Source organism: Aquimarina sp. MMG015 (assembly GCF_018100855.1).
GTDB classification, from domain to species: domain Bacteria; phylum Bacteroidota; class Bacteroidia; order Flavobacteriales; family Flavobacteriaceae; genus Aquimarina; species Aquimarina latercula.
Genome location: NZ_JAGJEB010000014.1, coordinates 57,672 through 115,342 on the forward strand (window position 1 = coordinate 57,672; position 57,671 = coordinate 115,342).

At 32.4% G+C, this 57,671-nt stretch carries 47 protein-coding genes (2 of these 47 cut by a window edge); 19 read left to right on the plus strand and 28 right to left on the minus strand.

Annotated elements, in window-relative coordinates:
- The 17 genes in view from J8L88_RS20720 to J8L88_RS20800 are tightly spaced (at most 44 nt apart) and all read right to left on the minus strand, a layout consistent with a single transcriptional unit that may run on beyond the window.
- A protein-coding gene (locus tag J8L88_RS20720) for a DUF4157 domain-containing protein (protein WP_211061731.1) crosses the window boundary here: on the minus strand, positions 1-1,451 show its 5' portion. It extends 70 nt beyond the left edge of the window; only the first 1,451 of its 1,521 coding nucleotides appear in the window; the start codon lies at positions 1,449-1,451; its stop codon lies beyond the left edge, outside the window.
- A gap of 39 nt (positions 1,452-1,490) precedes the next feature.
- Positions 1,491-2,357 carry a DUF6734 family protein gene (locus J8L88_RS20725; RefSeq protein WP_118386668.1) on the minus strand — a complete coding sequence of 289 codons (867 nt, stop codon included), beginning with the start codon at positions 2,355-2,357 and terminating at the stop codon, positions 1,491-1,493.
- Between the two features lie 3 nt (positions 2,358-2,360).
- A complete protein-coding gene (locus tag J8L88_RS20730) occupies positions 2,361-2,939 on the minus strand; it encodes a hypothetical protein (protein WP_118389934.1) in 579 nt (192 codons plus the stop codon).
- Between the two features lie 10 nt (positions 2,940-2,949).
- Positions 2,950-4,557: a contractile injection system tape measure protein gene (locus tag J8L88_RS20735; protein WP_118386669.1), complete on the minus strand. Its 1,608-nt coding sequence runs from the start codon at positions 4,555-4,557 to the stop codon at positions 2,950-2,952.
- Entirely contained in the window at positions 4,544-8,011 is a 3,468-nt protein-coding gene (locus tag J8L88_RS20740) for a PKD domain-containing protein (RefSeq protein ID WP_211061732.1), read from the minus strand. The genes J8L88_RS20735 and J8L88_RS20740 overlap by 14 nt, the downstream gene beginning before the upstream one ends.
- Before the next feature lie 12 nt (positions 8,012-8,023).
- Positions 8,024-10,726 carry a hypothetical protein gene (locus tag J8L88_RS20745; RefSeq protein WP_211061733.1) on the minus strand — a complete coding sequence of 901 codons (2,703 nt, stop codon included), beginning with the start codon at positions 10,724-10,726 and terminating at the stop codon, positions 8,024-8,026.
- Entirely contained in the window at positions 10,714-14,064 is a 3,351-nt protein-coding gene (locus J8L88_RS20750; RefSeq protein ID WP_211061734.1) for a baseplate J/gp47 family protein, read from the minus strand. Before J8L88_RS20750 ends, J8L88_RS20745 begins: the two co-directional genes overlap by 13 nt.
- Positions 14,065-14,079: 15 nt before the next feature.
- Positions 14,080-14,490, minus strand: a complete 411-nt coding sequence (locus J8L88_RS20755) for a GPW/gp25 family protein (protein ID WP_211061735.1) — start codon at positions 14,488-14,490, stop codon at positions 14,080-14,082.
- Positions 14,491-14,492: 2 nt separating this feature from the next.
- Positions 14,493-14,783, minus strand: coding sequence for a PAAR domain-containing protein (locus J8L88_RS20760; protein WP_027393862.1), 291 nt, complete (start codon positions 14,781-14,783; stop codon positions 14,493-14,495).
- Between the two features lie 40 nt (positions 14,784-14,823).
- Positions 14,824-16,569 (minus strand): type VI secretion system tip protein VgrG, encoded by a 1,746-nt coding sequence (vgrG, locus tag J8L88_RS20765; protein WP_211061736.1) that lies wholly within the window; start codon positions 16,567-16,569, stop codon positions 14,824-14,826.
- 2 nt (positions 16,570-16,571) lie between these two features.
- Positions 16,572-17,297 (minus strand): hypothetical protein, encoded by a 726-nt coding sequence (locus tag J8L88_RS20770; RefSeq protein ID WP_027393864.1) that lies wholly within the window; start codon positions 17,295-17,297, stop codon positions 16,572-16,574.
- Between the two features lie 3 nt (positions 17,298-17,300).
- A complete protein-coding gene (locus J8L88_RS20775) occupies positions 17,301-17,468 on the minus strand; it encodes a DUF5908 family protein (protein WP_211061737.1) in 168 nt (55 codons plus the stop codon).
- A 5-nt stretch (positions 17,469-17,473) separates the two neighbouring features.
- Positions 17,474-17,914 carry a phage tail protein gene (locus J8L88_RS20780; protein ID WP_027393865.1) on the minus strand — a complete coding sequence of 147 codons (441 nt, stop codon included), beginning with the start codon at positions 17,912-17,914 and terminating at the stop codon, positions 17,474-17,476.
- Complete coding sequence (locus tag J8L88_RS20785; RefSeq protein ID WP_027393866.1) at positions 17,914-18,360, minus strand: phage tail protein; 447 nt, start codon at positions 18,358-18,360, stop codon at positions 17,914-17,916. The genes J8L88_RS20780 and J8L88_RS20785 overlap by 1 nt, the downstream gene beginning before the upstream one ends.
- A 44-nt stretch (positions 18,361-18,404) precedes the next feature.
- Complete coding sequence (locus J8L88_RS20790; RefSeq protein WP_211061738.1) at positions 18,405-20,345, minus strand: phage tail sheath C-terminal domain-containing protein; 1,941 nt, start codon at positions 20,343-20,345, stop codon at positions 18,405-18,407.
- A 14-nt stretch (positions 20,346-20,359) separates the two neighbouring features.
- The gene (locus J8L88_RS20795) at positions 20,360-21,370 is read right to left on the minus strand and encodes a hypothetical protein (protein ID WP_211061739.1); all 1,011 of its coding nucleotides are present in this window, start codon (positions 21,368-21,370) and stop codon (positions 20,360-20,362) included.
- Positions 21,371-21,958, minus strand: a complete 588-nt coding sequence (locus tag J8L88_RS20800; protein ID WP_118386678.1) for a DUF4255 domain-containing protein — start codon at positions 21,956-21,958, stop codon at positions 21,371-21,373. It lies immediately after the preceding gene.
- A 439-nt stretch (positions 21,959-22,397) separates the two neighbouring features.
- Here J8L88_RS20800 and J8L88_RS20805 point away from each other — a divergent pair, with 439 nt between their 5' ends.
- Both J8L88_RS20805 and J8L88_RS20810 read left to right on the plus strand, forming a co-directional pair.
- Positions 22,398-22,970, plus strand: coding sequence for a toxin-antitoxin system YwqK family antitoxin (locus J8L88_RS20805; protein WP_211061740.1), 573 nt, complete (start codon positions 22,398-22,400; stop codon positions 22,968-22,970).
- A gap of 25 nt (positions 22,971-22,995) precedes the next feature.
- Positions 22,996-23,346, plus strand: a complete 351-nt coding sequence (locus J8L88_RS20810) for a hypothetical protein (RefSeq protein ID WP_211061741.1) — start codon at positions 22,996-22,998, stop codon at positions 23,344-23,346.
- A gap of 57 nt (positions 23,347-23,403) precedes the next feature.
- On the opposite strand, the gene J8L88_RS20815 is transcribed toward J8L88_RS20810, so the two are convergent.
- The 3 genes from J8L88_RS20815 to J8L88_RS20825 all read right to left on the minus strand — a co-directional run bounded on the left by J8L88_RS20815 (position 23,404) and on the right by J8L88_RS20825 (position 30,080).
- Entirely contained in the window at positions 23,404-26,280 is a 2,877-nt protein-coding gene (locus tag J8L88_RS20815; protein ID WP_211061742.1) for a pitrilysin family protein, read from the minus strand.
- 294 nt (positions 26,281-26,574) lie between these two features.
- On the minus strand, positions 26,575-28,113 hold the full coding sequence (locus tag J8L88_RS20820; protein WP_211061743.1) for a YifB family Mg chelatase-like AAA ATPase: 1,539 nt from the start codon (positions 28,111-28,113) through the stop codon (positions 26,575-26,577).
- Positions 28,114-28,745: 632 nt separating this feature from the next.
- A complete protein-coding gene (locus J8L88_RS20825) occupies positions 28,746-30,080 on the minus strand; it encodes an aspartate kinase (RefSeq protein ID WP_027393874.1) in 1,335 nt (444 codons plus the stop codon).
- A gap of 106 nt (positions 30,081-30,186) precedes the next feature.
- On the opposite strand from J8L88_RS20825, the gene J8L88_RS20830 reads away from it, so the two are divergent.
- A complete protein-coding gene (locus J8L88_RS20830) occupies positions 30,187-30,831 on the plus strand; it encodes a hypothetical protein (protein ID WP_027393875.1) in 645 nt (214 codons plus the stop codon).
- Between the two features lie 58 nt (positions 30,832-30,889).
- On the opposite strand, the gene J8L88_RS20835 is transcribed toward J8L88_RS20830, so the two are convergent.
- The 4 genes from J8L88_RS20835 to J8L88_RS20850 all read right to left on the minus strand — a co-directional run bounded on the left by J8L88_RS20835 (position 30,890) and on the right by J8L88_RS20850 (position 36,556).
- Positions 30,890-32,962: a M13 family metallopeptidase gene (locus tag J8L88_RS20835; protein ID WP_211061744.1), complete on the minus strand. Its 2,073-nt coding sequence runs from the start codon at positions 32,960-32,962 to the stop codon at positions 30,890-30,892.
- Between the two features lie 304 nt (positions 32,963-33,266).
- A complete protein-coding gene (locus tag J8L88_RS20840) occupies positions 33,267-33,722 on the minus strand; it encodes an RES family NAD+ phosphorylase (protein WP_027393877.1) in 456 nt (151 codons plus the stop codon).
- Entirely contained in the window at positions 33,722-34,174 is a 453-nt protein-coding gene (locus J8L88_RS20845; RefSeq protein WP_027393878.1) for an antitoxin Xre/MbcA/ParS toxin-binding domain-containing protein, read from the minus strand. Before J8L88_RS20845 ends, J8L88_RS20840 begins: the two co-directional genes overlap by 1 nt.
- A gap of 57 nt (positions 34,175-34,231) precedes the next feature.
- Entirely contained in the window at positions 34,232-36,556 is a 2,325-nt protein-coding gene (locus J8L88_RS20850; protein ID WP_211061745.1) for a hypothetical protein, read from the minus strand.
- Between the two features lie 358 nt (positions 36,557-36,914).
- On the opposite strand from J8L88_RS20850, the gene J8L88_RS20855 reads away from it, so the two are divergent.
- The 11 genes from J8L88_RS20855 (at position 36,915) to J8L88_RS20905 (ending at position 47,107) form a co-directional block, all read left to right on the plus strand.
- The gene (locus tag J8L88_RS20855; protein ID WP_027393880.1) at positions 36,915-37,448 is read left to right on the plus strand and encodes a hypothetical protein; all 534 of its coding nucleotides are present in this window, start codon (positions 36,915-36,917) and stop codon (positions 37,446-37,448) included.
- 122 nt (positions 37,449-37,570) lie between these two features.
- On the plus strand, positions 37,571-38,749 hold the full coding sequence (gene glp, locus J8L88_RS20860; protein WP_118386684.1) for a gephyrin-like molybdotransferase Glp: 1,179 nt from the start codon (positions 37,571-37,573) through the stop codon (positions 38,747-38,749).
- A gap of 141 nt (positions 38,750-38,890) precedes the next feature.
- Positions 38,891-39,223 (plus strand): winged helix-turn-helix domain-containing protein, encoded by a 333-nt coding sequence (locus tag J8L88_RS20865; protein WP_027393882.1) that lies wholly within the window; start codon positions 38,891-38,893, stop codon positions 39,221-39,223.
- The gene (locus tag J8L88_RS20870) at positions 39,220-39,792 is read left to right on the plus strand and encodes a molybdenum cofactor guanylyltransferase (protein ID WP_118386685.1); all 573 of its coding nucleotides are present in this window, start codon (positions 39,220-39,222) and stop codon (positions 39,790-39,792) included. Before J8L88_RS20865 ends, J8L88_RS20870 begins: the two co-directional genes overlap by 4 nt.
- Positions 39,783-40,022, plus strand: a complete 240-nt coding sequence (locus tag J8L88_RS20875; protein ID WP_118386686.1) for a MoaD/ThiS family protein — start codon at positions 39,783-39,785, stop codon at positions 40,020-40,022. The genes J8L88_RS20870 and J8L88_RS20875 overlap by 10 nt, the downstream gene beginning before the upstream one ends.
- Positions 40,023-40,034: 12 nt before the next feature.
- Positions 40,035-40,472, plus strand: a complete 438-nt coding sequence (locus tag J8L88_RS20880) for a molybdenum cofactor biosynthesis protein MoaE (RefSeq protein WP_211061746.1) — start codon at positions 40,035-40,037, stop codon at positions 40,470-40,472.
- A gap of 2 nt (positions 40,473-40,474) precedes the next feature.
- On the plus strand, positions 40,475-41,383 hold the full coding sequence (moaCB, locus tag J8L88_RS20885; RefSeq protein WP_027393886.1) for a bifunctional molybdenum cofactor biosynthesis protein MoaC/MoaB: 909 nt from the start codon (positions 40,475-40,477) through the stop codon (positions 41,381-41,383).
- Positions 41,384-41,395: 12 nt separating this feature from the next.
- Entirely contained in the window at positions 41,396-42,403 is a 1,008-nt protein-coding gene (gene moaA, locus J8L88_RS20890) for a GTP 3',8-cyclase MoaA (RefSeq protein ID WP_211061747.1), read from the plus strand.
- Positions 42,404-42,530: 127 nt separating this feature from the next.
- Entirely contained in the window at positions 42,531-43,934 is a 1,404-nt protein-coding gene (locus J8L88_RS20895; protein ID WP_211061748.1) for an ATP-binding protein, read from the plus strand.
- A 236-nt stretch (positions 43,935-44,170) separates the two neighbouring features.
- Positions 44,171-45,478: a carboxypeptidase-like regulatory domain-containing protein gene (locus tag J8L88_RS20900; protein WP_211061749.1), complete on the plus strand. Its 1,308-nt coding sequence runs from the start codon at positions 44,171-44,173 to the stop codon at positions 45,476-45,478.
- Positions 45,479-45,655: 177 nt separating this feature from the next.
- The gene (locus J8L88_RS20905; protein WP_211061750.1) at positions 45,656-47,107 is read left to right on the plus strand and encodes a S41 family peptidase; all 1,452 of its coding nucleotides are present in this window, start codon (positions 45,656-45,658) and stop codon (positions 47,105-47,107) included.
- Between the two features lie 71 nt (positions 47,108-47,178).
- On the opposite strand, the gene J8L88_RS20910 is transcribed toward J8L88_RS20905, so the two are convergent.
- Positions 47,179-48,057 (minus strand): hypothetical protein, encoded by an 879-nt coding sequence (locus J8L88_RS20910; RefSeq protein ID WP_211061751.1) that lies wholly within the window; start codon positions 48,055-48,057, stop codon positions 47,179-47,181.
- 159 nt (positions 48,058-48,216) lie between these two features.
- Complete coding sequence (locus J8L88_RS20915; protein ID WP_211061762.1) at positions 48,217-48,690, minus strand: hypothetical protein; 474 nt, start codon at positions 48,688-48,690, stop codon at positions 48,217-48,219.
- Positions 48,691-48,854: 164 nt separating this feature from the next.
- Here J8L88_RS20915 and J8L88_RS20920 point away from each other — a divergent pair, with 164 nt between their 5' ends.
- Positions 48,855-49,373, plus strand: a complete 519-nt coding sequence (locus J8L88_RS20920) for a lipocalin family protein (protein WP_120650350.1) — start codon at positions 48,855-48,857, stop codon at positions 49,371-49,373.
- 16 nt (positions 49,374-49,389) lie between these two features.
- On the opposite strand, the gene J8L88_RS20925 is transcribed toward J8L88_RS20920, so the two are convergent.
- Complete coding sequence (locus J8L88_RS20925) at positions 49,390-50,826, minus strand: rubredoxin (RefSeq protein ID WP_211061752.1); 1,437 nt, start codon at positions 50,824-50,826, stop codon at positions 49,390-49,392.
- Positions 50,827-50,828: 2 nt separating this feature from the next.
- The gene (locus J8L88_RS20930; protein WP_211061753.1) at positions 50,829-54,347 is read right to left on the minus strand and encodes a nitrate reductase; all 3,519 of its coding nucleotides are present in this window, start codon (positions 54,345-54,347) and stop codon (positions 50,829-50,831) included.
- A 573-nt stretch (positions 54,348-54,920) separates the two neighbouring features.
- Between J8L88_RS20930 and J8L88_RS20935 the strand changes: the two genes are divergently transcribed.
- The 4 genes in view from J8L88_RS20935 to J8L88_RS20950 are tightly spaced (at most 35 nt apart) and all read left to right on the plus strand, a layout consistent with a single transcriptional unit that may run on beyond the window.
- Positions 54,921-55,349: a globin family protein gene (locus J8L88_RS20935; protein ID WP_108802479.1), complete on the plus strand. Its 429-nt coding sequence runs from the start codon at positions 54,921-54,923 to the stop codon at positions 55,347-55,349.
- Between the two features lie 35 nt (positions 55,350-55,384).
- Complete coding sequence (locus J8L88_RS20940) at positions 55,385-56,248, plus strand: DUF3365 domain-containing protein (protein ID WP_108802478.1); 864 nt, start codon at positions 55,385-55,387, stop codon at positions 56,246-56,248.
- Positions 56,249-56,259: 11 nt separating this feature from the next.
- Positions 56,260-56,748 carry a hypothetical protein gene (locus tag J8L88_RS20945; protein ID WP_211061754.1) on the plus strand — a complete coding sequence of 163 codons (489 nt, stop codon included), beginning with the start codon at positions 56,260-56,262 and terminating at the stop codon, positions 56,746-56,748.
- Positions 56,749-56,761: 13 nt separating this feature from the next.
- On the plus strand, positions 56,762-57,671 hold the 5' portion of the coding sequence (locus tag J8L88_RS20950; RefSeq protein ID WP_211061755.1) for a ferredoxin--NADP reductase. 131 nt of this gene lie beyond the right edge of the window; only the first 910 of its 1,041 coding nucleotides appear in the window; it begins with the start codon at positions 56,762-56,764; its stop codon lies beyond the right edge, outside the window.

Consider the following 57,671-nt stretch of genomic DNA (forward strand, 5'->3'; position numbering starts at 1 on the left):
AGCGTCGATAGCTGCTCCTCATTGGTTTTTACGAGGTTGCTATCTGATTGTGCGGCGTTATACGTAGGATGACCTCCTCCTCTCCACATCATATTATCATTATTCATATTATGATGTAGTTCTTTAATAATTTTTCCTACAAGATTTGATTCTTCTCCTTTTTCTATCAGGTGCTTAAGCCCAGAAGTATGACCTACTTCGTGCGGAATTGTATTCATATCAGCTCCGGATATCATTCCGGGAGTATGTTTTTCATTAAGATATACTAAAGTTCCATAAAAAGGCCCACTTCCATAAGTCCCATTGACCTTGGGATGAGAATCATCTAATACAACAAATAAATGTTCTTTTGTAAATTCAAGATCCATCAATTTATTAATTACCCTAACATTGGCAGTAGTTTTGATATCGTATTCAAATTCTAATCCGAACATGCTTTTGGTCATACTACCTTTAAAACTATTCTCTATCTGTGTTTTTGCCGCATTTGCTAATCCAGATGCATTTAATGTTGCATTGCTACTTTTATTAAGTACAGCTCCTTTAAAATCCAAATCGATATCCACCTTTACCTTTTTACTGCTTACTACATTATGTTTTTGAGATTTTTTCCAATGTTTTTGTACATTATTTTTTATTTTACCTTTTTGTTGAATGGTATGCGTAAGCTCATGAGCAAGTAGATGTTTCCCTCTTTTAGAATTTGGATTGAACTTACCATCATTAAAATAGATATCATTACCGTGTGTAAAAGCTTGTGCTCCCAGAGCTTCGCTCAATTTAACGGCCTCTGTATCTGTATGTATGTTTACAGCACTAAAATCAGCCCCAAAGCCTGACTCCATTTCTGTTTTCACAGCTCTTGAGAGCTTTACTCCTTTACCTTTTCTACTTTTTAATCTTGATTCTATATTGGTATTCCCATTTTGATTCGTTCCTTTTTTTTGCACTTTTTCTTCTTCCTTGGCTTGGACAGGTTCCTCTTCTTCCTGTTTCTGAACAGGTTCCTCTTCTTCCATCTTCTGTACTGCTTCCTCTTCTTCTTGTTTCTGAACGGGCTCTTCTTCCTCCATAGCTTGCACGGGTTCCTCTTCTTCTTGTTTCTGAACAGGTTCTTCTTCCTCCATAGCTTGCACGGGTTCCTCTTCTTCTTGTTTCTGAACAGGCTCTTCTTCTTCCATCTTCTGTACTGGTTCCTCTTCTTCTTTTCTTCTTACTTGTCCTTCTCCTCTATCTTTAAACATATTGGCTTGCACCTTATCTTCTTCCGTAGCCTCTTTTTTCTGGACAGCACTTCCTGCATCATTAGTTTTATTCACTACCTGATCGGCCATTTGATCTGCTTCTACCTCATGCTTATCGCCTGGTTTTCCAACTTTGAGTTTTGGTTGAATGAAAGGCTTTTCATGCTGCTGTTTGGGGCTCGATTTTCTTCTCTTTTGTAACCTCATAATACTGTTTTTTTAAGTTCAGATATTACCGAATAGTGTTTACGCCACCTTGCTATTGGAGTGCTTTTTTTGAATTACTTTTTGTTTTTCTAATGCTGTTTTCACCTGACTATACCAGTACGGAAAGATCTTAAACAACCTGTATTCTATCTCTTCTATAATATGTTTCTTATACTTGGTTACTCCAAAAAGGTGGCTATATCCGATCTTTTCAGCTTGTTTAGAATGTTCTGCAATACTTCTTCCGTTAAGCAGCAATGATGGTTTTGTGTTTTCATGATCCAATAAGCAAGCAAGCGTATATTGTTCTATTAAAATAACAGGTTCGTATCCTTTACGCTTTAAAGGTTTAAATTGCTCTCTAACATTCTTGTATACTTCTTCTATATCATAATATGCATGGACAAATTTGTTACACAATGAAAGGTCATTAAAACCTAGTACCCCGCAACTAAAAGAATATCCAAGGTCATTATTCCAAAATGGTTGATCCATAACGAATTGATTAAAAAATTCAACCTGCTTTTTATAATGTATGCCATATCCTCCTTCCTTTCTTTCTAATAATACTTTATCAAAGTTGAAGTCTATTTTACTTTTGATAAACACATCTGTATCTAGATGAACAAAGGGTTTATTCTGCAGTTGAATGGCTTTTATTTTTGATGCAGACCATAAATCTTTATCATGGAAAAAAGGGAGTTTTGTTACACGACATGGCAACATATATAAAAACCTATAAGCATTCTCATCTACATATAATTCTACATCTTTATACCATAAATGACAATATAATATACTCAGAGCAGTCATATAGATCGTTTCTTTAAACCTATTTCCCATGTTCCATCTATTCTGTACAATAGGAGCGGTGTTTAAACTGAATATTATCCGTGGTTCAATCATAAGTTACTTTGTTAACTGCTTTAGTAATCCTTTTTCTTTTAAGTAGCGAACATTATTATACAATGAGGCTTTTTTACTATGTTTATAAAGTCTTCTCCATTCGTAATTTGCCCCCATTGTATCCGAAGTTAGTAAAGGGATATGATCATTATGAAATTTCATCATTTCATCAAAAGAAGTATGAAGAACTTTGGTTCCAAGTAAGTAAGACTCCTGTAATCTCATCTTAGAAAAATTTCGTTTAAAAAAGTCAATATGAACTCTCTTTTTATTTATAAAAATTTCAGAAACCAGCACTTCTCTGGATTCATTTATATTATAAAAATTAATCCCATGTCGTCTTAGATTGTACTTCTCAATAACAGGTGTCAAATCCTTTTCATCTTGGTAAATTATGTCCAAATCGTGAACTGGCATTTCATAATAAGATCTTAGGTTTATATAATCCGCAACACCTCCTACAAAAGCAATCTTTGAACTATCTAATAATTGAAAAATTTTCTCAAATACAGCTTGTTGTTCTAAATAGATATTGGCTCTGTCTTCTTCTTCATATGATATGTTTTCTATCGCTAATTCCATAAATTTTATTTTACCAATCCACAAAAATGATTTTATTTTTCCAAGGCAGTTTTATCATTGATATATTCCACGGAATCTTATCTATGAGTATATCTTGAGTTTTTCTTTCTAAAATAATTCGGGGACGACTTTCTGTATGCATTAACTTTCCAGAACGTTGTAGAAATTCGTTTCTTAACAAGTCATTAGAAGAGTTTTTTATTACCTCCCAATGTCCTATCAGTGCCGTTAGCATTTGATCTGCATGATTTTTCACTTTAGGCTCAAGTGGTACAAAACGATTGATTGGATATTTTGAAGGAAGATTACATAGAAATTTTTCGAACACCATATTATTTTCAAGCTGTTGTTCCTTTCCTGTAGAAAGATAGTGCAGTATATGCACTGCTTTTTCTTTATCTAAAAATTCATTATGATCATTGATTACCTCACAACTCTTAAAAAGTTGACTCAAAAACGGATGCACAAGTACAAGACCGGCATGGTTTACATATACGTCTTCGAAATCTTCAGGAATTTCAAGACTGTCATCCATATTGTAATCTTTTTCTTCTGATTTTATAGGATTAAAATGAGTAGTATCTAGTTTGTCTTCATTTCCTTTTTGTATCTTTTTATAAGGTATTGATGTTATCTCATCTTTTTGGATGTTTTCCTCTATTGAACTTTCCCTATCCGTATGTTTATGTTTCTCACTAGATTGAGCTATATTGTCTTGATAAAAACCTAATACTTGGGATATTTTCTTAATTTCTTTTGGTAAATTCTGGATTATTGTTAGTGCTGGTGTTGTCGTAAGTAATTCAAGAAAATAGGTGCTTACATACCTTTTATTTTTACTTATTTCCCATTTTGTAATTTCTAACACTAATTGGGTGAACTTATTTGAAATTTTTAACGTATCAACATCTTCTATAAGTACATCGAATACAATATCCCAAATAAAAAACCTTTCTTTTAACGTAAACTTTTTGCCATCAATACTTCCTTTTAAAATTAGCTCTTTAACCATATCTGGCTTCTGTGATGCTTCTTTTTCGGATTGATTGTCTGTTATAAAATGATTAAAAATCTTTTGAATTTCATCATCCGTAAACTGTAAAATCAGCCTTTTTCGCGAAAGAGGATTTTGAATAACTGTTGACAGTTTTTTAAACCCACGTTCATCTTTAAATATGGATAAATTTTCACTGAAATTTAATAACTCATCAGATGTATTAAACCAGCTATGGGTACCATTTTCTAAAAAATGAAGGAATTTTTCGAATCTTCTTTCTTCTCTTTTTAATAATCTTAAAATATCCTTTTTATTAGCTTTAAACGGTTTTTCTCCTCTTAGTTTATATATTTTTTTTGTAATCTGATGAGCAATATCTTCTTCTAATCCTTTCAGGTTTTGACTAGGTTTTATCTCAAGTTCTACATCTAGTCGCTCTAGCTGTGTAAAATGGTCAGGATCTTTATTCCCTAAATCATCAAAGGAGATAAGTAGACGTGGTAGCACATAATCTTTAATAAATAGGTCAATATTATCCTTGAAGTAATATGCTCTTTTATTAGAACTAGTACTTACTTCAATAAAAACTTTATTAATAATATGTTTTTTAGCTACGTCCACGTCCTCCTAATGTTTCTAATTGCTGATCTATTTGACTAATTAAAAATGTTGACTCTATAAATGCTTCTTTTATACTTTCTAAAAACTCTTTAAGTGTACCATCTATATCTGGATTAAATTCTAAGTTTCTAAATTCTTCAAAAGTGGTGTTGATCAGATTAGCTATAGAAGAGATTTGTTCTATAGATTCTTGAAGAAGCGTTGGGCTTTGACATCTTAATATATTATAGAATAATTGCGTATACACCTCTATCAACACTCTTAACATACTTAATTCCTCTTCTGCTCTTGCTCCTCTAACTCCTTCTAATAAAGCCCTGTAAGTGTTTTCATCAAACATATCAAACAACAAATTGTTGTTATCACCTGATGTAAAAGATTCTACATCTTGGATCACAGCATTAAACCGTTCTTCTATGCTATCAAAAGCCAAAATAGTTTCTTCTCCAAATCCTTCTAGTGCTCCAGAATTTCGAATTGTCTCAAATTCCGTTATCATACCTCTAACAAAACCACTTACTATATCTACACAAGTGAATTCTCCTTCATCAGAACCTATACTAATAGATCTTGGACCATCTAATCGTTCTCCGCATAATTCGCTTATAGCACTTAGAGAAACCTCTATAGAAGATGCATCATATAGATCTAAAGATCTTCTTACTTGTGATCTATTGGTACGTTCAATTTCTTCTCCTGCAACATTCCATAGATATCGATCTGCTATATCAGAAGTATTATTTAATACCAAAGTATTTTCTTCAATCAAATGTGTAAACTGTGCTGATGGTTGTTCTTCTATTGTTATTACTATTCCTGAAACTTCTCCATTCATCAAGATTGGCACCGAACTTACAGAAGATGGTACATCTGTAGCTCTAAATACAAAACGACCATTTCTAAAAGAAACCCCATTGCCTGTAATTGTTACTTGTGCTCCATCTGGTTGTACCGTAAATGGATAGAATACATCATCTCCTCTACAAATAGTAGTGGGTTCAATTTCTACCACGATTTCTTCTACGATTTCAATAGCAACTTCTATTTCTTCTCGATTAGCACAATCATTTACTCCTCCTTGCGCTATAACTGTAAATGTGAATACTCCTGAAGTTTCAAATCTATAGGCGTGTTCTATGCTAGTTTCGGTTGATTCAACGCGATCCGATCCATCTCCAAAATCCCATGTGTACTCCAAATTCTCTTCAAGATTATCTCCCGTAATATTGAAGGTTACCGTTACCTGATTGTCTTCGGTTGTTTCCGAGATATTAGCAACTTCAATTCCAAATTCTGGTCTTCTGGTAATAACAATCTCACATTCTGTGGCAAAATTGTTTACAGTAAATGTGATTGTCTCTCCAATCAACTCATCACTAACTAAATTAGGGTCAAAAACAAACTCACCGAACTGATTTACAGTAACTCCTCCATGAAGTCCTATCGGAACTTGCGCTTCTACATATCCACCTGTTGGTGTTATATGAAACGGTAATGGCTCAGTAGTTTCATCAAAACAAAGCTCTCTAGTAGGTAAACTAAGTGTTATAAAGTTTTCATCACAACACATATATGGTAATGTAAAATCAGCAATTACGGGATTGAGAACCTCTCTTCCTTCTTCATCAACTTCGCCTTCGAAATCACCAGCTAATGACGGACCGGGATATGGATAGGGATACCCATATCCATAAGGATACGGATAAGATCTAAATTCGCCTTCTACATAAACCATAACAAATGTGCCGCCGGGAGCAACACCTCCTTTATGTTCGAATCCGTGATTCTTATTCAAATAAAATGTAGTATAATTTTCGACAAAATCTTGAGCATCAGACTCATTAATTTTTAATACTACGACATTGAAGCCTAAACCATGTTCTCTTCTGATATCCTGTATTCTCTCTAATGCATCTGTATAGTTTTGTCCCTGATGTCCTTCGATTCTATAAAAGTCATGATCCATACAGATTTCTAATGGGCGTTTTATATTTAATAAATCTCTGTGATAGCCTAAGTTATTTCTATGCTTACCTAACACTGTTTTATCATAATCCCATAATTGAATTAAATGATCGCCAACGTTGTTATAAAAAGGTATTGCTTTTTTACTTAGCTTACCAAGTTCAAAAGAAGGAGTAATCTTTATAAATGTATAATTGGCATTATAATTTGCTAATAACTGAACTGCCCTTTTTATGAGACTATGTAATCGTTGCTCATCTGAGTTTTCTCCATAACACATATCAATCTCATTACCTTCAAGATCGATAATAAACTCTTCTAATGTGTTATCATTTCCAGGTTGTGCTAATCCATCTGCTGTAAGACAATCTGAACAGGTGCTTACATTTTGATCTGTTAGCAGTGGTGATTTGTAAAAACTATGTCTATATTCATAACATGGTCCTGTTTTTTCAACCTCTCCAAGCATAAGATGTTTAGGAAACGACATAATATCAGGACAGCAAGAGGTAAAATCCATATTAAATAGAAGTTCCTTAATCTCATTGTAGGTGTCTATTACATCTTTAAGTAAATCATGTCTATATTGAAAATCAGGCGGAACATTGCTTCCTGTAAAAGAATATAGGGACTCAAGATTATTTTCTATAGCTCCTAATAATATTGGCATTTGCATTGCTGTTAATAAGATCTGAAAACCAAATCTAAGATCACCAACTACATTATTTTGATACAAGCTATTAGTAAAGCTTCTTTTAAGCTCTTGATAATGTATAAAATCCTCTGGTTGACATACTACCCGATTGGATCTTACATCGGGCAACTGATGAAACAAATTCGAGAAATTCGTTTTACTTATAATAGGGTCATTATCATTAATCTGTTCTGCAACAGTTTTGCTTACTAATAGCGCTTTATAGTTACCGATCATTTCTTGTCCTTGATTATCGCAGGACAGACTAACACATAGATCAAGTTCTTTTTCGTATTGTTCAAGATATAGTAATACCACTCCTTCTTTTACTGCCAAGCCAGTATTACCTTGAAGTGCGCTAAGTACAAAATGATCATCATTTTCTATCTCGGCTTGTTCTGCAGTAAGCAATTCAAAAATCTCTAGCTGCGTATCACCATCATAGAAAAAAGGTGTATAATTTGCCTTTTCATTATTGTAGACTTTATAATGAGTATATTCTTTAGCTTCTATGTCCATTATTTTTGTCCCTTCTACCTGATCAATTTGATACAGATGAAAAAGATCTCCATCAGTAGTAACTCCTGCTCCTTGCGAAATAGAAATTGTACTGTTTACATCATCGCACGATACCTTAAATCCACAGACAATTCCAACACCGCTCAGGCAAATTCTGCTCAAGCGATCTTGATCATCAAAAAAGTCTACGATCTCATTAAGGTGTCCTTCTGTAAGCACCTGATTTTTTGTAAATCTTCGGTACTGTGTTGTTATAGTTGAAAGCTTGGTTGACATTTTAATGATTTTTTATAATGATCCTAAATTCGTTTTTCCTAGAATTATTCTTCCGTATAATTCTTCATTCTCATTGTCGCAATCAAATAGTCTTCCTGTTGGATATACATTGTTAAGACCAGATAATGCTTCAATAAGTTCAATTAGTTCTGGTTCTGGCTGTTCTTGGTCAAGAGATGTATTTGCCAGAAGATATGCTTTGTATGCATTTTCAAACTGTAATAATTCGTTATCGTTGGGGTCTTCTATTTCATTTTCTCTATACCCAACCCAACATATTTTGGCTAGCACATGGGCAGGTAATTCTTCTTTGATAATTCGTTCCATGTAGTTTCTAAAATCTGTATTAGAAAACCTAAGTGTATATCCAGGTAATACAATACTAACACGATAAGAATAGGGATCTATCGGCTCACAATTGGTACACTCATCTGTACAAATTGGCATAAAAACACCCTCATTTACATCTGTTTGATTAATATCTGGACGAAGCATCATATGCTCTACAATAAATAATCCTTCTTCTGTAAAATCTTCCTTCATAAATTTTATAAGATCTAGAATGGATTGTTTTATTTCTCCTTTTGTTTGATAATAGGTAAATCGCTTTGCTATGATTCTATCGGGGTCATTTTCATTCTCTATGGCAGGATTAATAATGTCATAAGAATATTTACCCGAATCAGCTTGATGAATCTGTATATTATCAATCTCCGCATGATCAGAGAACCCTTCTTTAAAAACTTCTTCAACTTTAAATTCTCTAGTTTGAATAATTTGAAGAACAGCAAAAAACAGTTCTCTATTTGCAGCAGAAGCATCAAAATATTCTTCAGTACCAGATAATACGATAGAATTATTCAGGTCTCTAATTCTCCATCTATACACTTTTTGATTATCACTATTGATTAGGTCATATATTTCTACAAAAGAATCGGTGAGATGTCTTCTGTTATAATCTTTAATACCTAAAAGACGAGCTATCCTTTTTTGCACACCTGAAACATTAGAAGTATCCCAAAGATTTTCTGGAGGTTGATTATAATAGTTAAACGCATTACCTCTATCCTTGCTAACTACTTTATAATCTTTTAAAAAATCTTCTTTATTTCTTAGTACTACTTCATCGGTAGTATTAGCATAAATAGACTTCATAATAAAAGAATACTCAGTAAACCGTTCGGCAAATCGCGCTAACAAATGATCTAGAATTTCGTTTCTTCTTTCAATATTATTATCTAAATCCTCATATAGAACATTGGTTAAATACTCATCGTTATCCATAGGATAACTTGAAACTAATTCATCTAGATTCTCTATACCCTGTATCGCCTGAGTGAAGAACGTTTGTGTTAAATTTCCGCTTACAGAAAGTAATTCTTTTACTTGACCTAAATGTTTAAAATAACTAGCCAAAATCTGATCAAAAAATAATAGATATCCCTTAAGTTGCTTGGCTTGTGATTTTCTTGCAGTAGATGATCTTGCTGGTAATCCTACCTCACTAATTCCATAAGTATCAGGAAAATCATTTTGAACAGTTGTGTAACTATCAGTTTTAAGATATTTCCCTTTTGGAATTTCAAGTTCTTTATCTGCTCCAGCTTCAGCAATAGCTTCTTGTTCTTCTTTCTCTAATTCTTCGAGATAAATATCAACCTGTTTTTTATTAATATTGAGTGGTAATAATCCTTTGTTGTAGTTAAAAACGCTTTTATCACACACAATTGGTTTTTCATATTCTTCCAAGCATATTACCCATTCATTAGTATCAGTAGCTTGATCTCCACAATATCCAAGTGAGATATCTTTTATATTAGTGACTCCTGGAATACCCATAATAATTTTCATGATATCAGATAGCCTCACCTCGCTGCGTAAATCTGCTTCTATAAGTTCATTAGTATCTATAAAACCATTTTGCAAAACTGGACCATCAAAAATCTCTAAAGTTGAATATCCTTTATCAAGCATTTGAGTCAATGAATAAAAATTTACCGTAGTTGAGAAATATGCATCAATTGCTCTTAACATCAACGCATGTACTTTTTCTTCATCCGCATCTGTACTTACTTCTATATCAGCACAAATTTTTACAGGGAATTCTTGTATTTTTTCTATTGTAACTAGATCTTCGCAAAGATTACGATACGCATGATAGCGTTCTCTTATTTTTATGGTTACCTGGTCTATACCTGCTTGATCTAGCTCCTCAAAATCAACATATAAATCATATAACCCTTTGAGTATAAATTCTTTTTTTTGCCCGCTTGGGATCAAACTAAAATCATCTGGATTATAGGATAGCAGATCATCTTTGCAATTAACATATACTTTCTTTGTATGTTTTGCCAGCCAACAATTCTTAACTCCTTCTATATCTATAAAAAGTTTGCGATAATCCAATGCCGTCACGGGACTGGTGGGTAGTACTTCTGAAGCTTTGAAAAACTGAGTTTTTACATTTTTAGTAATATCGTTAGATGCTAGTACATTTTCTATAGGAAGCTCAATTCTCATTCCTAAATCAGTAATAGCATAACAAAGCATTTCGAGCATTGTAATTCCTGGATCATGCGAGTTAAAGTCTGTCCATAACTTACCCCCTAATTGTTCTATATATTCGATGCCTTTTTCTTTTAAATAGAAAAAGTCTAAATCGTCTTGTGTAGCGACTTTTTTCGGTATGCTAATATGTTCGTTTAGTACTGACATGTTTCTGCTTCTTCAATTATAATAGGATCACAAACTTTAATATCGGTTGATATCAGATGATTTTTTGCTGATACCAAAATATGTTTTGGACTAGTTGGAGAAAGTACCTGAACAAATTCTAATTGTTCTAGATAGTCTTCATCCTTTGGGTTTTCTGGAACTTCTACTCCATCAGGATGCTTAGCCATTTCTAATTCGGATAAGTAATCCACATAGAATAGCTTCTCTACATAGTCGATAAGCGTACTACGATTTAATTCTATCCCGAAAACAATTTCTTGTGAGGTATCAAATGCCCATGGAGATAGGAATTTAACAAGATCTTCGTTTAGTTGTTTTTGATAAAAATTCTCATCGTATTGCTCATAAAACTTTACATTCAATCTAATTAGTACTTGCTCGTATTGAGGGTTCATCGCCACTGCTTCTACATGCATGGTGTTTAATTGATTAATGAAGTTTTGAATTTTATTAAGGGTTGCTGTACTTAGTCTAGGTTCGAATATGTCAAAAACATTTTTGTCTACGATATCTGGAATAGCAACCAAGGTTACATCTCCAGGAGATAAAAAAGAGTCATTCGAAGTATGATTCAAACATTTCACTCTAAACACTTCTGGGAACTCTTGCATAATTAAATGTTCATAATCCCAAAGTGTAATGGCCCTATTTTTATGTCGCAATCTTTCGCTTATTCTTCTGTAATATTCATCATCAGACTCCAATGGCTTTCCATCAAAAGAATTGTAAGGTTGTGAAGCTCCTTTTATCTGTGGAACCCTACTAATTAGTTTTGAAATAGATTCTGCCGGAAGTCCATTATAGAGATGTGCCAGTTCATTATTATTATTTTCAAATTGAGCTAATACTGCTTGCGCCATGATGTTAATCACTTTACAAACTGCATCATAATCTTTGTGCATTTTGGCTCTAATCCAAATAAGATCTTCTGGAAGTCTAGTATTATTTTTAGTAGCTTGTTTCGGAATACTAAATTTAACAATACCCGATTTTAGGAAATTATCAATACCATTGTTCAGCAAACTTTCTTCAAGATCCATCCATTGATTATTGCAAAGTACTGCCCACTCTACTCTTTGTTTTCCAACAAATGAATCTGCATCTGGATTTTCACTACCTTCTAAAATTTGAACCAATAAGGAAATTTGCTGTGAAACTTCTGCTTCTTCTAATCCGATATATAATTCACCACCATGACAATAATCAGGTACAATCCAGCTACCAGTATCTGCATTTTTAGTTAAGATACTCTTCTTTTGTGCTTGTATTTTTAAATAAGAATGTTCTTCATATTGTCCAAATGGATCTTCATGAAATAGTTGTATCCGATTGTTCCCATATTCGTTTTCTCCGTCTGCAGTAAAATCAGTGTTTTCTTCGGCAGAATAGTTAAAGGTTATAACATCGGCAAAAGGTGTATATGGGTCATTAGGTATCAGCGTTTCATCATTATCACTGGATAATGCCAAGGTATATATTCTTGGGAATAGGAAATGTAAAAAAGATTGGTTTAATGTTAATCGTAGTGGACCGCTCTTTCCAATTTCATATGAACTACCATCTACAGAGAAATTTGTTTCATAAAGGTTATCATCAACGAGATCTTCAAACAAAATCACACTTTCTGGATTGCTCTCATTATCCCATTCTTCTTTATGAAAAACCGCCAGTTGAGCTTTAAAATGATCGTCACCCTGAACTATTAAGTCTTCAACATTTGTATTTAGAACAATATCAGTTTCTGCGGATTCTGTTGTCAAGTCATCAATACCATCTTCTGGTTGATTAGCAGATAAATTCGCCGCATTAGGATCTATAAACATTCCATCCATAAAGATATTTCTGCTGGTTCCCTCAAGGTAAACCGACTTGTATGCTTCATACAGCTTTACAAAAGAATCAGGAGTGTTTTTCCATTTGATATTTACGTTGATAGTCTCCCACTTCTTCAAAAAAGCCTCTGGAAAATTCATTTTAAAAGAGGATCCAGTCATAGGTTGGGTGGTAAAAGGGTAAAAGGGTTTATTTGCATTAAGAACTCCCGTATCGCTATCTAAGGTTAGCGATTTTATATCTCTTACATCAACACGTATTTTGATTCCCGAAACTATTTTTTTAACTAATTTTCTAAACAGTACATGCCCTTTTTGATTATCTGTTTTTATTAAAAACCGAATAATAGGATTAGTAGTTGTAAAATTTTCTCCAAGTGTTTCGTTATCATATTTCAAAATTGGAGGAGTATCCTTTGAAATTTGAAAAACTAACCGCAATTGATTCCCGAAAATACCTGATGATCGATTGGTATCTGTACCATTAATATTAAAAGGAACATCCTTACCTAGTTGAAAAACTCCTAGCCAACCTTCTTCTCCACTACATTGTATTTCAAGATTTTCTAATAAATCATCTTGAGTAAAAGGAGGTGTTGTAGTATTTATGTTTTCTGTAAAAGTAATCGTGATATCTATATTTCTTTCTCCCTCTTTGAGATCAAACATTGGTGATGCTATCGCAAAACCTAATCGAGCATCTGGTAACTCTGTATATCTTTTTTCTCCAGATGTATATCCAAACGGAAGCCAATAATTTGCATCATCTGGTAAAGCCTCTTCTAGTCCATCTAGCGAATTAGCCATTGAACTATACTTGATCTCACCCAGATTGATATCATTATATAAACTCTTTAGTTGTCCAACTTTAGCCTTATTGGCAATCAGTTCTTCTGTGGTTTTATAAATGAGTTTATTGCCATTAGCATCTTTACCACCATCTAATGCAGTTTCTTTTATTACTCTCTCTTCTACACTTTTTTTAGCCAGTTCGAAAATAATATGAGCTTTATCCTCTGTTGCTGGAAGTTTTTCTATCTGTAATATTTCTTTGTAGAAAAAATCAAGATGTCTTTTGGTAATCCTATTAAATCGTTGTTTAGAAAACTCTAATAACCTTAAAAAACATATAAACAATGTCATATGAGGAGTGATACTACTCTGAGCTTCCAGATCTTCAATTGTTTTGGAAATCTTATTTTTTAGTAGTTGATAATCGCTATCTGTTCTTTTAGGAATGTCTTGATTAGTAAAATCGAAATGATTAAAAAGTTCTTGCCAATCACCAGATGGGATTTGATTATCATTTGTTTCAAAGAAATTTATGTGTTTGGCAAAATTGTATGCAAACAATAACCAGTCTTCAAGATCAAAGTCATGAAGTTCTAAATTAGCTGGATCCAAGACGCTATTAAAACGTTCCTCTTGATCGGTTCCATTTCTTTTAAAAATTATATTGTCTTTATGTTTCCCGTCGTTACACATAGATTTATTAGCGCATTATATGTTGGTTCCTTCTTCTTTATAGAAAGGAAAAACTACATTTCTTCTTGAGTTTGTACTTCTAATCAAGTAATCAATTTTCACAAGCAATTTTCCTTCTAATTCATCTGTTTCAGAGATATCAATTTTAATTACATCTATTCTTGGTTCGTGATAGAGAATTGCTGTCTTAATTAGTTCAATTACAAAAGTTTTTAAGGTTCTATCAAGGGGTTTAAAAAGAAGCTCATCTAAGTTACATCCATAGTTAGGCACCATAATTCTTTCTCCTAATCTAGTTGTCAATAAAATCTCTAAACTCTTCTTGATATCCTCCTCATTAGAAGTCATCAACACATGTTTTGCTGTTTTATTAAACTCTGGCGGAAATCCCCAGCCTGTACCTAAAAAAGAATTCTTATTTTCCATAACTAACCTCCTATTATTACTGTAGGACATCCTAGTACAATTACTCCTCCATGAGCAGTACTATCTCCCATTCTTGCTGCTGGCATCCCTCCAATCATTACTGTTCCAGACCCCATAATTATTGTATCTGGTGGTCCTACACATACTGCCATATCGCCAACTCTTGCTGCTGGCAACCCTCCGATAAGTACAGTAGGTTCTCCTGGTGGTAATATGGGTCCTCCTACGTGCGGTACTACTCCTGTCACTAATGGACAGGTATGCATATCTGTAATTCTTGCTGCTGATGGCATTGTCTATCTGTTTATAATTATTGGTTCTTTTTAAATCTTATCAATTAATTTGTACTAGTGACCCTTTAAGGGTTGCAATTGCACTTGAAGAAACTTCTATACCTGCTCCTCCTTCGGCTTTGCATTCTGCACTTGCTTTTATATTTACATTGGTTCCCTCGATATTAACATCTCCTGATGCATTTAGACTAATATCTCCAGCGCTTTCTACTGCTATACCCGAACTATCAATTGTAATTACATTCGAATTATCATCCTCGACAATAATTGAACCTGCATCTTCATCTAACACTATTTTTTTTCCTGCAGGTGTTTCAATAGTTATAGACTTTTTATCATCATCAAAAAGTACTTTCATTTCGCTTCTGGTAACAAATCCTTTTTCATGATTATCATCGCTTGCGGTAATAGGAGAAGGTTTAGCACTGCTATGTAACATTCCTAGTACCACAGCATCATTCGGGTCATCATTTATAAAACCAACGATCACCTCATCCTCTATTTCGGGTCTAAAGAAAGCACCTCGATTTTCTCCAGCATCCAATGATGAAACTCTACACCAAATCCCTTGTTCTTCGTTATTGATGATTGGAATCTGAACTAAAATTCTTTCTTCTCCATCTGGGTCTTCTTCAAGTTGACTTACGATTCCTACTTGTAATCCACAAATTCCTGATAGTAATCCTGATGCTGGTAATGCATTGATATCATAGGTTTCAGAAAACCATTTAGGGTTGATCCCAAATTGCGCATCTACTGTCCAATTTCCTTCTGCAATGTGATGACTTACTCCTGTGATATAGATCTTACCATTAAATCTATCTCCTACTCCTTGTAGATCTAACAAAGTTCCTGGTTTTACGGCTGGTACTCCTTGAAACTTAACTCTACCTCTTACTTTTGACAATTGTTGAAACATCCACTTAGCATCGCTCCAATCCTGTAATTCTTCTGTGGTAAGCGATCCTCCATGACGTAATTCTAGATTTTCTAAAGCAATGACCGAAGAAAGGTCTGAAGCAGATAAATTACCGTTTAAAGAAACTGATGGATCATTTGCTTCTACCTCGACAATTTCTTGATCAGAATAGTTCCATCCATAAGAAGTAACCTTATCGATCTGATGTCTTGCATCTATCTCTGCGTCTAAGTCTAAAATAGTTGCTCCAAAGGTTACAGTTTCAACTGGATCTGTACTAAAATCTGGTTTAGCAACCTTTAATTCACCATTGTCTACAAAGCAAAGCTTGCCATTTGCTTGAGCTCGTGAAACCACATAGTCCCAATCCGACACATTATACTGTACTAACTCTTTATGCTCATAATTGGTAGCCTCTACATCATTAGCAATACCATAATCGCCCGCAATTTCTTCGATAATATCACTGTCTTTTTTATCATAGAAATACTTGCTTTTTCTGCCTATTGTAAGTTTGACAGCTTCATCCCTGCACTCCACAATAAGATAAGAACCATTAGTTCTTATTTTTATATTATGTTTAATGACAATTCCTTTGAAAATCGTTTCTTCATCAGAATGGTATCCAGCGGTAATTTCGATTTCTGCTCCCGGTACAACTAGTTCTTGATTACTTAATTCAAAATCTTGTTTAGAGGGTTCTCCATCTGTTATAATCAACTTAGCAGTAGAGATTCTATTAACCTCCTTTTGGATAGAAATTGTTTTAACCTGATAGGCCTTAGACAACTCTTCTCCGTTGACAAGTACCTTGCTTGTAACAAGGTCTGCGTTTTTTGATGTCTGTATTACACTGCCTTCAGCCATTTTTATGATGTTTTTTCTATTGGAGGAAAGAAAATTTCTTTTCCTACTTCTAATTGTCTAAATGAAGTGATCTCATTTACTCTTGCTACTTCCAAGTAATACTTAGAATCTCCATAAATACGATGCGACATTAAAGGCAACGTATCTCCTTCTTTTACCACACGTACATGTGTTAAATCAGGGGATTGATTATTCTCTTTTGCTACTCTAAGATCATCTTCTACAAAACCTTGAAACTTTGCCTTTGCTACTGCACGGATCGGTGTACCGTCAGGTTTAAATAGTTTAAATTCTATGCTCATTTCGGTAAGACTCCCTTTGAAAAGAAGAGTCCCCCACGAAATCATTAGATAGTTTGGTTTATGTTCGTCCCCATTGTAATCTAGGATTACTTTTTTAAACTTTTCGATATCATCAATGATACCATCACCTTCGTCTTTAAAGACTTTATTACCCGAACTACTCCCAGGATCACTACCGTAGTGAATTATAACACCTGATCTATCAAATAAAAATTCTAATTCAAGATCTTCTGGAAGTTTTTTATTAAACTTAGGAGATAAATCACTGGTACCCGAAGCTTGATCCTCGTTTTGCTCGATTTTATAATTAAAGGTGTATTTTTCTGGATTTACCAAGGTGGTAAATTCACCATCTCCAACTTTATCATTAAATTGTGGATCACTATAGGCTACAACCTTTAATTTTTTTAATTCTCCAGTACTCATTGTTTATCGTTCAGACTGTTTTGAAATGATCTCCATGATTTGTTCTACACATTCTGCAACAATCATATCCTTATTTCCTGATGGTTTACCTCCTTTTGGGGCATCCGTATTTTTCTGATCATTGTCTACATTTATTTTGATATGTAATTCTTTAATTTCGATCGCTCCCATGATTATCAAATTGTATTATAATAGTTATACACCAGTTCTATGGTTTCAATAACCACTTTACTTTCTTGAGCATTAAAATCAGCTATAGACCATTTAATTGGATAGGCATGCACAATATTCCAGGACAACAACGGCTCATGCTTTTCATTTAAAAGTTTAACAATAAGATCTATAGGTTCAAACTCAAAGTTTTCGACAGCATCTTTGCACCAACTGATTACTTTAGAATCTACCAATAAGCCTCTTTTTAAAACTAAGTTTGGATATTTTGTTCTAACCGGAATTTTATGCTTAAACCTATTTTCTCCACCTTCAGTAACATCTTCTGTTTCTACATCTACCGATAATCCAGCTACAGACTGAAATTGATGATCTACTTCACTAGTTGATAAACCAGTAAACTCGACACTAAAATGAAAGCCAACGGGTGGATAATAGGTTGCCATTAAGATGCTATTTTAAGACTGTTAATTGCAAATTCTGCCGATTCAATAGCAATCTCATTTCCATCAGCCTTAAGATCTGTGGATTGTATCTTAAGTAACCAAGCATCTTGTGCTTCCCAAGTTAATATAGGTTCATGTTTTTCATCTAACAAGCTAATGGTAAGGTCACTTCTAAACTTCTCTTCGCCTTCTTGAAAGAATACATTCTTCTTCCACATATCATAGAACTGTCCTTTTGTAGAAACAAAAGTTCCTCTTTTGATTGCTATGTTAGCAAACTTGGTCATCCCTGGTTGTTTTTTCTTGAAGTAGTCATTATCCGCTCCTCCTCTATATTCTATTACTTCAGTTTCAAAGTCTAAACCAGATACTTCGGTACAATTTAATTCGGTGTCGCCTCCAATTGTTACCTTAAAATGGAACTTTGGTAATGGATATTCTGCCATGATTTCTATGTTTTATATTGTTGATTTAAATTATTATAAGTTGATTAAGCTTCTTGCATTTTATGAGAGAACTTAAGAATGATAAATTCTGCTGGACGAACAACCGCCATTCCGATTTCGATAATCATATTTCCATCAAGAATATCATCAGCTGTCATCGTTTCTCCTAATCCCACATTTACATAAAATGCTTTATCAGGTGTAGGACCAGCTAATGCTCCTGCTCTCCATTGTAGTGTCAAGAAATTATTGATCATTGCTTTTACTCTAACCCACGTATTCATATCATTAGGTTCAAAAACAAATTGTTCTGTAGCTTTTTTGATAGATTCCTCGGCCATATTAAAAAATCTTCTTACTGGCACATATCTCCACTCCTTATCATTACCTGCTAAGGTTCTTGACCCCCAAACCAAAGTTCCTTTTCCTGTAAAAGTTCGAATTGCATTTACAGATTTTCCTGCTACAGTATCTACATTTAATCGATCCTGTTCTTCATTGGTTATTTTTATAGAAGGTTTGATTACATAATTTACTCCAACATTTGCTGGCGCTTTCCAGACTCCTCTATCACTATCTACTCTTGCATATACCCCTGCCATAGCACTACTTGGTGGTAACTCAAGAGGAAGGATTCCTAATTCTACTTTAATTAGGTTATAAGTTGCACTATCTATATTCTCAATAGCTGCTAGATTTTGACCATCAAGAGAACCAGTTATAACGCCATCAGCTGCTTGTGCTGCGGTAATTGCATCGGTTAATGCAGGTGTTATTAATGCTATCACTGCCTGAATATCTGCTTCTATGGTCGCAACGGCTGTAACGGCTGCTGTAGATTCTGTTTTTACTACTCCACCACCAGGTGCGCTATTGGCTGCCCCATTAATATCAGTAATATGTCCTTCTAAAGCTGTGATTAATGTTGGAATAGCACTCGCTCCTGTTATTGCTGCATCCAATGCTCCTGCAGCGGCAGTCACTCCAGCTTCTCCTACTGCATTACCATCAGTCGCTGCACTGGATCCAGAGCTAACTACACTATTAAGTGCATCAACAATAGGTTGGATTGTATCGGTAATAGTAGTTCGATTAGTATTGGCTTCTCCATTAGTACCTGCTTGTAAAACTGTATCTGCATCTGTTAACGCAATGACTAAAGCTGGAATACCATTTAAAACAGTTTGTATGTCTGAAGTACTCTGGGTAGCTGTTGCCATTGCAGTAATACTCTCTGGAGTTTCATCTTCGCTGGTATGACTAATAGCAACATTAGCTTCATCATAACTATAATCTAGAATGGTTTCTAAATATGGGTAATAAGCAGCACCATATTTTAGGTAATCTTTTTCTAGGTTTACTCCTGAACGCAATGCTACAATTGGAGCATCACTAGTATCATCATAACTATAGGTATCTATGATTGCAAATCGATCCTGAAGATCATTACATTGAGTTAAGGCATTATTATATAATGCGAAAAATTCGTTTGGATCTGCAATTGCAGTAGCATCAGGAAACAATAACAATGTGGGCTCATCTTCTTTTTTAAGAAGATCTAACCCATCATTTAAATCACTAAATAATACATTTCCTCCTGTATAATCAGCTACAGAAACAATGTAACAAGGTCCTCCTCCATTTGCAAAATACATCTGTAAGGCATAATACATTAAATAGGGTTGTCTATTAGCTACAACCTGATCCTTATCAATTGTAATATTTCTTTCTATATCTCCATTTACTAAGGCATCAAATATTGTAACTTCAATATTTACCTCTGGTAATGCAAATCCAAAGTATGTTTCATATTCTAACATAGAAGTAATTCTGGTTGGCTTTTGTAACAAATCATCTGCTACCTTTTTTGTTGCCTTCTCAGTGTATCCTATAAAAGCTGGAATTGCTGTTTCTACTTGGGCTACGGATGGAGGAAATTTAACAATCTCCTCTATATAAACCCCTGGTGTTTTGTACGTTGCCATAATTTTAATTGTTTTTAAATAAAAATTTCAGAATATGTTGTTGTAATATTTGTGTTTACATCTGTTGTTTGCTTTATCAAATCTGCTGTTGGATTCGGAAAAGTATATTTTTCAATATCCGATGGAAGCGGAGGTACAATATCAGCATCAGGATCAATTTCGATAAATCCGTTTTTGGTTAAAGGTTGAACAGAAGAAGTTTCTAATTTCTCATCATCAGATTTATTAATATATTTCCAAATTGTTTTTCTGTTATCAAAATGAAGCTTATAAGAAGGACTAGGATCTAATAAATAGTTTTTCACATCATTAGGATCTGAGTTATCTATTGTGATAAGATCCATGCTATTATCCCCTATCGTATGAAGTTTAATAATGCCGAGCAATCCTTTACTCTTTTCTGATTGTATAGCTTGGTTTAATAGATGCTTAGCTTCATCGGTTGCTAAATCACCTTCCTCAACTTCTGCCAATAGCTCTAAATAAGGATTGGCACTTGCATCACCATTCTCCTGCAATATGTTATACCAAATTGCTTGCGAACCTTCTTCTGATAATAAATAATTCTGATCTATTAGATCGTTAGATGAATTTAAAGGGATATATGTATATGGATCGGATTCTGTACTTGGTTTTATATTTGAGAAATAGTACAATCTATTTTTCTCTTTGGGTAACTCTGTATAATTATCAAATAGGTAATCGTTGTTGTATATGAGGAATGTAAACCCTAGATTATCATCGAGAAAAATTGTTGATTTATAATCATCATTTTCTTCTACAACCTTGTTAAGTACTATAAAACCATCCGTCCCCTCTTTCATAATAATTTTATGATCTCTAAAAACCTTTTGCGTAGCAGTTGTTGGAACCACTTTCAAAAAATCTTTAAAAACATACTTATTTAATCGTATAACCTTCTCTTCATTATTCATCGAGGTAAATGAAATAGATCCATTATCAAGAAAATATGAATGATGCAGCTGCACCTGAAACATCTCTTTATATAAAATACTAAAAGCCAATTAATTACGTTTTAAACTTCCATTAATCTCTGTTATCAAACTACCTTCGGATTGTGTTACATCTCTTTCTATCTCCAGTACACTAACCTTATATATTACTGAAGGATATTGTTTACCCCCTAGAGTTCCCCAGATAAAGTTCATTTCTTCAAATGATGGAGTAAAAAGCTCTGTTGTAAACTTAAAATCACCTATCTGATCCATTCCATCCAAATCCCTGTCAAAATTTGTATTAGATTGTGTAAAAATCTTCTTGGATTGAAAAAATTCTACCACTCTTGAAATACTTTTTAATGATTCTTTATAATCATTCCTATTTGCCGAAAACATTATATAAAGATTCAAATTAACTTTGTTGTTTTTATAGACCACTTTTGTGCCTTCTATTTTATGATTTAGAATATTTTTTAAGGTGGATTCTTCTTCTGTATGTAATAGCGAAAGAACAATATTATTGCTGTCCGAGGGTTCATCATCTTCAGACTCCACAAAAGCTATATTATCTAATGAAACTGGTTTTTCTTCAATTTCTATGTTGAAAAAATTATTAACCTCCTCTGTAATAATCTGTAACACTTCGAATATCATATCCTTTTATTATCGAATTAACTGATTTGTATCTAAATTTTTTACATCTAGCGTTAGATATATAAGATCGCTTGCATACTAAAAAATTAAAGAATTCGGGGCAGGTTACTAATTCATTGGGGTTTGAATATTCTCAACCAATAAAAGGGAATTATATGTTTGATTAAGATGTTATAAAATTATGTTTTAGACAGATCATTTGGTATAGTTAAAACACGGAATCTGTAAAGGAAAACAACTTTATTATATAGGGGTAAATATCCCTAACAAATTACTGTTTTGTAATACTGTATTACCATCCTATCATTAACAAAATAGTTTACAAAACCAGAGTGCTCTTCCCTGAAAACCGTGAATACATTTTCACTAAAAGAGGTGTAAAAAAAAAACGTTTTATTCCGAACCTTTGTAGTGTTCAAAAACAAAAAGCATTTTTATTATGAAAAGCACATTAATTAAAATAATATTCTCCATTAGTTTAATATTTCTTCCTAGAGTCAAAGCGCAGCAGTCATTACCTTTAACCAATGGAACTTCTACTAATGGTATTTCAAAAACTATAATAAAACCAAAAAGTAATAGTAATACGTATTACTACAGCAATGGCTCTATAAAAGAAATTAGAGAAACAAGTAACAACAAGTTACATGGAACCTGGAAATTATTTTATGATAATGGCCAATTAAAAAAAGAAGGGATATTTAATAATGATAAAATTCATGGTCAATGGAAAATCTATGATCAAAAAGGACGATTAATATTTATCGAAAACTACAATAACGGTGATGAAGATGGAATATGGAAAGCTTTTTATTCTAATGGAAAAATAAAAATTGAAGGAGCATTTACTAAAGGTAAGAGACAAGGTACCTGGAAAACATATAACGAATTCGGAGAATTAAGAAAAATAGTAACATTTGAAGATGATATAGAAAAGCGAGAATTAATTTTAGATGATAAATCTAAAGATTTAAACTTTTATTCTATAAATCAATCCATTGGAAATTATTAATACTTCTTCCAGAAACTCACAAATCATGTTAGCAATCGTTTTACTAATCATAATTGTTACTGCTATAGTAATATATTATCAATTCTATTGGATAAAAATTGAGCAACATTATGAATGTATAAATTATGAAAATTATTCTTTAATTAAAGAATCTCCTTTTTCCGAAGAGTGTAGTTCTTATCAGATTTTAAGAAAAGAAAATGAAATCTGGTTCAAAAGGGATGGATACTCTCTGTTTTATATTTCTTTAAAATCAATGGACTCAAGAAATGTTGAGTTAATTGGATTGGATGGTTATGGTATAAGAAATATGGAATTTAAAAAATACATTTGTCGATTAGTGCAAAAAATAAAAATCAAACATAATAATCAATAAAAATAAAGGAGAACTTGAAGTTCTCCTTTATCCAAATATGATATGTTGATATAATAATTACATCTTTACATCAGATAATTTTACTTCATTAGCATCTTTATCTAACATTACTACTTCGTCAAAACCAGCATTTTTAAATTGTTCAAACTGAGTAGCAGCGTCTCCTATAACTAAATATGCCATTTTAGACTCATCCAGATATTTGTTAGCCAGTGCTTTATGCTGTTCTAGAGTCATTCCTTCAATAATTGACTCTTCTTTAGCTATATAATCAGCAGGAAGGTCATATCTTCCCATTTCTTGTAATATTCCTAATAATGCGAATTGAGTTTCGAATTTACGTGCATTTGATTTAATTAAAGCATTTTTAGTAAATGTCAAATCTTCTTCAGAAATACCACTTTTATATTTTTCGATTTCATCTTTAAATATTTTTACTGATTCAAAAGTGGTATTGGTACGTACACTAGAAGAAGCTGTAAATGTTCCTGGAATTTTACTCCCACTAAACCCTGATCTTGCACCATAAGTATATCCTTTTTCTTCTCTAAGAATTAGGTTAACGTTTCCGGAAAAAGATCCTCCTAACTTATAATTCATTACCGTAGCTGGGAAATAATCTTCATCTGTACGAGCCATAGATAAGTACCCAATATTGATAACTGATTGTTTTGCATTAGGAATATCTACAAAGTACAAAGATGCTTTATCTCTATTATTTACAATTTCATACTCAGGAATAGTAACTTCTTTACTTGCCCATTTACTCTCTAAGTTTTTAAGTGAAGCTATAGCCTTATCCTTATTTAAATCACCTACTATCTGAAATTTACTTACGGATGGAGAAAAATTATTTATATAAAACTGCTTTAAGTCATCAATAGTTATAGATTCTACCGAAGTTACTGTTCCACTAGTTGGATATGCAAACATGTGTTTATCTCCATACAATACCTTATTATAAACATTTCTTGCAACAACATTAGGGTTGGCAGCTGATCTTTTTATTCCATTAATAGTTTTAGTCTTAATTCTTGCGAATTCTTCCTCATCCCATCTAGGTTCTAATAAAATTTCTTCTACAAGGTTTATCGTTTTATCTAGATTACGTGCTAATGTATTTCCACTAATGATTATAGCTTCTCTTGTAGTATACATATTAATTGAAGCTCCTAACAATTCTATTTCTTCTTCTAACTGCTCTGGAGTTTTAGTTGCAGTTCCTTCCATCATTATGTCAGTCATAAGGTTTGCAACTCCAACCTTATCAAAAGAATCTAATAAATGACCTCCAGAAATCACTAAACTAAAATTCACTAAAGGAAGTTCATTTTGTTCCATTCCGTATACTTTCATTCCATTAGCTAATGTTGTATTCCAAGAAGATGGAATATTAAGCTTAGGAGACTCTCCTTCTTTAGGCGCTACAGATCTATCGAAAGCGGATGGTGTTTTTTCTATTTCTTCTTTTGTTTCTGCCACTGCGTTTTCTACATTCTCTTTGATTTCTTCTTCTACAACAGCAGCTTTTTCAGAATCATTGGCTGCTAAATCAACTTTCCCTTTAGGAACAAAGCTCGTAATAACATAAGGTTTTCCTTTAATGTACTTATTATATACTCTCAATACATCTTCTTTGGTAACCGCTTTGATATTTTCTATATCTTGGGTAATAAATCCAGGATCTCCAGCAAATACATTATACTGTGCTAACTGAAAAGATTTTCCTAAAACACTACTTATTCCATTATAAAACTGAGTCTCTAGACCGGCCTTTATTCTTTCAATATCCGTATCTGTGATTCCTTCTTCTTCAAATTTCTTAAACGCTTCAAAAACTCCAGCTTCGATATCTGCTAAGCTTTTTCCTTCATTAGCGGTAACATTAACTCTAAATTTACCAGCTATTTCCATAGAACGATTCCAAGCATTTGTATCCGATGTCAATTCTTTTTCTTTAACTAACACCTTATACAATGGAGCTTTTTTTCCTTCGGACAACAATTCTCCTAAAAAATCTAAAGCATATGCATCATCTGTATATTGTTCTACAGTTGGCCATACCATATTAAGTTGAGCAGTTGTAGCAAAATTATCTTCATGCATAAACCTCTTTGTCCCTGACAAAGTTACATTCTGAACTTTTAGTTTTTCTACTGGTTGTCTTTTTTTGATTTCACCAAAATACTTTTCAATCATTGCCTTAGCATCAGCTGTTTCAAAATCACCTGCTAATACCAGTGTGGCATTATTTGGACCATAATACTTATCATAAAACTCCTTTACATCTTCTACCGTAGCATTCTGAAGATCTACTAACTCCCCTATCACTTGCCAATTATAAGGATGACCTTCTGGAAAAATATTTTTATCAATTACCCAACTTGTATGACCATAAGGGTTATTATCAACTCGCTGTCTTTTTTCATTTTGAACTACCTCTTGTTGATTATTAAAAGCACTTTCGGTAACTGTATTAATCAAGAATCCCATTCTATCAGATTCTAACCACATTACTGTTTCCATTGCATTTTTAGGAACCACTTCGTAATATATAGTCCCATCTTGCCAAGTGCCTCCATTAAGAGTTCCTCCTACATCCTGAATCTTTTTGAAAAACTGATCCTGAGGTACATTTTCCGATTCTTGGAATAGCATATGTTCAAATAAATGAGCAAACCCTGTTCTTCCTGTTTTTTCTCGATTAGATCCTACACCATATTGTATAGCAACCGAAACAATAGGATCTGATTTGTCTTGATGTAAAACAACCTGAAGGCCATTTTCTAATTCGTACTTTTCAAAATCGATTGATAATTTACCAACTTCCTCTTTTTCTGGTAGCGTTTCTGTTGTTTCTTTTTTACAAGAAATCACAGAAACAAATAAAAAGGATAATGCTACAAGAAGCGCCCTAGATATTCGAGTTTTCATGTTTTATTTTTTTGATTAAGGTTTAAAAATAGTTTAACGAATTGAGTATTTACATTGATATATTATTAAAAAAAAGTTAAAAAGACTCTTTTTTATTCAACAAAGTCCATTTATGTTTCAAAATTTTAAGATTTATTTAATTTTATTATCAAATAGTATCACAATGATGATACCCCATTATTTTATATATATAAGATTAGTTTCTTTGTTATATTAAATTTCAAAAGTAATGCCTTATCTATCAGAAATTACCCTACTCATAATGTAAAAAAACTTCTGCCTATCCAATAAAATTTAACCCAACCACCCATCACGATCTAAACTTCGATACTGTATTGCTTCAGAAATATGATCTCCATTAATTGATTGAGAACCCTCTAAATCTGCGATAGTTCTAGAAACCTTTAATATTCTATCATACGCTCTAGCCGAAAGGTTTAATCTTTCCATAGCGGTTTTTAATAATTCTTTTGAAGCATCATCTAATTGACAATAAACTCTTAATTGTCTCACACCCATCTGGGCGTTATAATGAATGTTTTTTAAACCTAGAAACCTTTTTGTTTGTATATCTCTAGCTTTAATAACACGTTGTCTTATCATAACACTACTCTCACCTCTTCTTTCTTCACTTAATTTATCAAAAGGAACCGGAGTAACTTCGATATGAATATCAATTCGATCCAATAAAGGTCCAGAAATTTTACTAAGGTATCGTTGCATTTCTGCAGGAGAAGAAGTCACTGGCGCATCGGGATCATTAAAATACCCTCCAGGACTTGGGTTCATACTCGCTACTAACATAAAGCTGGATGGGTAAGTCACAGTAAACTTAGCTCTAGAAATTGTTACTTCTCTATCCTCTAATGGTTGACGCATAACTTCTAATACATCTCGTTTAAATTCAGGAAGTTCATCCAAAAACAAAACACCATTATGTGACAAAGAAATCTCACCAGGTTGCGGATAACTACCTCCACCAACTAAAGCAACATTAGATATTGTATGATGAGGACTACGAAAAGGACGTTGTGCCATTAATCCAACATTATCTTTTATTCTTCCAACAACACTATGAATTTTCGTCGTTTCTAATGCTTCTTGAAGAGACATTGGAGGCAATATGCTTGGTAACCTCTTACTCAACATTGTTTTTCCACTACCTGGAGGTCCAACTAAAATAATATTATGACCACCTGCAGCAGCAATCTCCATGCATCTTTTTATACTCTCTTGCCCTTTTACATCCGCAAAATCAAACTCTGGATTATCTAGTTCTTTATAAAATTCTTCTCTAGTATCCACAACGGTTTGATTCAAAGTTCCTTTTCCATCGAAAAAATCTATAACTTCTTTAATATTTGCTACACCATAAACTTCCAAATTATCCACTATTGCCGCTTCTTTTGCATTTTGAGTAGGTAAAATAAATCCTTTAAACCCTTCTTCTCTAGCTTTAATAGCAATAGGCAAAGCTCCCTTTATAGGTTGAAGACTTCCGTCTAACGATAATTCTCCCATTATTAAATAATCAGAAATATGTTCTCCCTTAATTTGAGAACTGGCAGCCAGTATACCCAAAGCTAATGTTAGGTCATATGCTGATCCCTCTTTCCTAAGATCTGCGGGAGCCATATTAATGGTAATCTTCTTACCTGGAAGTTTATAATTATTATTCTGTAGTGCAGCTGCAATTCGAAAACTACTTTCTTTAATAGCATTGTCAGGCAATCCTACTAGATGATATCCAATCCCTTTATCTATATTAACTTCTACAGTTATTGTCGTAGCCTCAACACCGAAAACGGCACTTCCAAAGACCTTAATAAGCATATTCTTTTTTTAAATTATAACTAGAATATCTCCTTATGTGATACCATCGCTATAAGTATATGTCATTTCCGATCTATATGTTACTGGCAAATCACTATTTTTTTCAAAAAATTTTAAAAACTTGTTATAAAAAGGGATTACAGATTAGATCTGTATTAATTATTACACCCTATAAATACTATTGTTTAGGACTTACGAAAAGGCAATATTTAATTAGTAGTTGTAAGGAATTTTACCACCCAAAATATAGAAACTCACAATCAACAAAAAAACAGAAAATAATCAGTCCTATTAAAATTGATGCGTTGATACGAATTACTTTAAAATAAAAACAACTTAATAAAAGTAAAGGTAACAACCGAATAAAAAACAAACAAAACAATTTCTAGACGATATTTTTCTACGATTCTCTTTAACATTGGAAGTGGTTTAAGTTTATTGGTTTATATATAAAACAGCTAATTATCTTTCTACCCTATATTTATTAAAAAAATCCCAACCTGGTTAATTGTTGGGATTAAATAAAAAAATAATAATCTTTATAAAAGTAAAATTTTATTGTCTTGAAAAAACAATACAAATACTGCGTTTTTCCTTTTACTTAAGACTCATCATATTACATAACAAACAATTTAGAGAACTGCTTCCTGATGAGAAAGAAACAACCTCTCATTTAAAAACCTAAGGGTAGGAATTTTATCTTTAGTTTCTACAAGAATAGATATATTATTATTACTCCCGCCATAAGAAATCATTCTAACAGGTATATAATTAAGGATTTCAAAAAGTTTATGAGAATTTTTATCGTTAATTACAGATTCTCCAACAATACAAATAATACTATGATTCTGTTCAACCGTAACCTCTGCATACCCCTCTATTTCTTTTACTATTTCATCAATGTGAGTAACATCATCAATCGTTAAAGAAATTGCTATTTCTGATGTAGTAATCATATCAATGGATGTATGATAATTATCAAAAACTTCGAAAATCCTTCTAAGATATCCGTGTGCCATCAACATTCTATTTGATTTAATTTTAATGGCTGTTATTCCATCTTTCGCAGAAATGGCTTTTAATCCTTTTCTATATGTTTTATTAGAAATTACTGTTCCAGCTGCCTTAGGATCGAACGTATTTTTTAATAATACAGGAATATCTTTATCTACAACTGGAGAAACTGTTTGTGGATGTAAAATTTTAGCTCCAAAATATGCTAATTCCGCAGCTTCATTATATGTAAGATGAGCAATTGGGTTTGTACCTTCTACATATCTAGGATCATTATTATGTAACCCATCGATATCTGTCCATATTTGAATCTCACTGGCATTTAGTGCAGCACCTATAATAGTAGCGGTATAATCGCTACCTCCTCTTTTAAGCGTACTAATTTGATGTAAATGATCTCTACAAACAAATCCCTGCGTTATATATATATTAGAAGTTTCATTGCTTTCCAGAACTTCATTTAATTTCTGAGAGACCTTTTTAATATTTGGATTATCCACATTATCAACACACATAAAATCCTTTGCCGAAATTAATTGATTGGTAACTCCAATAGTACTCAAAAAGTTCGAGAAAATATAGGTTAACAATGTCTCACCAAAAGTAAGAACCCTAGCATTTAACACTTCTGTATATTCCTGGTTAGACAACTCTAACATTTCTGTTATCATTGAAGAAATTCCATCCTTAAGACTATTTTTTAGCATTAAGTCATCTACTAAGGTATCAACTACCTCTAAATGTTTATTCTCTAATCTATGAAGATTTCTAGTAATACCTTCTGCATCTTTTAGTTTTATATATGCTACTAAATTTACCAACTGATCAGTAACTCCAGACATCGCAGAACATACAACGATCTTTTGGTCATTATCACTTATAAGTATATCCTTAACTTTATACAAATTCTCTACAGACCCAACAGATGTTCCTCCAAACTTTAAAATCTTCATAGCAATTTTTATTTTTTACAATGCATAATTAGACAATAGAGCATAAAGAATAAATATTTTGATAAAAAAAGTATATATTTACACAATATGTTAAATATCTAACAGAATGAAAACTATTACAGATTGTGTTCACAATATACTGAGGCATCAGCCATTTTTGGAAGACGCACTATCACGAGATATTATTAATTTTAGTTCACTCGCTACCGATCTATTGCCGCAAGTAGAAAAAGAAATGAGAAAACCCGTAAAGTCAGGTTCCATTGTAATGGCTTTACGAAGATATCATCCTAAAAGAATTAAACATTCAGAAAATCTTGGAAGCTTAGGCGATATTGTGGTAAGGTCAGGAATTACAGAATATGCTTTTCTAAACTCTAATACAATTCTTACCAGTCAATCTAATCTATTAAATACTGTGAAAGATAAATCAAAAACCTATTTCACATATTCTAGTAATTTCCAAGAAAGTAATATACTTGTTTCTTCATCCCTTAAGTCAGTGGTTGAAGATCATTTTAAGGATGAAACATGTATATCCGTCAAAGATGATTTATCTTCTATGTCTATTGCTCTTCCTGATGATAGTTCTAGATCGATTGGATTATATTTCTATATATTTAAGCTTTTAGCATATGAAGGAATTCCAGTTTTTGAAATTATATCGACTTCTAATTACTTCACTCTTTTTTTAGAAAAAGAATATGTAAATGATGCATTTCTTTTAATGAATGAAATAAAAGAAAATTAAAAATCTTCAATAAAAAAAGCCCTGATATCATCAGGGCTTTTCATTTATTTTTATTTGTTTACCAAATATTCACTCTCTTCTCCGGCTCTAAATACATTTTATCTCCTTGTTTAATATCGAAAGCATCATAAAATGCTTGAACATTTAACAATGGTTGAATTGCTCTAGTAGTTCCAGGAGAATGTGGATCTGTCTTAATTTGCGTTCTTAACGCATCTTCTCTAACCTTCGTTCTCCAAACAGTAGCCCAAGACATAAAAAATCGTTGTTCTGGAGTAAATCCATCAATATCCTCAGGTCGCCCATTTTCTGCTAAATGCATCTGTAATCCATCATAAGCTCCCAATACACCTCCAAGATCTCCTATATTCTCTCCAAGAGTAAACTTACCATTGATATATACACTATCTAACACTTCGATTGCGCTATATTGTTCAGCAAGAGCATCACCTCTTTCGGTAAATTTCTTAAGATCATCTTCTGTCCACCAATTAGATAAATTTCCATCTGCATCAAAACGAGCACCAGAATCATCAAAAGCATGAGAAATTTCATGACCAATAACAGCTCCAATCCCTCCATAATTTACAGCTTCATCAGCAGTATAGTTATAAAATGGAGGTTGTAATATTGCCGCAGGAAAAACAATCTCGTTATTAAGAGGATTAAAATAAGCATTAACTGTTTGTGGAGACATTCCCCATTTAGTTTTATCTACTGGTTCTCCAATATCATCAAATTGTCTATCCTGAGCCCATTTGCTAACAGCTGCCATATTATCAAAATAAGATTTATCCGCAGAAACTGTCATCTTAGAATAATCTTCCCACTTATCTGGATATCCAATCTTAACTGTAAATTTATCAAGTTTTTCTATTGCCTTTACCTTTGTGGTATCACTCATCCAATCCAATCGCTCAATTCTAGCCTTAAAAGCTGTGATAACATTAGCAATCATTTTTTCTGCCTTTTCTTTTGCTTCAGGCGGAAACTTTTCGTCAACATATAACTGACCTAATGCTTCTCCTACTGTTCCATTAACAGTTGCTAAAGCACGCTCATCAGCCGGTCTTTGCTCTTTCTGACCTCTTAAATATTTACTGTAAAATTCCCAGTTTGCTTTTTCTATATCAGTTGATAAAAGACCTGTAGCGCTATTAAAGGTATCCCATCTTACAAGTGTTTTGATATCTTCTATAGGTGTATTTTTAAAAAAACCATCTAAAGACTTTGTATATCTCAAATGAGCAACTATAATAGTATCGAATTTTTTAGTTACACCAAGATCCGAGATCATTTTATTTAAATCCAAAGTTGACAACATTTTATCCGCTTCTGCAAGCGTTCTTGGATTATTATAATTACGAGCGTCTCTACTCTCTTCTTTATTTAGTCTTGGTTCTGCAAGTTGAGTTTCCATCTTTAGGATCTTATCTGCCGCAATTTTTGCATCAGCCTCAGTATCTCCTAACATCCCAAGCATTCTTACAATATGCTTTTTATACTCTTCGCGAATTTCTTTTGATTTTGAGTCCTGATCTAAATAATAATCTCTATCTGGCAAACCAAGGCCATTTTGACCAAGATATACTGCATTCATAGCACTATTATTAAGATCTGCCTGTACTCCCAATCCAATAAAAGGTGAAGAAACTGAAGGATTTTTTGCCAATACTGTTTGAAGATCTTCTAGATTATTAATAGACGCAATAGCATCTAATGCTGGTTGAAGTGGTTTTACTCCTGCAGCATTTCTAGCTGTAATATCTAATTTAGTATCGAAAATTGCTAAAGCCTTAGCTTGATCAGTATCTGCACTATATTTTCCACTCTTTTTTGCTTTAGCCAAGATTTCTAAAACATCATTATCCGTAGATTTTCTTAATACACCAAAACCACCCCAGCTAGTTCTATCTTCCGGAATTTCTGTATTCTTCATCCAACTACCATTAACGAAGTTATAAAAATCTTCCTTTGGACTAACGGTGGGGTCCATATTGTCCAAAACGATACCTGGAACTTTTTCAACTTCGGCCACAGCCTCGGTTTCCTTTTCTTCCTCTTTTTTGGTTTCATTCTTGCAACTGACAAATGCAATGACGAATGCAGCCAAAAAATACACTTTTCTCATTTTTGTATTCATTTTATTAATAAATTAAGTTTAGTTCTTTGGAATAAGACGTAAAAATTGAGGATTCGTTACTCATATCCAATCTTGCAAGTTAGGCAAATTGTAAAAATACAGGAAGCTCTTTTTAAAAATTTAACTAATCAAAAACAAAAACAAAACCATTAAACCGTTGAAAAACAATGCTTAAACCGTAAGTTATATTATCTTATTAACAAAAAATTAGCTACAAAACATCATTAATAATGATCATTATTTTTTAGAATTAAGTCTGTAAATATTGGTTTTAAAAATTAAATACAGGAAATTATTTAAGTAGTCGTGTATCAAAACTAAAAGGTTCAATCTCTATTAGCTTTACCAAATTAAAATCTGGATGTAATGGATTAATAAGAAGATTCTGCTCTCTTGGTACTATAATACTGGGAACTTTTAATCCTAAATTTATATTTTCCGATATCCAATTTAAAGCAAAATGTTGAATTCCTGTAGAAGGTGGTATTTTATTCCAATCTTTTGGTAATTCTTTAATATCTATTGTAGAAATTCTATCATCCGGTAGTTCGATGGTGGCTATAGCCATATCATCCGGAAAATATGCAGCTGGTAAATGTGCTAGAACTTCCAAAACAGAAAGAGCCGCAGTAGTACTTGTATATAGGACAGCAACCCCTTTTGGGTTCCATCTGCCTCCAACGGTTTTAGCTCCAATACCGGTAAGGTCTTTTATATACTTTTGTTTAGCAATTCTATATACCAACATTATGCAAAAATTCCATGCTCTATACGAATTAACTCTTCGTTTAATAACTGAAATCCAAAAGTGGTATCAAGAAGTTCTTTGGGTTTTTTAGTTGCTAACGCAACATTTGGATGTTCCATCCACCGTTTAAAACGATCTAAGTCTCCAAAAATATTCTCTCCCCTCGCATAAAGTTTTGCCAATTGCAAAGCTTTTGAACTTGCTTCGGTACTTAACTTTTTATTGAGCTCATAACGCTGTATCGTGCGCTCCGACAAATGCAACACATGGGCCAACTCACTCAAATCAAAATCTATCGTTTTAGCAAGATGTAATAATGCTCGCTTATCAATACCATTACGAGATAGTTCAATAAAATCATAAACATTGTGCAAAGGAATATCAATATTTAGGTACCTCAATAACCCTTTACTTTCTAAACCATCATAATCTAACGGTGATACTGCGCTCATAACCAAAAGAATTTTTTACATTGACAAATGTACAAAAAAAAACGACAATTGACTTGCTTATTGTGTAATTAAATCCAAATCCACTTTTACTGAATCTAATCTAGCTTCCATAGACCTAATTGCTACGGTAGATAAATATCTCCCTAGCGGCAGTACTGGCCTTATAAAAAGTTCTTCTTTATTAATATCTCTTGCTAACAAATTAATGGAGGAAGGCATAATTTCTGTTTGTTTTAAACTAATTACATAATCATCTCCCAATTTTTCCATAACCTCTTTTGTATGACCATATCTAACATTTTTAAGAGTTGTTAATGGGGCTGAAAGTTGGGTGCTTGTTTTCGCTATTTTTAGTTCTTCTTCATTAGTGATAATCAACTGTTTAATTTTCACTTTCTTTCTCAACAAAGGAAAAGAATCATTTAATACTTTCTTAAGCACTTCTTCAACACCAATAGATACTCTCCCTCCAATATTATCATAATATCCTGCATCTGCATATTGATCAGAAATGAATATATCCTTTTGTGTCCTATTCCTAACTTCTCCAACAGGAGTAATAAATGGAAAGCTTGCATTAATCCTCATCGCAGTCGAAAGTGCAATGGAATTATTAGGGTAACTAGACTGTATAGTACTTAAAAAATCATTCATTCCCGTGAATTCTTTTACTTGAGAGTATTCTACTGGGCTAATAATATTATAATTTCCTGTTTGCGTATGTGTAGTATTGACAAACAATAAAGGTGGTATTTTTTGAGAAATCAAATCCATGGTATCACCGGTAAAAATATTATCGTAAAAAGATAGAAACTCTTTATCTATAATACTCCTACCTTTAGAATCCAAAAAGTATTTTTCATGAGCTTGGTTCCAATGTTCTTCTAATAATTGCCCTCTATTTTTAAATTTAAATAAACTAGTGACTTCCTTAAATAAATCGCGTCCTAATAAAGACAACAATGCTACCGATAAATAATTTTCCTTGTAAATACCACTGGCTTTATACTTTACAATAGGTTTATGAGCATTCTCATCAATTTTAAAGCTTGATTTTTTTCCTTCTAAACTGGTATTTCTAGCTTCTGCAAAAAACATGGAATTACCAACACCACCGCCAGAAGCTCCTGTTAATGAAAGTAAATGTTTTTCAAAATAATCCCCTTTTGTGTTTTCATATAAATAACTATGTACTAAAAAAGCCCAAAGTCCCGCTCTCGACCCTCCTCCTTCAGCAGAAACCATAATAATTGGAAAAGTAGTTTCACTATCATTAATGATGTTCTCCCTACTCTTTAACCAATAATATATATAAGTATCTAATGAAGGTCTATCAACATTTGTTTCCATCAAATTAAGTTGATAATGATCCGAAGTGTCTGAAAAAAACTTGGCAGAGAAAATACAAAAGACCGTTACAATTGATAATAAAGGAAGGCGTATTTTTTTCCCGATCAAAATCAATATAAAACAAATCATGAAAAGACTTAAAAGCGAAAGAATTAAAACGGATAATGGATTTATTCCGGTTACCAGACTAGGATAAAAATTAAATAATAGAAATGTCATTAACATAATGAACCCAGACATTAGAATAAAAGTATAAAAGAACTTTTTAGGAAAATGCTTTAAGAACTTATAACTATTAAATGACAAAGTAAAAAACAACAGTACCAATGCACTATTAGAAAGAAAAAGATTCCCTAAATCTTTCTCTGTCTGAGTATTTAGTGTTCCCAATGATATAATTAAAATCATTAATCCAATAGAAACTATAAAAATAAAAACTTTAGTTTTAGCACTTCGATTTAGAAAATCCTTTAGCACCTTGTATAGTTTAGGTTCAGACAATAACAATAGCAAAAAAACAATCAAGACTAATGTATTTGTAGGATTTAAAAATTCCGTATATGTGTTTTCTAAACCAAATAACTCCATTGCATTAAGAATACTCAATGCAGATATGGCTAATAATAAAATTGCTAAAATTCTTGGTAATGTTTTTCTCATATGAATTCTAGTCATGTAAGCATAACTAGCAGATTCACTTCTATCCTGAAATTTATAATGTTGATTAGGAATAAACCCTATGAGATTAGTATGAGTAATGTCTTTATAATTGTGAAAATAAAAATACTTAGGAGCGTTCCAAATTAAAAATGCAGCAATAATAAGTAGCGTAAAATATAATGGAACTTCTAGTAAAAAAGCATCTGCTTGATTTAGAATTAATAATAAATCTACTGTCTGCGGAAAGTGCCATAAAGCTAAATAAACAGACCCAATAAAAAAAAGACTGATTATATTATTAGAAAGTTCTCTTAGTAGGTTTTTAAACCAAATATTAAAGCCTTGGGAAAATAATAATAGTTTGATCATCATTATAATCAAATTTAAAATTAAATATCCTTAAATCATATACTAATATTTAAAAATAAACTTAAAAAAAACGGGGTCTATCATTTTACAGCGAAAATCACTAAAAGCAATAAATTGGAAATCAATTTGTTAATAAACCTTTAAAATTTAACATTTGTCTAAACACCAGTGTTTATGGGTTAAATGAGAATTTTTGCAAAATCTATGGTAATAAAATCAATATTTAAATGCGAAAAATTACGGTTTTAACATAAAAAGTTGTATCTTGTCGTTGATTATGTGTTTTACAACGATTAAAACACTTGATTAGTAAGAAAAGACTTACTTTTTTAATTGCAGTTTAACCCAAAAACTGAACCTTATGAAAAAATTATTACCCCTATTAACATTACTTTTCGCAAGTGTTGCATTTGCGAATGTAAAAATTGACATTTCTTATAAATTAATGTCAGTGACTGAGAACACCATAATTAATGGTTTAGACGAGAATACCGAAGAAGGTGTTATTTTTATAACAGAAAGTTTACATATCGAAAACGGTGCAAGAATTAAAATCAGAAATGCGTGCTTAATTATATTAGGAGATATTTCTGGAAGCGGAATTCTTGACGTAGACGAATCAGCAACAGTTACTTTAGAAGGAGAGAAAAAAGGACGAGTTACCTTTATCGATAGATTTCTAGCGGATTCAACTTGTCAACAGAGTACTGGTTTAGAAACATTTAAAGACATTAAAGAAGTTCCCCAAGGTCTTAACTATAGTCTTTATACACTAACAGGTAGATTATTAGATCACGGTATAATTGATGATTACATTCATAATTATAGAGATCCAAAAACATACTTCATCAAAATTGAAGGTTACAAACTAAAAAAAATCGTTTTTAAAGGTTAAATCAATCATAAAAAGTAAGGTTTTATGATAGCACGGTATTTATTGCCGTGCTTTTTTTATGCGTTATAAAATTTAGGTTACCTCCAAACAAAGCAATATTTTTGATATAAAATAATTTTAAAATGATTTCTGTATCAAAAGCATTGTCCATAATCTCTGAAGTACTTTATACTCCTAAAACAAAAACCGTTTTATTAAAAGATACTAATGGATTAAGGCTTAGCAAAAATATTCCCACTCCCATAGATATGCCACCATTCCGTCAATCAGCGATGGATGGATACGCCTTGTTACTTCATGATAAAAACACCTATCAAATTATTGGTGAAGTAAAAGCAGGTGATGCAGATGATTATTCATTATTGCCAGGACAAGGAGTTCGCATTTTTACAGGTGCAAGAGTTCCTGATAATGCAAATACTATAGTAATACAAGAAAAGGTAATAAGATCAGAAAACACTATTACCATAAATGAAGAAATACACCAAAACCAAAATATTAGAGCCACTGGAGAACAGATAAAAAAAGGAGATATTGCATTAGAAAAAGGAACAAAAATATCTCCTGCTGGTATTGGATTTTTAGCAGGATTAGGGATTACTGATTTGGAAGTTTTTATTCCCCCAAGCGTAGCGATAATAACAACTGGAAATGAATTAATAGCGCCTGGACAAAAATTACAACAAGGAAAAATCTATGAAAGTAATTCTGTTCAACTACAAGCTGTTCTAGAGCAATTTCAAATAAAAGAAATTAATAAATATATTGTTCAGGATGAATATGAAAGTACAAAAGAAACAATCAGGCAAGCTATTGAAAACAATGATTTAGTATTAATCAGTGGAGGAATTTCTGTAGGTGATTATGATTTTGTAAAAGAAGCTTTATCCGAACTTGGCACCGAAGAATTATTTTATAAAATCAAACAAAAACCTGGTAAACCATTGTTTTTTGGAAAAAATAAGGAAACATTCATTTTTGCTTTACCCGGTAATCCTGCATCCTCTCTTACTTGCTTTTATATTTATGTAATTACTATTATTCAAAAAATAATGGGTGATTCCTCTTCTGATGGTCTTAAAAGGACTATGAAATCTTTAACAAAAGATTTTATCAAAAAAGGAGATCGGGCACAGTTTTTAAAAGCTAAAGTTTCTAATGAAACTGTAGAAATTCTAGATGGTCAAAGTTCTGCCATGTTATATTCCTATGCTGTAGCAAATGCTTTAGTTTTTATTCCAGAAAATATTAGTAAAGTTGATAAAGATTCTTTGGTAGAAACTATTTTGTTACCTGATTAATTTTATGTTTTCAAAAAAGAACACAACTATAATTTCAATTTACCTTATCAAACTCTTTCTATTTTGAATAAATCATAAAAATTTCTGAAAGAGTGTATTCTTTATTTTTTTCGTTATATCTTGCAGGAAACAACGGCTAGCATGTACCACATAAAAAGCAGGATATGGATCGAAGGTGAGAAGGGTGTTTTTCTTGGAGAAGGAAGAATTAAAATTCTAAAAGCCATAAAAACTGAAGGTTCTCTCTCTAAAGCTGCAAAATCTCTTGGGATGTCGTATAAGAAAGCTTGGAATTTAGTTGATTCCATTAATAAAAATGCTTCTACTCCTGTTGTGATTACAAATACAGGGGGAAGCGGTGGTGGTGGTACGGAAATAACTGAATACGGCCTAAAAATGATTAATGCATTCGAAAACATAAATAAAAATTGCTGGGATTTCTTAGATCAACAACTAAAAGAGCTACAATTATGAGTTCTCTAAAAGGTTTAGACATAACAGGTATTATACTAGCTGGTGGTAAGAGTAGTAGAATGGGAGAAGATAAAGGTTTAAAACTGCACAAAGGAAAACCTTTTATAGCTCATATTCTAAAGGCACTAGAATCAATTACAGACAAAATTCTAATCATTACTAATAATCCAGCTTATACTATTTTTGGTTATCCGTGTATTTCGGATATAATTCCTGATTTAGGACCTGTTGGAGGGATCTATACTGGATTAACACATACTAGAACAAAACAGAATTTAGTACTTAGTTGTGATGTTCCTTTTGTTAATCATATGGTTCTAGATAAATTAATTTCAGCGTATGAACCTAATTTTGATATAATCACTTTCCAAGATATTCCATTGATTACGTTATATAATGAATCTGTTATTAATACTTTTCTAGAAAGTATTAATAAAAAACGTTTAAGCCTAAGAAAAACACTATCTACACTAAAAGTAAAAAGTATTCCTATAGAAGATACTATAGCTCCGTACGTAAAAAACATAAATACACAGCAACAATATAAACAGGCAACGCAATGGAATTAAAGATTTTATATTTCGGGATGATTGCTGAAGCTACTAATTGCAAAGAAGAAATTATTTCTTTAGAAAAAGGTAGCAAAGTAGATCAATTAGAAAATTTACTGAAAAACAAATATCAAAAATTGCAAGGATTATCATTTAAAATTGCGATTGATAAAGAAATTAAGTCAAATAATACACTACTTAGCTCCACAAGTGAGATAGCATTATTACCTCCGTTTTCTGGTGGTTAAAAAAAGTAATACATGGAAAAAAGAAAAACTGTTTTTGTAGAAGGACCGATACGTCCAAGTTTTATAGCAAACTCTATCGAAAAACATCAAACTAAGACAACCATTGGTGCTCACGATATTTTTTTAGGTCAAGTACGAGCAGATGAGATTGACGGTAATACTGTACAAGCGATTGAATATTCTGCATATAAGGATATGGCCGAAGAAAAATTTCACGAAATACGTGAAGCTACTTTTGATAAATATGATCTTACCTGTATGCATATTTATCATAGTTTAGGAAAAGTAAAAGCTGGCGAAATTTGTCTTTTTGTATTTGTATCTTCTCCGCATAGAAGAGCAGCTTTTGAAGCATTGGAGTTTTTAGTAGAAGAAATAAAAAAAGATGTCCCTGTATTTGGAAAAGAAATTTTTGAAGACGAAACCCATGTTTGGAAAGTAAATAATTAAGAATGGTAGACATCACACATAAAAATAATACTCTTCGTACTGCAGTAGCTCAAGCCATTGTTAAAGTCGGAAATTCCAAAACCATAGAAGCCATTATCTCTAAAAGTATTCCTAAAGGAGATGTTTTTGAAATGGCTAAAACTGCAGGTTTATTTGCTGTTAAAAGAACCAGCGATATGATTCCTGATTGTCATCCCTTACCTATTGAATACACTAGTATAGATTATAAAATTAATAATCTAGAAATTGTTATAGAAATGACGGTAAAAACCATTTATAAAACAGGTGTAGAAGTTGAAGCAATGCATGGAGTATCTGTAGTAGCTCTCACAATGTATGATATGCTCAAGCCCGTTGACAAAAATGTAGAAATCCGGCATATCAAATTGCTTAAAAAACGAGGAGGAAAATCCAGTTACAAAGATAACGGAGAGCCTTTTAAAGCTGGAGTTGTTGTATGTTCCGACTCAATTTCTGAGGGTCATAAAGAAGATAAAGCAGGTAAAGCAATTATAGAAAAATTAGAAGAGTGTGGGGTTACTATTAGCACATATACAATAATCCCAGACGAGATAAATGAAATACAACAGCAAGTAAAGCAATTAAGAGAAAATGATCTTATCATTTTTACTGGTGGTACCGGATTATCACCGCGGGATGTAACACCAGAAGCACTGCTTCCTTTAGTAGAACGTAGAATTCCTGGAATAGAAGAAGCAATCCGAACTTATGGTCAAAATCGGATGCCATATGCTATGCTTTCTAGAAGTGTTGCCGGTGTGATTGGAGAATCATTAATACTTGCATTACCAGGATCAACAAATGGAGCAAAAGAATCTATGGAAGCTATTTTCCCTGCTGTATTGCATACCTTTCGAATATTAAAAGGAGCTAAACACGATGGAAACTAATCTTAATTGAAAGTGGATATAAATAATCAGAACATATTAACAGACAATCTCGGTCGAAAACACACATATCTTAGAATTTCTTTGACAGAAAAATGTAATCTAAGATGTACCTATTGCATGCCTGCTAATGGAATACCATTGAGACCGAAAGAACATCTAATGACATCAGATGAAATCCATACAATTGCAAAAGAATTTGTTAATATTGGTGTTACTAAGATTAGGTTAACCGGCGGAGAACCAATGGTAAGAAAAGACTTCCCTTTAATTTTAGAAAATCTAGCCGCACTCCCAGTAGAGATTGGAATTACTACCAATGGGATATTAGCAGATCGTTTTCTTCCATTACTAAAAGAAAACAATGTTACTACAATTACTATAAGTATCGACTCACTGCATAAAGATAAGTTTGAGAAGATTACCCGCCGAAATGAATTCGATAAAGTCTGGAATACCATTCAACTTTTTCAAAAGGAAGGTTTTCATGTTAAACTAAATATTGTTTTAATAAAAAATTTCAATGAAGACGAAATCATTGATTTTATTAATCTAACAAAGAATCAAAATCTTACTATTCGATTTATTGAATTCATGCCTTTTGATGGTAATCAATGGAATATGGATAAATTAGTGACACAGCAAGAGATATTGGACAAAGTACATTATACTTTCCCGTTGCAACTGAAAAGATTAACAGACTCACCTAATGACACTGCTAGAAATTATAAAATTGATGGGCATTTAGGTAGTTTTGCTATTATAAGTTCTGTTACGAATCCTTTTTGCGATACGTGTAATAGAATACGCATTACAGCAGATGGGAAACTAAAAAACTGTTTATTTTCTAATAATGAGTTTTCCTTATTAAAACCACTTAGGGCTAATCAATCAATACTTCCTGCGATACGATCTGCTTTACAGCATAAATTTGCTTCTAGAGGAGGAATGGATACTTCTGATAAACTAGAAAACCCTGAACTTCATTCTCAAAATAGAAGCATGATTAGTATCGGCGGCTAGTAATCGAAAAAAACAGATATTATTCATTTACAAAAAAACCACTATATTTAGCATATATCCCAGTAAGGCCCCAAAATAACCTTATCGGATCATTAACTAACGTAAGATCGTAGTCAAAAAACCATCTATGAATCAAAAATCATGGTTAAAATCTGAAGCCGCAAAATATACCTTTTACGGAATGTTATTCGGACTAATGTTTCCGATTGTTGCTACCAGTATAGATATTTCTAAATTAGGTTTAGAGTTTTCATTGGAATCTATCCTATTCGTACAAAAAAAACACCCGATACATTATATAATAGATACCGCACCCATATTTCTAGGACTTTTTGCTATGTTTGGTGGACGTAATTTAGATAAACTGAAAGGTACAAATAAGCAGATTCTTCAAGCCTCAAAATTTAAACAAGATTTTTTAGCTAATATGAGTCATGAAATCAGGACTCCTATGGTTGGAGTTATTGGTATGATTGATTTACTTTTCAAAAACACAAAATTAGATGATTTACAGAAGGAGTATGTAAGTACTATCCACCAATCCTCACAGAATTTATTAGATATTCTAAATCAAATTCTGGATTTATCCAAAATGGAGGCAGGAAAATTTTCTTTATCCCCAAAAGGTATTAATCTTAAAAAATTAATACATCAAAATATTGACCTATTCCTTGCTAATAGCAAAGCGAAAGGTATTGATTTAATTTCTGAATATCCGGACACATTACCAGAACAAATTTATGCCGATGATAATAGATTAAAACAAGTGATTTCTAATCTAATTGGTAATGCTATTAAATTTACCAATAAAGGTACCATTACCGTAAAGTCTTCGTTGGTTTCTAAAAAAAATGACGAATTAACCTTTAAGATAGAAGTTATAGATTCTGGAATTGGTATAAGCAAAGAGGACCAAAAATCATTATTTAACAGATTTAGCCAAGTACATAATGAAGCTATTCTTGTGGGTGAAGGAACTGGGTTAGGATTAACAATAAGCAAAAAGTTAGTCGACCTAATGAATGGTAAACTAGGAGTGCAAAGCGAAATCGGAAAAGGAAGTAACTTCTGGTTCACTTTTAAAACAAAAATATCTAACGCTGTTATACCATCTACGGAGAAAGCTTTTGATAAAAGTAATGATCAAAAATTTAATCTTCATGCTTTACTAGTAGAAGATTCAGAAACAAACATTATCGTTTCTAAACAAATACTTAAATATTTGGGATGTACTGCTGATGTTGCTAAAACAGGTAGAAAAGCAATAGAAATGTTTGAAGAAGACACATACGATCTTATTCTTATGGATATCAACTTGCCAGAACTAGATGGCGTAGAAACCTGTAAACTAATCCGACAAGGATATAAAAAAGTACCTCCTGTAATTGCCATTACTTCTAACGCATTACCAGGAGACGCAGAACGATTTATTGCAAAAGGGTTAGATGATTATATCACCAAACCTTTTACTACAGAGATATTAAATATAAAGCTCAAAAATTGGTTTGGTGATCATAGTGGATATCACTAACACATTTATTCATATTCTTTTTCAACAAGAGAATTACTCATTAACCGAATCCTTTTTTAATGATAATTAACTGAAATTTATCACTTTGCAATTAACAAAACTAGTACCTACAAACTCATAATTAGCTCATTTTTAACTATTGTACATTAAAATTCACTCGTAAATTTAGTATATTGTATACTTTACATTTTACCTCAAAAATTTAAGAATTATAGTATTAACTGAACGAATATGATATGAATAAAAAAAGTACTTTTTTAAGTAAAAATGGTTTTACCTTTTTACTTAGTATATTTTTAATTATTGGGTATTCTAATAGTCTTCAGGCGTTTAGCTTTTTTCAAGACACTGGCATCCCAAACGAAACAAACTACAATGAATATAAAGGATTTGTAGTAGATAAAACTGATAATGAGCCTTTAGTTTCTGCAACAGTTTCTCTTAACGGAACTAACATTTCGACCATTACAAATAGCGAAGGTGAATTTTTGCTAAAAGTTCCAAAAAGTAATGCCAGTGCCAATATTACTATTTCATTCTTAGGGTATAAAGACAAAATAGTATCATTGTCAACACTAAAAGGTAGTAAAACAAAAATCCAACTATCTGCATCAATCACAGAACTTACAGAAATAAATATTGACCCTAGAAATCCAGAAGCTCTTATTAAAGCAGTAATGAAAAAACGTGGTGCTAATTACCAAAGTGATAATACAATTATGACAGCTTTTTACAGAGAAACTATAAAAAGGAGACGAACGTATGTTTCGCTTTCCGAAGCGGTTGTAGATGTATATAAAAAGCCTTATGCATCTGATAAAAATGATGTTATTAAACTATACAAAGCCAGAAAAAGCGCTGATTACAAAAAGTTAGACACACTAACACTAAAGCTTCAAGGTGGACCATCAAGTACCTTATTCATTGATGTAATGAAAAATCCAGACCTTCTGTTTACAGAGGATATATTGAAAATTTATGAATTCAGCTTTGATAAATCCACTAAAATTAATGATCGCTATATTTATGTTCTTAAGTTTAAGCAAAGACCTTATATCAAAGATCTTTATTACTACGGAAAGTTATATATAGATTCAGAAACATTAGCATTAACAAAAGCTGTTTTTAGTCTTAAGTTAGATGACCGAGAAGAAGCAAGTAAATTATTTGTTAGAAAAAAACCTACCAGAGCCAAAGTGTACCCTACCGTTGCTACTTATAACATGAATTATAGAGAAAAGAATGGAAGGTGGTACTACGGATACGGTAAAATCGATTTAGTTTTTAAGGTAAACTGGAAAAAGAAGTTATTTAACTCTACCTATAAGCTTAATATAGAAATGGCTGTTACTGATTGGAAAAAGAATCCAGAGAACGAAAATTTACGGCCTAAAGATCGTTTAAAATCATCTGTAGTAATTAGTGATGAAGCCTCTGGTTTCTCTGACCCACAATTCTGGGGAGAGTATAATGTAATTGAACCAGAAAAGTCTATCGAATCCGCAATTCGAAAAATAAAGAAACAATTACGAAAATTAAATTAATATACTTTACACATACAATTTAGAAAAACAGGTGCTAACGAAACACCTGTTTTTTTTTAATCTATAAATAATCATTGCTCGTATGTAATTTCTTATTTTTACACCTCAGGGAAACGAGAAATTGTCACATTTTTTCTTAAGTGACGTCTTTAAAAATTGTATATCAAAATTTATCACATGAATCGCATTTGGTGCATTGTATTTTTAATTACTATATCTACTTCACTTTTTGCTCAAAAAACACTCACACCAGAAAAAGCGCAAGAAGATTTTAAAATCTTTGAAAACATATTAAAACAGGGACATCCTGCACTCTGTGAATATATTGATCAAGTAACACTAGATTCTATACTAAGTACTACAAAAGGATCTTTATCCGAAGATATTACAGATATTGAACTGTTTAAAAAAATGCAGCAAATTACTGATCAAATAAAAGATGGTCATCTATTACTATTTGCTCCTAATACATTAAACACTACACAATACTATTTTCCACTAATACTAAAAATTATACAGGCAGAGTTTTATATAGATACGGATGATTTTGATATACCGATTGGGTCAAAAGTAACTACTATCAACAAAACTCCTACTGCAACTATTTTAGAAGCCTTAAAAAAGTACGCGCCTACAGATGGATATAATTTTACTAGAAAGTATAGAGATATTGAATTAAAATTTGGTCTTTTTTATATGTATGAATATGGTGTACAAAAAGAATATTCAGTTGATTACATAACACCTAATGGCAGTAAAAAGACAATCACCTTAGCTGCAGAATCTTTTGTGAATTCCAAACACAGAAATATCAACCGTAACTCTTATTTTTCTAAATATCATAATGCTACAGATAAAGTTGCTTTTTTTTCAAAGCATGTTAATACCAAAGAACCTTTTGTTTACTATAGAGATGATCTAAAAACAGCTGTCTTGGTTGCTAACTCTTTTGGCGTAGATATTAGAGCGTTTAAATCACGATTAATAAAGCTCTTTAAAGAGATTAAGAAAAAAAAAGCAAAGCATCTAGTTATCGATATCCGAAATAATAATGGAGGTTTTAGGCCCAACTCAGTACATCTTTTCTCTTTTATCACAGATAAACTATACAAACAACGAACTAGTTCTTTTGTATCTTCTTTAGAAATCCCAGAACGTACATATGTAACTAGAACGTATGGAGAAAAAGAATTTTTAAAAGAAAAGTTTTACAACCATCCAAAATACGATGGCTGGAAACTAGATTTTGATGATTTAGAGACTATGATGGTACCTAACAAAAATAGATTTAAGGGCAAGGTGTATATGTTGGCAGGTGGCACTACATTTTCTGCTGGATCGGCACTTGCTTTATTAGCTAAAAACGACCCAGACATTCTTTTGGTTGGCGAAGAAACAGGTGGTGGTTACTACGCTCATACCGGACAGTTTCCTGTGTATTATGAATTACCTAATGCTAAGATTATTATGGTAATGTCTATGGAACGAATTACTCACTATGTAAAAGACAGTAGTCTACCCAAAGGTTCTGGTGTAATTCCTGATCGCACGATACTATTTTCTGTAGAGGATCTTATTAAAGGTAAGGATAGTCAACTTGATTATATTTTTAAATTAATAAAAGGGTAAAAAACTTCGACAAAGCAGTATAATAGTTTACTACCCTATCGAAGTCGGGAAAAACAAAATTAATATACCTGTTAAGCTAATGTAAGTTCGCCAGCAGTAGCATCTGCTAATGCATGACTCGCTTTTATCTTACCGCTTATTTTATTCTTTAGTTCAATTTTAGAATTAGAATAGTATCCAATTTCTATATCTTCTGTGGATTGCACTGAGTTAGAAACTCCTGCTTTAGACATAACACCACCGATTCCTAAACTCCAGAAATGGTGTTTCTTATATGTAGGATTATAGTTTACCGCTGTATTACCTATCAGATAAGCATTATATCTAATCCTTACTTTCATAACTCCTCTACTAGCAGAAAGTTCTGCTACTACAGATTCTCCAGGATCCAATTCTACACTTACTCCCGATGTAGAACCTACTGTAATTGATTTAGACTCTTGACCACCAACTCCCCATGATTGGCTATAAGATAATGAGGTTTCTCCTTCTGCTCCAGCTCCAAGAAATTTTACTCCATAACTAAACTTCTGACCAATAGTTAATGTACCTCCTGTACTCCAATTAGACGAAGTAGTATTGTTTAAAGATTCTGAGATGGCCACATTAAATGTCCCTTTTATACTACTGTTGTTTGTAAAATCTTGTGTTTTCACAATTACGGGTTCTGATGTAATTCCTAATATTTCTGCACTTTGCACTATCAAAACCATCTGCACCTGAGGCCAATTATATTTTTTATACAGATCTCCCCAAGGAGTTGGACTATGTAAGTACGCATCATTAGGAGATTTTCCAAAATACTTATTTACAGCATCTTTTAATTGTTTATCACCCAATTTAAAGGTTGTTCTTTCCTCATCGGTAATCACGTGTTGAACGGATCCACTTGCATTTACGCTTGATGCTGCTTTATCTTGACCAGCAACAATACTAATACTAATACCCATAATGATTAATTTAAGTTAAAATTGTTAGTACTTATTTTTTGTGTACACACAAACTAACTCAAAATCAACATAATATACTATAAGTATTTTCCCGTGTTTTGATAAAAAAAGATGTAAAATTCCCCAATTTATCAAAAAAACTGTTGAAACAAAATGATATTATATCAATGAGTCCAAAACCAACTCATAATCATACTGTAAATCTTCATGTAATGTTCGTATGGTCTTAGTAATACTATTGATTTGCCTATCATAGATATTGGTTAGCATTCTATTATTTTTAATAGAAGGACGTACCTTTTTTAACTCTACACAGAAATGTAATAATATTTCTACCTCTGTTTCTTTTTTACCAGAATACCGAATATACTTTTTACTAATACGTAGAATTTTTCGAACACTTTTTTTGATATAGTAATAGCTACTGGTATTAATCAACCCAAACTCTTTGGTAATTTCTTCTTGCACCGAAGCGATATAATTATCCTCCTCAGAAGCTTCATATAATAAATACGTAAGTAGCTCCTTATTTTCTTTTTTAAACTTAGATAATCGCAGACATAACGCTACCAATTCTTGTTGCGAACAATTGTTTAACTCTATTTTTAATTCTCTTACCGTAGCAGCTTTCATAAGAATACAATCCATTAATGATTCCTTGCGAACTTAGGAATAAATATTAAGAAGGTATCCCAAAAACAAAAGTCATATATAATTACTTTCAAACTAATATTCGTAAACAGAAAAAAATTAAACCGGAATAATTTTTGATACTCATTTTTACTAATTTTAACCATATGAAAAAATACTATCCTATCCTACTTCTGATTTGTATATTGATCTTAGTACCTTCTTGTTCTGACACCAATAAAAAACCTTATCAAATTCCTGATAATGCTGTAGATCTAATTGCCGGGACATCTGGAAAGACATGGAAAATTGCTAAACGACATAATGATGGTACCCGAATGAATATGGCTGGTTGTTTCTTATCATACAGAAATACTTATTTCCCTGATATGACAGTTAAAGACAATAATGAAAAACAAAGAGATTGTGGACCATCATTAAAAGCTAATTGGGAAATCATTCAAAATAAGAAAGGGCATTATTTTATTAAATTAAAAAGTGATCAACTTCCAGAATTGATGAACATAGAAAAAGATTACAAGTTCTTTCAGATCACATATCTCAATAAAGACAGTTTAGAATTACGATATAGGCATGCCCAATTTTCTGGTCAAGTACGCACAATTGTCGATCTATATGTACAAGAAAATATTATAGCACCTAACAGAGATTTTCATAACAAATAATAGCAGTACACTACAATTACACAATCTCTAAAGTCATTTTTTCAAAGCTATCTTTTGGAGCTTCACATAATGCACAGTGATAGGAATCTGGAAGCTCTGAAAATTTCGTTCCGGCAGGGATGGCCGATACGGGATCTCCAACCAACGGATCATATATAGTTTGACATTCTTGGCACTGAAACACTTCTATCTCTGTTTTCTCCTTCTTGGAAGTAATTCCAGCAAAACTCTCCTCATCTCCTTCTCCTAGATTCTGAAAATACGTTTTAGTTAACTCTAGTAATATTCCTGGCAAATCCATTTGATCAATATCCTGAGCGTATACAATATATTGCCTAGTATTAGGGTTAAAATTTTTAGCATATAATACGTTGTACGTAGGTCTTACTACAAAATCTTTAACAGCTTCAGGTGTTTTATTTTCTTCTATCACAACGGATGTGAAATATCTCTTTTGTTTACGTCTAATACTAATAGAAAATGTCATTCCATAAGTACTGATATCATTTTGGTCAAAATTCATGACCAAAAACTTTTTAAGGTCCAATGCTTTCTGACTTCCCACTGGCAAATGCCAATTTAACTCTAATGCAGAATGTCTTACATTGATTCCAAACTGACCTAATAATTTTTCTAAAGCTAATTTACATTCCTTCGGAATTCCTTTTATAATAAACGACTTCCATGGTGTCAAACATATTTTACCAATACGATATTCTATACAAAACTCGCACAGTGCTTTTAAGAATTTTAGATCATACTTATTGTTTCTCCAATACAACCCTAACCAATATTGATTAATTCCCATTTTATTCATTCCTTCATAATATGGAAATGGCTTAAAACCAACACTTAACGGTTTCTCGATAGTTCGGTTATTAGTATCTATACTTTCATTAAGGAATTGAAAAAGTTCATCTACGTTATTTACTTTTTTGTAAATATTTTCAATTTCTTGAGCTACCTTAGCTATATCCCAAGTAAAAATCAAAACTGGATAAAAAACTTCTTCCCAGCCTGGTAATTTTAAAAACAAGTACCAATAATCTTCTTGACTAGATGCAATAAAATTAAGATCTCCAGAAAATAAAGAAACCATCTGTTGCTGCGGATCAGTTATATTTATTTTTAATGTTGGTTTATACCTAAATTGTTCTAAAATATATAAATACGTAGTACCACGTAACCAAACAGTAGAATTAAAAATATCTATCGAAACATAAGAACAACTAATGTTTTGTTCGGCTTCTGGAGCAAAAAAATCCATATTAAAAGATTCATGTTCCGCCACTACAGTATTACTATTATCTCTAGAAGGAAAAATAATATCTTGTCTGGATCCAAAATGAAAAGTATCTAACCCTAGTTCCTCTGCATACATTATAATCCGCTGCAACTCACTTGGTGATAAAATTCCTCCTTTAATATTTACTCTATGCATAAACTCTTCCATAACTAAGCTAATTGCATTACATTATTCAACACCTCTTTTACTTCAGGTTTACAGCTACCGCAACCTAATCCAGCTCCCGTTTTGATACATAATTCGGAGAAATCTTCGCATCCTGATTTGATAGCTTCTTCCAAGTTTCCTTCACCAACCTGACTACAAGAACAAATTAATTTACCCAACACAGGTTCATCGGGTTGGGATGATCTAAGTAATTCTTCTCTCTTCTCTGACAATTCTATCTTTTCTTCGATCAATCTTTTAAAATCTGCAAATTCACTCTTATCTCCCATCAAAATAGCACCTACCAACCAATCATTTTTAACGATACATTTTTTATAAAATCGTTTCCCAACATCCATGAAAATAACCTCTTCATATGATGGATCATCCTTAGGCATATCAATATTACCGATACTACATAGATCCAAGTCTTCGAATTTTAGAATATTCATAAATACCGACCCTCTATATATTGCACTAAAATCTCCTAAAATATACTTAGCTACAATATCCGCTTGTTGTTCAGCCGCTGCTGTTATCCCAAATAAATTACCTTCGAATTCTGCAATCTCACCAACAGCAAAAATATCTGGATCACTGGATTGCAAGTATTGATTTACTACAATTCCGCGACGACAATCAATACCAACTGTTTTTGCCAAATCAATATTAGGAATAGTACCAATAGAGTAAACTACAGCATTACAATTAAATGATTTTCCTGACTTTAGATTTACTAATAGAGAACCAGAATCCTGATTAAAAACCGTATCTACTTCATTATCAAAATGAATCTGTATTCCTTTTTCTCTAACATCTTCTGCTAACAAACGACTTGCGATAATATCTAGTTGTCTTTCCATTAAACGATTACCTCTTTGTATAATCGTAATTTTCACACTCTTTTTTCGTAGTGCAGCAGCCAACTCTAAACCTAATAGTCCACCTCCAACAATAGTTACATGTTGTTGATTTTCGGGCAAACCAGTTTCTTCTAAGTAATTTTTCAACTTATCTGCATCTCCTCGATCTCTCATTGTAAATCTACCTGGCAAATGAATAGGAACTTCTTTTGGCACAAAAGCTCTACTTCCAGTAGCCATTAAGACAATATCGTATTCATGTTTTTCTCCTTTACTATCAATAAGATATTTTTCTTCTCTATTGATCTCAGTAACCGGATTACTGGTTGATAAGGTAACATTAAGAGATTCCATACTGCCTTCCCTCATCTTTTGTAATTGTTCCCAAGTGAGTTCTTCACTTACATATTCTGGTAACAATACTCTATTATAAAAAGGATATGGTTCTTTAGAGAACACGGTAATGTCATCTTCTGTATTTTGTTCTCTATATGTTTGTATAAAACGGTATGCAGCCGTACCTGCTCCAATAATACAGATTTTTTGCTTTTCTTTTACAAACTTTGAAACCTGTACTGCAGAAAACTTAAAATCTGGTTCTTTAGAAATAGGGTCTATAATACTAGTGGTTAAGTTATTTGCTCTTCCGTAATCATTTCCTAAAACTTTGCCCCAATGCATTGGTAAAAACACAACCCCTTTAGCTATTGTACCACTTACTTTTACTTTTACTTGTACCTTTCCTCTTTTACTTTCTACCACTGCAATATCTCCATCTTTAATTTTTCGGAGAAAAGCATCTACCTGATTTATTTCTAAAAATGGATGCGGAATATGTGTCAACAGTCTATTTACTTTACCTGTCTTAGTTCTAGTATGCCATTGATCACGTACTCTACCTGTTGTTAAAATCAAAGGGTGTTTATCCGTAAGTAATTCTGAAGTTGGTTTAGTAAATCTTGGCACTACAAACTTCGCATTACCTGTATCTGTATAAAATTTTTTATTTTGAAATAATCGTGCTGTTCCCGAATGATTTGTTTCTGGGACAGGCCATTGAAAACTACCTTCATTCTTTAATCGATCATAATTTAGACCTGTAATATCAATATTGGTTCCTTTAGTCAATTGACAATGTTCTTTATATACTTCTTCTACAGATGTATAATCAAAGCCTCTATATCCCATTCGTTGCGCAAATTTCCACAGAATTTCTGCATCTGGTAATGCTTCTCCAGGAGGATCTACTACTTTATTTAAATAGGTAATACGACGTTCACTATTAGTCATCGTTCCTTCTTTCTCTGCCCAACCTGCAGCGGGCAACACCAAATCTGCATATTCTAAAGTTTCGGAGCGATGCGAGATATCCTGAACCACTACAAACTTAGCTTTCTGAAGCGCTTTTTCTACTTTATTTGCATTAGGAAGACTGACCAAAGGATTGGTGCATATAACCCATACAGCTTTTAGTTTTCCACTTTCTAGTGCATCAAACATTTCCGTAGCAGTTAACCCAGGTTTTTCAGAAATCTCTTTTCCGCCCCAGAAATTAGCTACTTCGGTTCGGTGTTCTTTATTGCTTAAATCTTTATGAGCCGCTAATAAATTTGCCATACCTCCTACTTCTCTACCCCCCATAGCATTAGGCTGCCCTGTTAATGAAAAAGGACCTGATCCAGGTTTTCCTATATGACCAGTGAGTAATGAGAGGTTTAAAAGCGCATTATTTTTATTTACACCTATCGAGCTTTGATTTAACCCCATTGCCCAAAGCGTTATAAACCCTTTAGCATTACTAATATATGTAGCTGCTTTCTTTATATCGGCTGCTGTTATGCCACAGATTTTTGCTGCCTCGGTTAGTGAGGTGGATTGTAAAGATTCTTTCAATAATTCGAAATTATCAGTATGATTCGCTATAAAACTTTTATCAATTTTTTTTCGATCAATTAATCTTTTGGCTATCGCATTATACAATACTACATCAGTGCCTGGAATTATCTGTAAATGTAAATCTGCAATATCACAAGATTGTGTTTTTCTTGGATCTACTACAATAATTTTTGTATTTGGATTTTTCTCTTTATGAGCTTCTATCCTTCTAAATAAAATTGGGTGACACCAAGCTGGGTTTGCTCCTGCAATCATAAAACAATCGGCAAGCTCTATATCCTCGTAGGCAATAGGAACACTATCTTCTCCTAATGCTTGCTTATAGCCTACAACTGCAGAACTCATGCATAATCTAGAATTAGTATCTATATTATTAGTTCCGATAAATCCTTTTGTAAGCTTGTTAACCAAATAATACTCTTCTGTAAGACACTGCCCAGAAACGTAAAAACCAACACTATCCGGACCGTATTTATTAATAATAGTATTAAATACTGCAACCGCACGATCAAAAGCTTGATCCCAAGAAACTCGTTGTAACTCGTGCCCTTTACTCCATCTCATCTCTGGATAAAGAATTCGATCGCTTTTATCCTGTACAACATGATGTAAATTCATTCCTTTAGAACATAACATCCCTTTGTTAACTGGATGATCTGGATCACCTTCTACTGTAACTACCCCTTTAGCATCTTTTTTAGCTATTATTCCACAACCAACACCACAATAAGAACAGGTAGTTTTATAAGATTTAAATGCCATAAAGAGTTTTATTAAAATTATATCAAACAACAAAATTAAGTATTATTACTTAAATTTAGATTAAAAAAGACCTGTAACTGATCCAACCCTCCTGTTAATTATGAAATCCACAAAAGATCCTTACTAAAAAAGGATTTTAAAAAAAAAGCCCCTTTTTGATTCATCAATATTCAAAATAAAACACTGTTAGAAAAGCATTACAAGGAAAAAAGAAAACTATTTTAATTTAAATTAATCAACACTACCATTCTTCAAAAAAAATATCTGGTTATCATTTCTGCAAAAAAACAAGTCAATTTTAAGATTATCATAAAACTAAAAAAACACGTATAAATACTTATTTTTAAATAGTATTTAATTCAAGAAACGCTGTTTTAATTATTATTCAATAAAAAAGTTAAAAAATAACATTATATTTATTTTTATATGTTTTTATTAAGTTTTAAATGTTAAAAACATGTATTTATTAAAAATAATTCATTTGCGTTTCATTAATCAATAAAATATATTTGAATAAAAATAAGTATTAATACTTATTTCCATCGTCTAAAATTTCACTTTAAAAACGCAATTATGGAAAAAAGCACAATTGATTTAGTACAAACATCATTTAGTAAAGTTGCTCCAATAGCAGAAACTGCTGCAGAAATTTTTTATAACAAACTTTTTGAATTAGATCCCGAACTAAAAAAAATATTTCCTTCAGATAACGCAGAAGCAATGAAAGGGCAAGGAAACAAACTAATGACCATGCTATCTTCTGCTGTAGCAGGCCTTAGCAACTTAGACCGCTTAATACCAATTTTACAAGACTTAGGAAAGAGACATGTAGATTACAAAGTAGAATCCTCGCATTATGATACTGTAGGAGCTGCATTATTAAGTACCCTAGCAACTGGGTTAGGAGAAGATTTTACTCCAGAAGTAAAAGCAGCCTGGACTGACACGTATGGAGTTATGGCATCTGTAATGAAGACTGCAGCATACGGAGAAGTTGCATAGAACACACTAAAATTATTAACTCAAAACACAACAAAATGAATCATCTAAAAACAAAATGGATATTTTTACTCACATCTTGTATCTCAATTATTATTCAATCTTGTGGAGGTGTTCCCGAAGAAACTTCTTCAAATGGACCTTCTGATAAAGTGTTTGCGGTTGCTGACATACTCACCTTGGTTGCAGAGGAAAATGATATCACTCGTACGTTATATACCAAAGGAATTGTGGGCGCAGGCAAAAAACAAGGACTTAAATTTGATGAAGACTGGCAAGATGATGAAATAGAAGCTGGTCCACTTCCTGCTTTATTCCTAAGAGGTATTTCTTCTGATATTCGAAAAAGCGACGTTCCTCTAGGGTTATATCTTGGTTCAGACTTTCCTATTAACGCCTCAAACAAGTTTCAAGGAAAACAAGCTGAATTATTTGCCAAAATAAAAGCGGATCAAAAACCTCAACATTTCTATGAAGAAGATCAGAAATTATATACTTCTATGTTTGCCGATCTTGCCGTAGCAGCACCTTGTGTAAACTGCCATAACGACCACAAAAGCACCACTAAAACAGATTGGAAACTTGGTGATGTTATGGGAGCTACTACATGGCAATACCCTTCTGATTCCTTATCATACAAAGAAGCGATTGGAGTTATAAATGCATATAGAAATGGAACAAAAGCTATTTACAATGCATATCTTAAAGAAATTGCCGCTTTTAAAATTGATAGCACAAAACCACAGATTGGCAAAAACTGGCCTTCTAAAGGTTTTTATCTACCTACAGCAGAAGTTTTTATTGATAGTGTAAGAAAATTAGCTTCTTATCACAGTATGGAAACATTATTACTTGTCGAAAGAAAGGACCAAAAAACAACAAAAGACTTAGCTTCAAATTAAAAGAACACAACTTGGATAGTCTAAAAAAATCATATAGCTTTTTATTTATTGGCTTTAGTTTACTTGTATTATATCTTTTACAGTTTTTCCTAGACCTAAAATGGCAATGGCTATATGAATTACAACTTAATGAAGAATACAAACGATGGTCAGGAGTATTTATTGGAATATTTATATTATTTCAATGGATACTTTCTGTGACCAGAATATCAAAAAAACTCAGAAAACACACGGTCAGATTCACTATTTTACATAAATGGATTGGAGTTCTTTCTCCTATATTCTTTTATATACACGCATTAGAATTTGGATATGGTTATCTCGCTTTATTATCCTACATCTTTTTTATAAATATGATTTTAGGAACTGTTAACCTAGATATTATCAAAAGTAAAAAAGAATGGATTTTTCAATCTTGGATGATCGTACATGTCCTTCTATCAGTAGTAATCAGTTTTCTAGTAGTCTTTCATATTGGTGTTGTGTTTTATTACGAATAAAAAATAAAGTATTATGTTACTAACTGTAAAAGAGATAATTCGTGAAACCGAAGATGCTGTAAGTGTTATTCTAAACAAAGGGGGGATCTTTAATAAAATTAAATACAAACCAGGTCAATTTCTTACCGTTAAAATCCCTATCAAAAATAAAATTGAAAAAAGAGCGTATTCTTTTAGCAGTAGTCCTTTTACAGATAAATTTCTTAGAATAACTGTAAAGAAAGTAGAAAAAGGTCTAGTTTCTAACTACATATGTAAGGATTTAGAGGCGGGTCAAAAAATTGAAATTGAAAAACCTGCAGGTAGTTTTTTTATTGTACCAGACAAAAATGCTAAACACAGTTATGTTTTTTTTGCCGGAGGAAGTGGAATCACACCTATATTTTCTATCATAAAAACCGTTTTAGAAAAAGAACCTTTATCTAAAATTATTCTAATTTATGCTAACAAGAACGAAGAATCTATCATCTTCAAAAAAGCTCTTGAAGATCTTGAAGAAAATCATCCGACCCGTCTAAGCACCCAACATATATTAGAAAAGAATGTTTCTAAAAAACCAAACTACCATCAAGACTTACTAAACGAGGAACTCATTACAGAAATTATGGAAACCCATATGTTAAACTATGTTGAGGGAAAATATATGATGTGCGGCCCACAAGGCTTTATGGATAAAGCAAAAGAAATATTAGGAAATAACGGTATTTCAAGGAACCAAATAAAACTAGAAGCTTTTAGTGCCAATTTTATAACATCTAGTGACTCTAAAGATCTTGTAAGCAATGTAGTCATCTATCAAGAAAAAAAGAAGCACGAAATAAGTGTTACAGGAGATAAAACAATTCTTCAAGCAGCAATGTCCGAAAACATCATGCTACCCTACTCTTGCAGATCCGGCATGTGTAGTAGTTGCAAGGCAAAAT

What these genes read in the sequence shown, in the direction of transcription:
- J8L88_RS20725 (WP_118386668.1), bottom strand. Translation starts at nt 2,357, where the DNA reads ATGATTGAACCACGGATAATATTCAGTTTAAACACCGCTCCTATTGTA.
- J8L88_RS20730 (WP_118389934.1), bottom strand. Translation starts at nt 2,939, where the DNA reads ATGGAATTAGCGATAGAAAACATATCATATGAAGAAGAAGACAGAGCC.
- J8L88_RS20740 (WP_211061732.1), bottom strand. Translation starts at nt 8,011, where the DNA reads ATGTCAACCAAGCTTTCAACTATAACAACACAGTACCGAAGATTTACA.
- J8L88_RS20745 (WP_211061733.1), bottom strand. Translation starts at nt 10,726, where the DNA reads ATGTCAGTACTAAACGAACATATTAGCATACCGAAAAAAGTCGCTACA.
- J8L88_RS20750 (WP_211061734.1), bottom strand. Translation starts at nt 14,064, where the DNA reads ATGTGTAACGACGGGAAACATAAAGACAATATAATTTTTAAAAGAAAT.
- J8L88_RS20755 (WP_211061735.1), bottom strand. Translation starts at nt 14,490, where the DNA reads ATGGAAAATAAGAATTCTTTTTTAGGTACAGGCTGGGGATTTCCGCCA.
- J8L88_RS20760 (WP_027393862.1), bottom strand. Translation starts at nt 14,783, where the DNA reads ATGCCATCAGCAGCAAGAATTACAGATATGCATACCTGTCCATTAGTG.
- vgrG (WP_211061736.1), bottom strand. Translation starts at nt 16,569, where the DNA reads ATGGCTGAAGGCAGTGTAATACAGACATCAAAAAACGCAGACCTTGTT.
- J8L88_RS20770 (WP_027393864.1), bottom strand. Translation starts at nt 17,297, where the DNA reads ATGAGTACTGGAGAATTAAAAAAATTAAAGGTTGTAGCCTATAGTGAT.
- J8L88_RS20775 (WP_211061737.1), bottom strand. Translation starts at nt 17,468, where the DNA reads ATGGGAGCGATCGAAATTAAAGAATTACATATCAAAATAAATGTAGAC.
- J8L88_RS20780 (WP_027393865.1), bottom strand. Translation starts at nt 17,914, where the DNA reads ATGGCAACCTATTATCCACCCGTTGGCTTTCATTTTAGTGTCGAGTTT.
- J8L88_RS20785 (WP_027393866.1), bottom strand. Translation starts at nt 18,360, where the DNA reads ATGGCAGAATATCCATTACCAAAGTTCCATTTTAAGGTAACAATTGGA.
- J8L88_RS20790 (WP_211061738.1), bottom strand. Translation starts at nt 20,345, where the DNA reads ATGGCAACGTACAAAACACCAGGGGTTTATATAGAGGAGATTGTTAAA.
- J8L88_RS20800 (WP_118386678.1), bottom strand. Translation starts at nt 21,958, where the DNA reads ATGATATTCGAAGTGTTACAGATTATTACAGAGGAGGTTAATAATTTT.
- J8L88_RS20805 (WP_211061740.1), top strand. Translation starts at nt 22,398, where the DNA reads ATGAAAAGCACATTAATTAAAATAATATTCTCCATTAGTTTAATATTT.
- J8L88_RS20810 (WP_211061741.1), top strand. Translation starts at nt 22,996, where the DNA reads ATGTTAGCAATCGTTTTACTAATCATAATTGTTACTGCTATAGTAATA.
- J8L88_RS20815 (WP_211061742.1), bottom strand. Translation starts at nt 26,280, where the DNA reads ATGAAAACTCGAATATCTAGGGCGCTTCTTGTAGCATTATCCTTTTTA.
- J8L88_RS20820 (WP_211061743.1), bottom strand. Translation starts at nt 28,113, where the DNA reads ATGCTTATTAAGGTCTTTGGAAGTGCCGTTTTCGGTGTTGAGGCTACG.
- J8L88_RS20825 (WP_027393874.1), bottom strand. Translation starts at nt 30,080, where the DNA reads ATGAAGATTTTAAAGTTTGGAGGAACATCTGTTGGGTCTGTAGAGAAT.
- J8L88_RS20830 (WP_027393875.1), top strand. Translation starts at nt 30,187, where the DNA reads ATGAAAACTATTACAGATTGTGTTCACAATATACTGAGGCATCAGCCA.
- J8L88_RS20835 (WP_211061744.1), bottom strand. Translation starts at nt 32,962, where the DNA reads ATGAGAAAAGTGTATTTTTTGGCTGCATTCGTCATTGCATTTGTCAGT.
- J8L88_RS20840 (WP_027393877.1), bottom strand. Translation starts at nt 33,722, where the DNA reads ATGTTGGTATATAGAATTGCTAAACAAAAGTATATAAAAGACCTTACC.
- J8L88_RS20845 (WP_027393878.1), bottom strand. Translation starts at nt 34,174, where the DNA reads ATGAGCGCAGTATCACCGTTAGATTATGATGGTTTAGAAAGTAAAGGG.
- J8L88_RS20850 (WP_211061745.1), bottom strand. Translation starts at nt 36,556, where the DNA reads ATGATGATCAAACTATTATTATTTTCCCAAGGCTTTAATATTTGGTTT.
- J8L88_RS20855 (WP_027393880.1), top strand. Translation starts at nt 36,915, where the DNA reads ATGAAAAAATTATTACCCCTATTAACATTACTTTTCGCAAGTGTTGCA.
- glp (WP_118386684.1), top strand. Translation starts at nt 37,571, where the DNA reads ATGATTTCTGTATCAAAAGCATTGTCCATAATCTCTGAAGTACTTTAT.
- J8L88_RS20865 (WP_027393882.1), top strand. Translation starts at nt 38,891, where the DNA reads ATGTACCACATAAAAAGCAGGATATGGATCGAAGGTGAGAAGGGTGTT.
- J8L88_RS20870 (WP_118386685.1), top strand. Translation starts at nt 39,220, where the DNA reads ATGAGTTCTCTAAAAGGTTTAGACATAACAGGTATTATACTAGCTGGT.
- J8L88_RS20875 (WP_118386686.1), top strand. Translation starts at nt 39,783, where the DNA reads ATGGAATTAAAGATTTTATATTTCGGGATGATTGCTGAAGCTACTAAT.
- J8L88_RS20880 (WP_211061746.1), top strand. Translation starts at nt 40,035, where the DNA reads ATGGAAAAAAGAAAAACTGTTTTTGTAGAAGGACCGATACGTCCAAGT.
- moaCB (WP_027393886.1), top strand. Translation starts at nt 40,475, where the DNA reads ATGGTAGACATCACACATAAAAATAATACTCTTCGTACTGCAGTAGCT.
- J8L88_RS20895 (WP_211061748.1), top strand. Translation starts at nt 42,531, where the DNA reads ATGAATCAAAAATCATGGTTAAAATCTGAAGCCGCAAAATATACCTTT.
- J8L88_RS20900 (WP_211061749.1), top strand. Translation starts at nt 44,171, where the DNA reads ATGAATAAAAAAAGTACTTTTTTAAGTAAAAATGGTTTTACCTTTTTA.
- J8L88_RS20905 (WP_211061750.1), top strand. Translation starts at nt 45,656, where the DNA reads ATGAATCGCATTTGGTGCATTGTATTTTTAATTACTATATCTACTTCA.
- J8L88_RS20910 (WP_211061751.1), bottom strand. Translation starts at nt 48,057, where the DNA reads ATGGGTATTAGTATTAGTATTGTTGCTGGTCAAGATAAAGCAGCATCA.
- J8L88_RS20915 (WP_211061762.1), bottom strand. Translation starts at nt 48,690, where the DNA reads ATGAAAGCTGCTACGGTAAGAGAATTAAAAATAGAGTTAAACAATTGT.
- J8L88_RS20920 (WP_120650350.1), top strand. Translation starts at nt 48,855, where the DNA reads ATGAAAAAATACTATCCTATCCTACTTCTGATTTGTATATTGATCTTA.
- J8L88_RS20925 (WP_211061752.1), bottom strand. Translation starts at nt 50,826, where the DNA reads ATGGAAGAGTTTATGCATAGAGTAAATATTAAAGGAGGAATTTTATCA.
- J8L88_RS20930 (WP_211061753.1), bottom strand. Translation starts at nt 54,347, where the DNA reads ATGGCATTTAAATCTTATAAAACTACCTGTTCTTATTGTGGTGTTGGT.
- J8L88_RS20935 (WP_108802479.1), top strand. Translation starts at nt 54,921, where the DNA reads ATGGAAAAAAGCACAATTGATTTAGTACAAACATCATTTAGTAAAGTT.
- J8L88_RS20940 (WP_108802478.1), top strand. Translation starts at nt 55,385, where the DNA reads ATGAATCATCTAAAAACAAAATGGATATTTTTACTCACATCTTGTATC.